We start from the raw sequence: 57671 nt of genomic DNA on the forward strand, positions 1-57671 counted from the left end.
GACAACCCGACAACCCGCGGCGTATCGTGCCACCCCCCATGAGACTCCTTCCCCTGCTCGCCCTGCTGACGGCCACTGGCTGTGCCTCGACCCTGTCCACCATGCAAACGGCGAAGCCGCTCACCCGGGGCCAGTTCCAGGTCTCCGGCGCGATGGGCGTCTTCGCCCCGGTGGGCCAGCTCGGCTCGCTGCTGAATGAGGGCATCATCCATGGCAAGGCGATCCGGGACACCATCGACTCCGGCCAGCCCTACCACCTGGAGGAGGCGGAGGCCCAGCGGCTGCTCGGGGTGGGCATGGCGCTGGCGGTGGCCCCTCCCGGTCCGGCCAACGAGCTGATGATCCGCACCGGCCTGCTGGAGTCCAACACCCTGGATCTGGGCCTGCGCCTGAGCACCACCTCCCTGCGCTTTGACGGCAAGGTGCGTCTGGCGCACGGCGGCGATCCCGACGACTCCCTCCTGCCGGACTACCAGCGCAAGTCGTATGACCTGGCCATCGGCGTGGGCTACTCGCGCCACGTCTTCAAGAGCCCCGTCCTGGACGCGCTGGAGATCGTGAAGATCGACGATTTCTCCCGCTGGGACCTGGAGGTCCCCGTCTACCTGAGCATGGACCTGGGAGACATCTTCAAGGTGTACGCGGCCCCCAAGTACATCTACAGCCGCACCTCGCTGGACTCGCGGCTGGTGGACGCCGCCCAGTCCGGCCAGGACGTGACGGGCTTCGATCTGTCCCTGCCGGCCGAGGTGTCCAGCCACTTCTACGGCGCCAGCGTGGGCTTCGCCCTGGGCTTCAGGTACGTCCACCTCTATGCCGAGCTCACCGGCGGCTACACCGACTGCCGCCCCGTCGTCTTCGGACAGCGGCGCGATCTGGGGGGGGTCACCCTGTACCCATCCATTGGCATCGCCTTCAAGAACCCCCTGCCGTTCGGCAGCCGGGCGTCCCGTTCCGAGACTCCGCCAGCCCCGCAAAACCCGGTTTCGGTTCCCTGAAGCGGCCTTCCAGGCGGGCGTCCGTGGCCGTTCCGGCGCTCCACCGGCTCTGGTAGTGTCCCGCCGGTTCCGTCGAAGTCCGGACCGTCGAGGTCTCGCGCGTGAGTCAAGGTTCCACCCAATCCGCAAAGTCCCTCAACCCGCGGGGGCCGCACCTCAAGGGGCGGTTCCCGGATGGAACGACCGGGGATTACCCCCTCGGAGAGATGACGACCCTGGGCCGTCATCCGTCCAACACGGTGCGGCTGGTGGACCGCGAGGTATCCAAGGAGCACGCCACCATCGAGCGGATGGGGCGCGACTTCATCCTGCGGGATCTGGGCTCGTCCAACGGCACGTTCGTCAACGGGCGGCGCGTGGCGGAGCTGCGGCTGCGGGACGGGGATGAGATCAGCCTGGGCACCTCGAAGCTCGTCTTCCACACCGGGGAGCCGGTGGCGGCCTCCGCTCCACCCGTGCCGGGCCCCAGCTCCGTTCCGGGACGGGCCGCGCCCCGGGTGACGGTGGTGGCGCAGTCGCACTCCATCCCCGCGTTCCTCGCGCAGATGGATCAGCAGGTGCCGCAGAACTTCCGGCCCGCCGAGCAGATCCAGGAGCTGGCCACCCTCAAGCGCGAATACGAGAAACTGCGCATCGCCTACGAGTTCCACCGCCAGGTGAGCCAGCAGGGCAAACAGGCGGACCTCTTCGAGCAGATCCTCTCGGTGGCCTTCCAACTGCTGGCGGCGGACCATGGCGTCATCCTCAAGCCGGGCGCGGACGGCCAGTTCAACGCCGTGGCGATGAAGCACCGGCAGGGCAGCCAGCCCAACGTGATGGTCTCCGACACCGTGCTGCAGAAGGTGGCCGAGACGAAGAAGGGCGTGCTCACCGCGGACGCCATCATCGACGAGCGCTTCTCCTCCTCGGAGAGCATCGTGGCGCAGGGCATCCGCTCGGCCATGGCGGTGCCGCTGCTGGCCAAGGGCAAGCTGGAGGCGGTGCTGTTCCTGGACTCGCGCCAGCAGACCAACGCCTTCTCGGAGAAGGATCTGACCATCCTCTCGGGCATCGCGGCGCAGGCGGCCATTGCCCTGGAGAACGCGGCGCTGGGCGAGCAGATCCAGGCCGAGGCCATCACCCGCGCCGAGCTCAGCCGCTTCCTGTCGCGCGCGGTGGCCGAGGCGGTGATCCGCGGCGAGACGGAAGACCTGCGGCAGAGCCGGCTGGCGGAAGTGACGTGCCTGTTCGCGGACATCCGTGGCTTCACCACCCTGTCGGAGAACGAGTCTCCGCAGGAGGTGGTGTCCATGCTCAACGAGTTCTTCACCCTGATGGCGGGCGTGGTGTTCCGCCACGAGGGGAACCTGGACAAGTTCATCGGCGACTGCGTGATGGCGGTGTGGGGCCCTCCCTCGCCGCACACGGACGATCCGGCGCGGGCGTTGCGCGCGGCGCTGGAGATGCAGGACGCGGTGGAGGTGCTCAACGGCTCGCGCATGGCGGCGGGCAAGCGGCCCATCGAGGTGGGCATTGGCGTGAACACCGGCCAGGCCGTCGTGGGCTACATGGGCAGCACCGAGCGCCATGAGTTCACCGCCATTGGCGACACGGTGAACACGGCCTCGCGCCTGTGCGGCCTGGCCCGGGGTGGCGAGGTGGTGGCCAACCAGAGCACCGTGCTCAAGGCGGGCACCGGCTTCGAGGTGGAGCCCATGCCCGTCACCCAGGTCAAGGGCAAGGAGAAGGGCGTCCAGGCGTTCCGCGTCCTCGGGTTGGAGATCACCAACTCCCAGCGATGAAGACCTTGAACTGCCCCAGCTGTGCGCGCGTGCACGACGTGAGCGGCCTCGCGGATGGTCACGAGGTGGCGTGTGCTTGTGGTGCCCGCTTCCCGGTGCGGACCGCGTCTCCCTCCGAGCTGGAGCCCGTGCTGTCCGCGCCCACGCTGGTGCGCCCGTCGTTGCCCGTGCCCGCGGTGGGGACGGCGCTGGAGCTGCGGGGACAGGAAGCGGAGAACACGTCCCTGGGTGGCGCGGTGGAGCTGCCGGGCTACGAGCTGGTGCGCGTGCTGGGCCGGGGAGGCATGGGCGAGGTGTGGCTGGCCCGGCAGAAGTCGCTGCACCGCATGGTGGCGGTGAAGATCCTGCCGCCGCGGCTGGCGAAGGATCCCGAGTTCGTCACGCGCTTCGACAAGGAGGCCACGGCGCTCGCGGCGCTCAACCACCCCAACATCGTGCAGATCATCGATCGCGGGGTGGCGGGGGACCACTACTACTTCGTGATGGAGTACGTGGAGGGGCGCTCGCTGCGCGACGTGATGCGCGAGCTGTCGCCTCCCGAGGCCCTGCGCGTGGCGCTGCAGGTGGCGCGGGCCATCGAGAGCGCGCACGACAAGGACATCATCCACCGCGACCTGAAGCCGGAGAACATCCTGCTGGACGGACGCGGGCTCGTGAAGGTGGCGGACTTCGGCCTCGCGGGCATCCGCCGGCCGGACTCGCGGCTGCAGCTCACCGCCACGTCGGTGGCCATGGGGACGCTCAACTACATGGCCCCGGAGCAGCGCCGGGACGCGAAGAACGTGGATGGGCGGGCGGATCTGTTCTCGTTCGGCGTGGTGCTCTACGAGATGCTCACCGGCGAGATTCCGGTGGGGCGCTTCAAGCTGCCGTCCGAGCGCGTGCAGGGGTTGGACGCGCGGGTGGATGAGATCGTGGCGCGGCTGCTGGAGAACGAGCCCGAGGCCCGCTACCCGAAGGCCGCCGAGCTGTGCCAGGCGCTGGAGGGGCTCGTGTCGAGCACCTCGATGCCTCCGGGGGCACTGCGGGCCCGGGAGGAGCTGAGCCCGGTGCACAGCCGGCTGCGGTCGGGCTGGCGCACGGTGCGGGCGGTGCTCACGGTGCTGGGCGGGCTGATGGTGATCTTCGCCGGGGCGAGGCAGGTGTGGGGTCCGGTGACCCTCTACCAGGGGACCACCGGAAAGGTGGTGCTCGGCTCGGTGTTTCCCCGGTGGGTGGCTTCGGGCAAGCCGTGGCCGGCCAACACGGATGGGGATCTGTTCGTGTTCTCGAGGATGGAGGACCAGACGGACGGGAAGGTGCGGTTGCGGGTGGACTTCCTGGAGGGCAAGGAGGAGCTGAATGCCCACGCGGGAACGTGGAAGCTGGAGAACGGGCGGCTCCACGTCATCCAGGGCGGCGATGAGACCAACGATGAGCAGTTGATTCCTCGCACGTACCTGGCCCACCGCTACTTCTCCAGCGACGATCTCTCCGTCGAGGCTCAGATGAGCGTGACCTCGCTGGACAAGGGCTACGTCCAGGAGCCGGACGCGCAGCACTTCGCCGAGTTGTCCTACCGCGTCACGGGCCTGCAGGTGTCTGTCTTCGCCATCCCGGAAGCGGGCATGCGGCTGGGCTGGAAGTACACCACCCCGGAGGGAGAGGTCGTCGCGGGCAACAGCGCACAGGACGCGGAGAGCTTGTTGCAGGACGAGACGCCCGTGCCCTCGCAACCCTTCCGCGTGAAGCTGCAGTTGAAGAAGAAGAAGAGCGGCGTGGAGGCGACCGCGTACCTCAACGGCGCCTCCGAGCCCTTCGTGACCCGGTTCCTGGCGGGATTCCCGGGGAGCTCGGCGAAGGTGGCGGTGGGGTGCCGCAACCTGGTCTGCACCTTCGACGACGTGGTGGTGCGGGGCATCCAGACGAAGAAGTCCGCGCACACCGACAAGGTGGCGGAAACCCAACAGGAGTGACGGGAGGCCTCGTCCTGGAGGACGAGTCCGCGTCCGGGGGTGCACGGGAGTCTGCGCCCGGTGTGCTCTTGCCGAAGGCGGGATGCATCTCCACCTTTGGCCGGGCCGCGGTCCATCCGTGAGCGCGAGCCGTGGTGTGGACTCCGGGTCGAGGGGGAGCCATGGACTTGCGGTGGGCATTCGCCCCGCTGTACGCGGCGGGCCTGGGTGCACTGGTGGTCGCGGCGTTCGCCTTTGGCCGCAAGGACGCCCGGGCCTTCATGCCGCGCTGGCCGATGGCGTGGTTCGGGCTGCTGGCGGGGCTCTTCGCGCTCGTCGCGCTGCGCTACCGGGCCGGTCCCTTCATGTGGGTGTCCCCGGGAAAGCTCGGGGAAGGGCTGGGTCTGGCGTTGCTGGTGGTGGCGGCGGGGCTGGCGGTGCTGGGCTCGCGGATCTGGGTGCGCGCGGATGCGCTGCGGGCCGAGGCGCCCCGGAGCATCGACGAGGGCGTGGCGGAGCTGCGCGCGGGGCGCTCGCCGGGGTGGGGCGTGTACCGGGGCCGGCTGGCATCGAGCGAGCAGGTGACGTCCCCAGGCGGCGTGGTGTGCGCCTTCTACGAGGCGGAGTTGCGCGGCGTCATGCCGGACGGGAGCAAGGGTCCGCTGCTGTCGATGGAGCGGGCGTACGCGCCGGTGATGCGGGTGAGGGGAGAGCGGGCGGAGGCGGCGGTGAGCTTCTCGCCGGAGCTGCTGCTGGCGCCGGTGCGCATCCTCCGTTGTCAGGTGAGCCAACCCCTGGCGGAGACGGGCACCGGCGTGCCGGCGGAGGGCCAGGTGGTGGAGGAGTCGCTCTCGTACGAGCGGGTGGGGCGGCTCGGCGAGGAGTGCCTGGTGGTGGGCGAGCTGCGGCGGGGGCCGGTACCGGGCGTGTACGAGCTGCGGGGGAAGCAGGGAGGCCCGGCCATGGTCATCCTGGGCAACGCGGGCGAGGGCACGGGCACGGTGCTGGCACGGCGGGCCTGGAAGCTGTTCGCGCTGGCCGGAGGGCTCACGGTGGTCTCCGCCTGGGTGCTCGCGGGCTGAGGCAATCTGCCCCTCGGGGGTGCTTTGCCCCAAAGGGGCGCTCCGGGGGCGCTGTTACCGACCGTAACAAAGGTTACGAATCCACACTGGACGCGGTGCGACAGCGTGGGCCGGTCAGAGTGCGGGTTCTATGGTACGGACGTTGCGTTCGCAGCGTCCAGGCACCCATTGACCCCAACCCCAGGGAAGCCATGAAGAATGCTCGACTTGCCGTACTGATCGTCTCGGGGGGACTCTGCTCGGCCACCACCGCACTGGCCCAGACCCCCACCCCCGGCACGGGTGACGCCACCCCGCCGTCCGCCACGCAGCCCGCCCCGGTTCCGACGCCGCCCCCGGCTGCCCCGCCAGCTCCCGCCGCCGACAACGACGACGAGAACATCTTCCGGTTCTACGGCATCCTCACCCCTCGCTTCGTGGCGGCCACCGGGGCGATGGAGTCCTTCAGCCAGCCCAACGAGTCCGCCGTCACCGCCGCGGGCAACCCCGTCATCTCCAACCTCCCGGACCAGGCCCGTCATACCTTCCAGGTGGCGCAGTCGCGCCTGGGCTTCTGGCTCAACGAGAAGGGACCCCTGAGGGCGCAGGTCGAAATCGACTTCATCGACTTCGCCAAGGCCACGCCCACCGTGGCCAGCCTGCCCCGGCTGCGCATCGCGCGCGTGGACTACACCATCGCTCCCGGCCACAGCGTGGCCCTGGGGCAGGACTGGGATCTGCACGCCCCCATCAATCCGCACGGCATCAACCTGGTGGGTGGGCTCTTCCAGTCGGGCAACAGCGGCTTCATGCGCCAGCAGTTCAAATACTTCTACACCACGCCGAGCTTCGAGCTGGGCGCGGCGGTGGGCTTTCCCGCTCCCAACGTCACGCCCAAGGACGCGGGCTTCGAGATTGGTGCCCTGCCCACCCTGGCGGTGCGAGGCACCTACAAGTTCGGCAAGAGCCGGGCCGGTGTTTCGGCGATCGCCACGCGGATTCCCTTCAACTTCGGGGCCCCGGACGAGCGCTACGCCGCCGCCTTTGGCGCCACGCTCTTCTCCGAGCTGACGCCTTCCGACAACACCAACATCCGGGTGGAGCTCAACTTCGGGCAGAACACCGCCAACCTGGGCGTGCTGTCATTGGCGCAGGGCCGTGCCGCCACGGACGTGCAGGAGCTCGGCGGCTACGTCTCGGTCCGCCAGGTGCTGACGGGGATTCATGCCGTCTACGGCATGGCGGGCTATCAGAAGGTGCTCGATCCCTCGAAGGTGGTGCCCAGCTACGACACGCCCGCCACGGGCGGCGCCACCCTCACGGGCACCGGTCCGGGCATGCTGCACAACGGCACGGTGCGCGTGGGCTATGAGATCAAGCCCCACCGCCTGCTGGCCTTCGTGCTGGAGGGCTTCCTCTTCCAGTCGCACCACCGGCTGCAGGCGGCGGACGCGCCGAATTTCGAGGCGGAGCGCACCTCGCTGGGCATCGAGACGGGCGCCATCCTGACCTTCTGAGGCAGAGGCCTGCGCAGGTCATGCACCCAGGTCCGCGCCCAGGGGCTCTCGATCCTGCATCGAGACCACCTCGGGGGCGGGCTGCTGCTCGGGGAGCCTGGGAAGGCGGATGCGCACGCGAGTGCCCTCGCCCTCCCGGCTCTCCAACTCCACCTGGCCTTCGTGGAGCAGGAGGATGCCTCGTGAGAGGTACAGCCCCAGGCCCATTCCACCGCGGTCATGGGGCGTCCCCGCGTGGGGGCGGTAGAAACGCTCGAAGAGCCGCTCCCGCTGCTCCTCCGAGATGCCAATGCCCTCATCCCGGATGGAGATCTCCACCTCCTCTCCCTCCACATGGAGGGAGACCTCCACGGGGGTTCCCGCGGCCGAGTAGCGCGCGGCGTTGTCCATCAGCTCGGTGAGCACCTGCTCCAGCCGCGCCCGATCGCCCAGCACCCACGCGTCCGGTCCCGGGCGCATGTGGATGGGGTGGCTCGGATGGTGGGCGGCGGTGCTCGCGGCGGCGGCTTCCACCAGCGCGCGCAGACGCAGCTCCGTCTTCTCGAAGTGCAACCGGCCGAGCTGGAGCTGGGAGGCATCCAGCAACGTGCGCACCACGCGGTCCATCCGGTCCGCGCCCCGGCTGATGCCCTCGAGCAACCGGCGCAGGGCGGGGGCCGGATGCGCCGTCCGGCAGGCGAGCTGGGCGAAGGACTTCATCACCGCCAGGGGCGTCTTCAACTCGTGCGCGGCCATCTTCACGAACTCGCTCTGGAGGCGCTCCAATTCGACGGCCTGGGTGATGTCGCGAGACACCGTCACGGCGGCCACGACACGGCCCGACTCGTCCCGGATGGGGGCGGCGTTCACCCGCAGGATGCGCTTCCGGTTCTGCGGGGGCTGGGTGATGACGAGCTCGGAGTCGTTCACCTGCTCTCCCCTCAAGGCCCGGGCGAGGGGCAGGGTGTCGAAGGCCAGCTCCTGCCCATCCAACCCCTGGGGGGGATGCGCCCAATACGAGGTGTCGAGCTCACTGCCCGCGGATGAGGCTTTCCCGAAGAGCGTCAGCGCGGCCCGGTTGGCGAGGGTGACGCGTCCCTCGGTGCCGACCACGACGACGGCTTCGACCATGCTCTCGATGACGGCCTGGAGCTCCGCCGAGCGCCGCTGGACCTGGGCGAGCAGCCGCAGCCGCTCCTCTTCCTGGCGCTGGCGTTCGGCGAGCGTGCGGATCAGGGCCCGGGTCCTCTCCGAGCGGGCCATGACGATGCCGCTCGCTCCCAGCCCCATCCAGAGCAGCACGCCCAGGGCCACCAGGAACGACCGCTGGTGGTGGACGTCCGAGAAGAGCGTGTCTTCCTTCGTCGAGGCGAACACCCTCCAGCCGGAATTCGGGACGCTCACCTGGGTAGTCCACCATCCTCGGTCCAATCCGTGCGCGTGCTCCCACGTTCGCAGGTCCTCGAGTGTGAGCTCGGCCAGGCTGCGCGGGGAGCGTCCGCGCCCGCGTGCCCAGGTGAGGAGCTCCTCCCCCCTCGGGTGAGCGATGAGCAGGCCGTGGGGGCTGACGAGATAGAGGGACTCCGTGGGAGAGACATTGGCCTGACGGACCACCTCTCCCACCAAGGGGAGGATGAGATCCACGCTCACGACACCCCGCTGCCGGCCCTGGTCGTCGAAGAAGGCCCGCGTCAGGGACACGTACGTCTGTCCCATGTCGAAGTAGGGCTCGGTGATGGAGATCTGCTCGCCCCGCCGCCATGCCTGCTGGTACCAGTCCTGGCGGGGGTAGTCATAGACGGCGGTGGACCATTGGTAGGAGAGGACCTGGTCCTGGTGGATGTAGGGGCCCATGTAGTGCACGCCGGGCGCGAACTGGCCGGGCTCGAACCACACCCCGAGCCCATGGATCACGTGCTTCGGAGCGGAGGCCAGCATCCGGTGGAGCAGCGCCTCGATCTCCTGCCGCTCCCGGAGGGGACCCGAGAGCGAAGCCAGGGAGTCGAGGAGCTGCTCCGCGGCCTGGAGCTGGGAGCCGAGTCCGGAAGCCAGTTCACGAGCGCGAGCCGTCTGTTGGGCAAGGGCTTCCTGCTCCTGTCCGTGAAGCGCTCTCTGGGCAAACACGAGCAGGCCACCGGTGAGCGCCACGCCCAGTCCCACGACCAGCAGCAGGGCGAGCGAGGGCAACCAGCGTGCCGGCCTCTGCCGGCGATATCCCTCCTGGTGTTCACCTCGTGGCGATGGAATCCCTCCGGCTCATCATTCATGGATGAGGACGAGTGGGGAGAGCGCCAAGAGGGCGGTAGGGCGGCCCGTTCGTGCGCCATAGGCCCGGGCATCGGGGCTACCCCTCGTCCGCGATGCCGCACACCTGATCGTTGGTCAATCGTTGGTCAATGGCGAGGAACTTCCCCTCTCCCCTCGGGAGAGGGACGGGGTGAGGGTATCGAGAGCCCTGAGTTGAATCCGAGTGTACTGCGCCTCAGGAGAGGCTCTGCGGATCTGCGATGGACTGACGGAATCTGGCTTGTAGAGCTTTCCCTTGCCGACACTACGGCACATCACCCGGGGCGAAGCCCTGAACGAACACCAGATTCTGGCACGCTGAATCGGCGTCACCATCACGGCAGAAGCCGCCACGAGCCAACCCGGGGACTTCGATACCCTCACCCCGTCCCTCTCCCGAGGGGAGAGGGGTTGTTGGTTCGCCGGGATGAAGATTGTTGGGAGGGACGGGTGAACGGGGCTCAGCCCTCGTCCGCGATCCCGTACTCCTTGAGCTTCCGTCCCAGCGTGTTGCGGCCGATCTGCAGCACCTTCGACGCCGCCGTCCGGTTCCCCTTCACCGAGTCCAGCACTCGCAGGATGTGCCGCTTCTCCACCTCGGCCAGGGGCAGCAGCTCCCCGGTGCCGATCTCCGTCACCGTCTCACCAGACTCCACCGGAGCCGGTGCCGCGCTCACCACCTTGGGCAGGGGCAGGTGCTCCTCGAGGATCTCCCCCTCGCACAGCACCACCGCGCTCTCGATGCAGTTCTCCAGCTCGCGCACGTTGCCCGGCCACCGGTAGCGCTTGAGCCGATCCAGCGCCACCCCGCTCAGCCTCGGCAATGGCAGCCGGTGCCGCTTCGCCGATGCCGCGATGAAGTGCCGCGTCAGCCGTTCGATGTCCTCCCCACCGCGCTCGCGCAGCGGCGGCAGCACCAGCTCCACCACCTTGATGCGGTAGTACAGGTCCTCCCGGAACTTCCCCTCCGACACCATCTTCACCAGATCCCGGTTCGTCGCCGCCACGATCCGCACGTCCACCTTGATCGTCTGCGTGCCGCCCACCCGCTCGAACTCCCGGTCCTGCAGCACCCGCAGCAGCTTGCCCTGCACCGGCAGCGGCAGCTCGCCAATCTCGTCGATGAACACCGTGCCGCCATCCGCCGCCTCGAACTTGCCCGGCACCCGGTGATCCGCCCCCGTGAAGGCTCCCTTCTCGTGGCCGAACAGCTCGTTCTCGATCAGCGACGCCGGCAACGCCGCGCAGTCCACCTTCACGAACGGCTTGTCCCGCCTCGGCCCGTTGACGTGTACCGCCCGTGCGAACAGCTCCTTGCCGCACCCGCTCTCGCCCCGCAGCAGCACCGTGGCGTCCGTGGGCGCCGCCTTCTGGATGAGCCGGTAGATGACCTTGAGCGGCTCGGACTCGCCGATGATCCGGTTGAAGAAGTAGCCCACCGGCGCCTGCGGCTGATCCTTCGCCCGCTGGAGCTCCTGGTACAGGCTCGTGCTCTGCAGCGCGTGGCTCACCTGCACCGCGATGGCCATCAGCCGCTCCACGTCGTCATCCGTGAAGCGCCCGCCTCCGCGCCGGTTGAGCACCTGGAGCACGCCGTAGATGGTGCCCCCCGTGTCCCGCAGCGGCACCGCGAGCATCGTCGTGGTCCGGTAGCCCGTCAGCCGATCGATGTCCGCGAAGAAGCGGCTCTCGCCCCGGGCGTCCGGCATGTTCACCGGCTCGCCGTGCTCGGCCACGTAGCCGGCCACGCCCTGGCCCACCTTCACCCGGATCTGCGACACCTCGGGCAGGTGCGCCGCCCTCGAGAACAGCTCGCCTCGCGCCGGATCCAACAGCCACAGCGTTCCCCGGTCCGCCTGCATCGTCACCGCGATGCGATCCATCAACGTCTGGAGGAACGCATCGAGATCGATCTCCCGTCCGACGAGCCCGCCGATCGGGAGCAGTACCTGGCTGATGTCCGGGGTGGAGGCCATGAGGGGGAGGGGGGGAAGCTCGAAGTCCAGGGGGACACTACCGCAGTGCGGGCCCATGCGCCCCTCCCCCTCACGCGCAGGCGGCCCCGAGCACGATGCGCTTGCCCTCGCGCGCGGGCTCGGTGGCGGAGAAGTGGTTGCGCGCCTCCTCGGCCATGTTCTCCACCTGCTCGTCGTTGTGCGCCGGGTCATGGTGGAACAGGAACAGCCGCTGCGCGTTCACCGCCGCGGCCACCTGCGCCGCGTCCACCATGGTGGAGTGCCCCCAGCCCTTCTTCGGGATGCCCTTCTGCCCGTTGTACTCGTCCGGGGTGTACTGCGCGTCCAGGCACAGCGCGTCCGCGCCCTCCATCCACTTGGCCACCCGCGGATCCAACGTGGCCAGGGAGATCTCCATGTCCGTGGCGTAGACGAAGCTGTGGCCGTCCGCCTCCACCCGGTAGGCCAGGCACCCCTGGGGATGCGGTGCGTCGAAGGGCGTCACCCGGAAGGGCCCCACCTCCACCGTGCGCCCGTGCAGCGCCGAGCCGAACGTCATCCGCGAGCGCATGGTGGACAGCGGCACCGGGAAGTTGGGCGGCTCCATCTGCCTGGCCAGCACCGACTCGAGCGCCTGCGCCCCGTCCGTGCCCGGGCCGTACAGCGTCAGCTCCGTGGTGGGCAGATAGCCCGGCGTGAAGAAGGGGAAGCCCTGCACGTGATCCCAGTGCAGGTGCGAGAAGAAGAGCGTGGCCTTGCGCGGGTCTCCCTCGCGCATCATCGCCTCGCCCAGCGCCCGGATGCCCGTGCCCGCGTCGAGGATGAGCCGGTGCCCCTGGCTCACCACCTCCAGACACGACGTGTTGCCCCCGATCTTCGCCGCGTGCGCCCCCGACACCGCGATGCTCCCCCTCACTCCGTAGAAACGCACTTCCATGGTCGCTCCTCCTCGAAGGCTGGGGCGGTCCGTTCTGGCCGCCCTCACGCGCTCTCCCCAGAGCAAGGACGTTGCCAACCTCAAATGGCCGGAATTGCTGGGTATCCAGGGCGGTGGGACAGATCGGCTGCGCCATTCCGGCGCACCTGGATGGAGCGCTCGGTCCGATCCGGATCGCCCGGGGGTGCGTGGGGCAGCCGGGCATTGTGTGGGAATGGACGCACATGGAAGACTCGGCGCGCCGCCCCTTGCGCGGCAAGAGGGGGAACTCCCGCGTGTATCCCGATCGTTTCCGGCTGCCCCAGGTCACCGAGCACGTGCTGACGTGGTTGGAGAGGCGCCGGCCCGGGTTCGGTGAGTGGGACGGTGAGGTGGAGGCGCAGCTGCTGGCCGAGGCGCGGCTGGCGCTGGCCGACGTGGCCCGGCGCTTCTCCGAGGTGGCGGTGGACCCGGGTTACTGGGGGCGCCTGGAGCGCAGCGTCTTCACCGTGGCGGTGCCGCGCTACTTCCAGCTGGCGCGCGAGCACCACGCGCTGCAGCGGCGCAAATACGGGCTGTGGCGCGGGGGGGATCTGCTCTCGCGCGTGGCCTACACGGGGGCGGGCATCGCCGCGGCGGTGGTGATCGCCGTGACGGCGGTACCGGACTGGATGGAGCCGCTGCCCTTCGCGTTCATCCTCTTCGGGCCCTTCCTGCCGGACATGCAGGAGTCTTATTTCGAGCGCCGCTACCGGCGGCAGCTCACCACGCTGGTGAGGGACATGGTCGTGGAACAGCAACAGCTCGAGGCATACCGGCCCCTGGACGAGTCCGTCCCGCCGGTGCCCGAGCGGCTCTCCGAGCCGGAGTCTCCGGAGCGGAGCGGTGGGTCGTCCTCGAATTCGAAGGAGAAGGTATGAGCAAGGCGGGAGATCAGATTCTCGCGGCCCTGAAGCAGCCCCGGATACGGATGCTCTGGCCCCTGGGCGTGCTGCTGTTCGGCGGCCTGTTCGCGTACAACGTGTGCACCGTCTACATCCGGCCGTACGAGAGCGGGGTGAAGCAGGTGATCCTGGGTGGGGAGAAGGGCATCCGGGACAAGGTGTACGGGCCGGGCCTGCACTGGGTGACGCCGGGGGCCGAGCGCATGCACCGCTTCCCCACGGATCTGCAGGTGCTGGAGATGGCGGACAACTCCGCCGAGGTGGGCGAGGGCGCGGAGCACCGCGTGGTGCGGGCCATCAAGATCCAGACGTCCGAGGGCTACACGGTGTCGGCGGACGTCACGGTGCTCTACCGCATCGAGAATCCGTACAAGGTGATGACGCAGATCGGCCCGGGGCGGCTGTACGAGGACTCGGCGGTGATTCCGCGCGCCGAGCAGGTGCTGCGCCGGACGCTGGGCGAGATGGACGCGGATGACTTCTACAAGGGAGACCGGCGCGACAAGGCGGTGGCGCAAGCGCAGAAGCTGCTCGTCTCGGAGCTGGAGTCCAAGGGCATCAAGGTGACGCACGTGCTGCTGCGGCAGTACCGGTACGACTCGCGCTACCAGCAGGCGATCGAACAGCGGAAGATCCAGGACCAATCGGTCTTCAAGAACATGGCGGAGGCCGCGGCGGCGCAGGCCGAGGCGGAGAAGAACAAGATCATCGCCGTGGGCCAGGCCACGGTGCAGGTGGAGCTGTCGCGCGGAGACGCGGAGGTGGCGAAGCTGCGCTCGGAGGCGGAGCTGTACCGGCGCACCAAGGCGGCCGAGGGAGACCTGGTGGTGAAGCTGGCCAAGGCCAAGGGCATTGAGTTGGAGAACGCGGCGCTGCGCGGGGCGGGCAGCGAGAACATGGTGGGCCTGAAGATGGCGGACGTGCTGGGCGGCACGCAGGTGATTGTCGTGCCCACGGACGGCGAGAGTGGAGTGAACCCGTTGGATCTCAACGCGGCGCTCCGGCGCTTCGACGTGAAGGGGATGTGAGCGCCATGAAGCGCATGGACTTGAGGATGCTGGGGTTGTTCGTGCTGTTGGCGCTGCCGGTGGTGCAGGGGTGCGCGTGCCACTCGACGGAGGCGAACGAGGTGGGTGTGCTCACGCGGAAGTTCACGCTGATGGGCTCGCGGGGCGTGCAGTCGGAGACGTATGCACCGGGCGCCACCTACTTCTTCTTCCCGCCGTTCTCCACGGACTGGGACACCTTCGAGACGAAGCTGCAGAACCTGCGGATGAGCGCGAAGGTCGAGGGAGAGAAGGGCCGGACGAACGACATCGAGTTCAAGACGGTGGACGGTAACGACATCGCGGTGGACGTGACGGTGGCCTGGCGTATCGATCCCGCGAAGGCGCCTCACCTGATGCAGAAGGTGGGGCGCACGACGCAGGACGTGGAGAACCGGCTGGTGCGGCCGGCGACGCGGGCGCTGGTGCGTGACGCATTGAACGTGCTGCGCTCGGAGGACTTCTACACGGCGGACAAGCGCTTCGCGGCGGCGGAGAGCGCGCGCAAGCTGCTGGAGGAGGCACTCCTGCCCGAGGGCGTCATCGTGGAGCAGGTGATTTTGCAGGAGCACCGCTTCAACCCCGAATACGAGAAGGTGATCCGCGAGAAGAAGCTGGCCGAGCAGACGGCGGAGAAGCTGCGCTCGGAGGCGCAGGCGGCGGCGGAGGAGGCCAAGCGCAACCTGGAGTCGGCGAAGGGAACGGTGTCGCAGAAGATCGCCCAGGCGATGGGAGAGCTGGAGCAGACGAAGCTGGGGGCGGACGCGGAGCTGGTGCGGGCCACCAACGAGGCGACGGCGATCCTCAAGGAGGCGGAGGCGAAGTCGAAGGGTATCGCCAAGGAGAACGAGGCGATGGCGGGGGCGGGAGGCCGGACGATGGTGAAGCTGCGGATCGCCGAGGCGCTGATGGGCAAGCAGATCATCTTCATGCCCAGCGGGCGCAGCGGAGCCACGCTGCAGACGATGGACATGAACCAGATCCTCACCCAGTACTCGGCGGCCAGGACCACGCAGACGTCGAGCAACCAGCAGTGAGCGAAACTCCCTCTCCCTCTGGGAGAGGGCTGGGGTGAGGGTCTTCCTGGATGTGGAGCACGAGAGCGGAATGGATCGGCCGCGCCCCGAAGACGTCATCCTGATCGTTCCCCACAACTGGGGGACGCTGGAGATGACGATACCGGAGTGGATTGCTCGTGGTCCGGGGCTGCGGCCTGGAATCCAGCCGGTCGCCGCCAGGCATGCACGCACGGGGAAACCGCTTCCGTTGCGTGTCCTGCCCTTGCGCTACAGGAATACGTGGTTCTCGAGATGGCTCATCCGCGTGGGCGTCTTCAGCGACCCCTGGCCGAAGCTGTGACCCTCCACTTTGTTGGTGTTCCATCTCAGGGGCTCTTCAGTGCAGGAGCCCCTCGAGCCGTGTCTGGACGAAGGTGTCCACGACGCCCAGGGTGAACACCGCCATCTCTCAGTAGAGGTAGTTCAGCGCGATGACGTCGTATTGGCTGAACTCGCCGTTCGCGGTCGAGCTGAAGCAGGAGTTGAAGAGCGAGTTCGGATCGCTGAGCGGCGTCCCGGGGATGAGGATGGCACCCACGCCAGCGGTTCCCTCGGTGCCGGCGCCCGAGCCGCAGCTGATGCTCCGGTCGTAGTAGTCCGTGTGGCGTATCCCGATGGCGTGGCCAAGCTCGTGGGTGATGACGTGCTCGTTCAGGTCAACGCTGTAGCTCTGCAGTCCGGTGCCGATGTTGATGGTGCCGTAGGGCCTGCCGCCCGAGGGGAATCCCGAGGAGCCGCCGGCGCCGGCCATGGTCTGCGCGGTGATGTTCGCGGTGCAGCCGGTGGCCGGTCCCCGCGCGAACATGATCCGCAACCCCAGGACGTTGTAGTTCTGGATGGCCATATCCAGCCCCTGGCTGAGGCGGGTGTAGCTGGTGAACGCGGAGGTGGGATTGATGCAGATCTTCGTCACGCTCGTGCTGACGAGATTGGTCGTACTGAAATGCTCCTTGCTCCCCTCGCCGGGCTGGAGCAGCTCGCGCGACGCCTCGAGGGTCACGTGAGCGTCGTTCCCCACGAACACCTGCCCGTCGTGGACCTGGATGTCGCCGGCCGGAAAGCCAGCCTCGATCAGGTTGGAGACGACCTCTTGGCTCTCGGCCTCCGGGCCGGCTCCGCAGCCGGCCAGCACCGCGCCGCTCACCACGAGGACTGCCGTTCGCTTGAACATTTTCATTTTCCCTTGAGGACTGGAGTTGGACGCCCTGCTCACGAGCAACCCTCGGGCCAATACCCGGGCACTCCGGAAAACAGGTATTTGCTGGTCAGCGTGAGGTGGGCCCTGGTGCATGGATGCACCAGCCGTCCTGGGACTTCTTGTAAGGAGTCCTGACGTTTCCTGGTGAATCGCCCGTTGGCTCAAAGGGTTGCGCGCACGGTGCCCGGATCGTCCGAGTCTCGGACGCTCACTCCTTCCAGAGCATCTTCCACGGGTGCTTGCGCAGATCGGACAGCAGGGTCTTGAGGTCGTCGTACACCTGCTTGTCCTTCTGCAAAGCACCCACCGTGCCCTCGCCGGCCTCGATGCGCGCGAGCAGCCGGTCCGCCTTCGCGGCCATCTGATCGAGCTTCTCGCCCGCCGCCGTGTAGCGCTCCAGCGCCACTTTCAGCCGCTCGCCATCCTTCGCGTCGAGCCCGCCCGTCACCATCGACAGCCCGTTGAGTGTCTTCGCCGCCGAGCCGGAGAGGCCGGGCAGCTCGCGCTTCATCATCGCCGCCGTCTCCGCCGCGTCGCCCAGCAGCCTGGCCCCCGTGCCTCCGGGCTGCATGGCCTCCCGAGCGACCTTCGCCAGCATCCGCAGGTCCTTCGCCGCCGCGGTCAGATCGCCCGTCAGGCTCTTCAGGTCGCCCCGGTTGTCACTCAGCACTCCGGCCAGTGTGCCCGTCAGCCGGGACAGGTTGGTGGCCAGATTGCGCATGCCCTCCGGATCCTCCGCGAGCGCGCCGCTCGCCACGTCCAGGAAGGCCGAGAGCTGCTGGGCCACCAGATCCAACCGGGGCGCGTCCGTGCCCCGCAGCGAGCCCCCGGATGCGGGCAGGGGAGGGGAGGACGCGGAGCCCGGGTTGAGCTCCAGGTACGGCTCGCCCAGCGGCCCCACCGTGGCCACCGTCACCCGCGTGTCCTCCCGCAGCGCCACCATGGCCTCGGGCTTCACGGAGAGCCCCATCCGCACCGGCAGCGGCCGGCCCTGCGTGTCCCTCCGGTCCGGCTCCAGGTGGATTTCCTCCACCCGGCCCACCACCACGCCGCCCAGCTTCACCGGCGCGCCCTTCACCACGTTGCCCGTGTGGCTGAAATCCACCGAGAGCACCGTGTCGCGGCCCATCGTCAGCTCGCCCATCAACCACAGCAGCCCGAGCACGCCCACCAGCGCCGCCAGCACCAGCGCGCCCACCTTCATCTCCAAGCGACGCTCATCCATCCGATGCGCTCTCCAGGAAGGGCGCCGTCAGGGCCCTCAGCTCCGGCTCCGAGGATGCCAGGAACGCCTCCGGTGTGCCCAGGAAGGCGCAGCGCCCCCCGCCCACCACCAGCACCCGGTCCGCCAGCGTCCGCAGCAGCCGGTAGTCGTGGGACACCACCAGCGCGCCCAGCCCTCGTGCCTTCACCGAGGCGAGCACCTCTTCCACCTGCGCCGCCGCCCTCCTGTCCAGGCCCGTGGTGGGCTCGTCCAGCAGCAGGTACTCCGGCCGCAGGGCCAGCGCCCGGGCGATGGCCGCCCGCTTCTTCGCCCCGGGGCCCAATTCGGTGGGTAGCCGGTCCGCCGCTGCTTCCAGCCCCACCCGCGCCAGCGCCTCGTGCACCGCCTCCGGCGAGAGGCCCGGGGCCGCCAGGGCCACGTTCTCCCGCAGCGTCCGCCAGTCCAGCAGTGCCGGGCCCTGCACCAGGTACGGCGCCCGCTGGCGCAGGCCCCGCAGGGCGCGCTCGGGCATCGTGTCCACCCGCTCGCCGAGGAGCTCCACCCGGCCCGACTCCGGCTTCAGCAACCCCACCGCCAGCCGGCACAGCACGCTCTTGCCCGCGCCACTCGCGCCGGCCACGAAGGTCAGCTCTCGCGTGGACAGCTCCGCGCTCAGCCCCGTCAGCACCCGACGGCCAGACTCGAACGTCACCCCCACGTCGGAGAAGCGCAGCATTCCCGCTCACACCCCCAGCGCCTGGAAGCCGAGTGCCACCACGAAGGCGATCAGCAGGCAGCCGAAGCACGCCGCCACCACTCCGCGCGTGGTGGCCTCGCCCACCGCCTCGGCGCCTCCGCGCGCGGACAGGCCCGCCACCGCCGCCGCCAGGGGAATGTAGAGGCCGCAGCCCGCCCCCTTCGTCAGCCCCGCCAGCACGTCCCACCCGTCCACGAACCGCGCGTCCATGAAGGCCGTCCCGTCCACCCCGAAGGCCCAGCTCGCCGTGGCCACCGCGGACAGCGTCGCCGCCATCGTCCCCACGATGCACAGCAGGGGCACTCCCACCAGCCCCGCCACCACCCTCGGCGCCACCAGGTCCGCATACGGGTCTCCGGCGGACATCTCCAGCGCTTCCACCTGCTCGTTGACGCTCATGGTGGACAGCTCGGCGCTGTGGCTCGCCCCGCCGCGCGCCGCCGCCAGCAGAGCCGACACCACCGGGCCGAACTCGCGCACCAGCAGCTCGAAGTAGGGTGGACCCACCACCGGCAGGTTCCCCGTCACCTTGCGCGCCTGGCTGTCCGCGAACGTCACCAGCACCGCCCCGAAGAAGGCCATCCCCGACATCACCAGCCACGTGCTGCGCGAGCCCGTCTCGTACAACTGGTGCAGGCACTCGCGCCAGGATAGGCCATGACGCACGCTCGCCCGCACCGTGCGCGCGAGCATCAAGGCCGGGGCTCCGATGAAGGCCAGGGGGTTCATGAGGGGGCGGGGATGCTACCAGCCGGGTGTGAACACTCGAAAGCATGAGTAGAGCGGCTGCGCGGTCTTTTCTTTGAATCCCGGGAATTCAGCATCAATCTCTCCGCCCCCCCGCAGCCCTTCAAGAAGGCAGGAATCATGGACAAGAGGTTTGGAGCCTGGGCCGTCTCCCTCATCGTCACCGCGTCGCTCGCCGCGTGTGGCCCCGCCGAGGACACGGACGTTTCCCACGAGCCCGTCGCACGGAGCGAAGCAGCGCTGTCGGGGGCGGGCTGGAGCGTCCTCCAGGCCGGCGGCCCGGCGCCGATCCGCGGCATCATCCGCCGCTCCGATGGATGGCTGCTCGGTCCGCGCAGCAATGGACATGAGATCGAGGTCTGGGCGAGCAGCAACAACGGCGTGAGTTGGTTCCGCCACGGCTCGGTGGCCAACAACGCGGCCGTCGATTTCGGCGATGTGACGATGCTCCGCGTCCCCGGCACGACCACCATCTTCTGCGCCTTCCGCGAGCACAGTAACGGGCAGTTCCGCGTCACCGTCACCCGGAGCGACAACGACGGCAACAGCTGGGTCTACGACAGCACCGTCGTCGGACCCGTCTCCCGCTTCGTCGGCGCGCCGTTCCTCTTCATCCGCGGCAATGGCGACCTCCAGGTCTATTACGACTCCGAGCCGCTGGCCGCGGCGAATGGCTATCCTGGCCACCAGTGGATCGCCATGCAGGGCCGCAATGGGAAGACCGGACCCTGGACGGCGTATGGCGTCGTCACCGTTTCGCGCGAGACGGCGGCCGGAGCGATGTCCCGCGAGGGAATGCCCACCGTGGTGCAGCTCGGAGGGGATCGCCTCATGGTCGTCAACGAGGGGGTCGAGCCCTTCACGACGGGAGGCGTTCGCGCCAACGTCGTCAATTCCATCCAGTCGTGGGACGGCGGGAGGACCTGGGATTACTCGCTGCGCCGCACCGTCTACCGGGCGCCCATCCACCCGGGCAGCGGACGGCGCTACAACGCCTACGTGCCCTCCGCCATCCGCGTGGGTAATGGCCCCGTGGGTGTCGCCTTCTGCACGGACGAGAACAAGGGCACGACGCCCGATCTCGCGAGCACGCCCCCGGAGCAGCGGCAGTGCCACGTCGGGTACGTCAGCACGACCACGAACTTCGAGACCTGGTCGGGCGCGAGCGCGATCTGGACCGGGAGCATTCGCAACTACGCACCCGGCCTCTTCGAGCGCAGCCTCAATGACATCATCGTGACCATCGATGCGTTCGCCGGAAACCAGCGCGTGATGCGCAGGCCGTGAGTCCTCACGGGCCGGGGGATCCAGATGTCCGCCCCGGCTTGTAGACTCCGTGCATGCCCGACGAATACCGCTTCTTCGTGGATGGACGTATTCCCGTGCTCAAGGTGCACGACGAGCCCCGGCCCGGCCCGGCTGTCATCGTCCTGCATGGGCTCGGCGCGAATGCCGATACCCAGCGCGGGGAGTTGAACGCGCTCGCCACCTGGGGTCTGAGCGCCGTGGGCGTGGATGCCCCGCACCACGGCGCCCGGCGGGACGGATGGCTCGATGAGCTGGCGTGGATCGGCCAGCCCGGGTACCACGCCCGCCTGCTTCACGCCATCCGCGAGGCGGCCCACGATGTCTCCCGGGTCATCGACCACGTGGCCTCCGAGGGCCACTGGCCCATCGGGCTCGCGGGCATCTCGTTCGGCGCGTACACGGCGCTGACCGTGGCCGCCAATGACTCACGGGTCCAGGCCACCGTGTCCATCCTCGGCTCGCCGGACTGGACTCCTCGCGAGGGTCCCATCACCGATGAAATCCGCTGGCTGATGCAGTACGCGCCGGTCCATCGCCCGTGGGATTGCGCGCGCCACCCGGTGTTCCTGCTCAACGCGGGCCGTGACGGCGTGGTCCCGCCGCACTGGGCCCGCGACTTCGCCCACGGGGTCTGGCAGTGGCACCCCGGGTTGCATGTCGAGCATTACGAGTACCCGGAGTCGGATCACATGATGCGGCAGGAGGACTGGGACGACGCCTGGCGCAGGGCGCTCGGCTTCCTCCGGCGCACCCTGTATCGGGAGTGAGCAGGCACATCGCGCGTCAAAGGTGATATGCGGGGCCCCATGTCCCGAGACGTTGAGCTCCAGTGCCGTTGCGGAAAGGTACACGGTTGGCTGCGCGATGCGGCGCCAGACACGGTGAACCGCATCGTCTGCTATTGCGATGACTGTCAGGCGTTCCTGCACCACCTCGGCCGCGCCGAGTTGCTCGACGCGCATGGCGGCTCGGACATCGTGCAGGTCGCGCCATCGACGCTCTCGTTCGATCGGGGCCTCGAGCTCGTCACCGCCGTGCGCCTCACGCCCGAGGGCCTCTATCGCTGGTACGCGAGCTGCTGCAAGACGCCGCTCGGCAACATGGTGTCACCGCAGATGCCGTTCGTCGGGATCGTCACCGAACTGTTCCAGCAGGCGCTGAACGCCCTCCCGTGTGACGAGGTCTTCGGCGCGCCGCGCGGTGGGGTCCTCGGCAAGTTCGCGATCGGCGAGCCGCCGCCCGGGTCGGTGAAGCTGAACGTGCGCCTGATCGCGCGGACGATCGCCAAGGTGCTCGGCTGGAAGCTCCGTGGCAAGGTGTGGCCCCATCCGTTCTTCGACCGGGCGAGCGGCAATCCGAAGTACCCGGTCACGGTGCTCTCCACCGCCGAGCGTGACGCGCTCCGCGCGCTGTGTGGCCCGCGTCCCGCTCGCGCGTGACCACAGTTGAGCCGGAGGCAGAATTTTCCTAGATCGGGTGGCACACCACTGAATGGAGTGTGTCACAGATGAGGAATTTGATTCGCAGCCTGCCGGCGACCCTGACTCTCCTGCTGCCGGGTCTCGCCACCGCCGAGACGACCTGGGTCATCACCGCGTCCGTGCCCGTGGTGGGAGCGGGCGGTGGCTCCGTGTATCACCAGTTCACGCTGAATACCGGCGTCTGGCCGGTGGCGCCGGGCCACGCGGCGGGTGTGGCCTATACCTGGGACGGTTGGCGGACCACGAACTGGGGCACCTTGCAGTGGAAGTACAACCAGTCCAACACCTACGGCTCCCAGGACGAGGTGTGGGCGGGCAACTTCAACATCCCGCCCTGGGTGAGCCCCATCGTCATCGAGTACGCCATCTACGTCGATGACGCGTCCGGCGCTCGGACATGGAACAACAACGGCGGTTCGAACTACGTCTGCGCCCCATAGGGGATGCCGAGCCTGGGGCCGCAGGCGCCTCTCACCGGGTCGCGCAGTACATGGTGCGCGAGACGACGGGGGATTGCGCCCCGCTGCTGTCAATCACCTTGTAATAGACGATGATCTGCCGGGTAGCGGTGGTGCCGCTGGTGACCAGGGGGCAGTAGGCGCCCCAGGAGGTGCCACCCTCCCTCCAGGGATTGGCGTTCGTGACGCCATTCTCGATGTAGACATCCTGCATGAAGTGGGTGTAGCCGCCCGTGCCGCCACTGCCGCTGCCAGTGCAGGAAGCGGAATAGGGGATTTGCGTGCAGGACAGGTTGGCGGTGGGGCATCCCTGGGTGAAGGTGAAGCTCTTCGATGTGGAGCCCGTCGCGCAGGTGCCGGGAGGATTGCCGGTGCTGTCATAGACAGCGGGAATGGCCCGCACCTGGAAGGTGTGCGAGCCGCAGCTGATCCCGCTGTCGTTGAAGCTCCAGGTGCCAGAGCGGTTGGAGTCGCCCTGGAGCGTCTGGTCACCGCGCCAGACGCCATCGACGTAGAACGACAGCTTCACCCCATTGGCGGGGTAGGTCACCGACCAGTTCCCCCCGCCGGACAGGACTCCACCCCACGAGCTCATCCCGCCGATGTTGAGCGTGGTGACGCTGGCTCCGGCGCAGTCCAGGGCCGACTCCTGGGTGCCCAGGGTCTCCCCGGCTGGAGTCAGCTCCACCTCGCCGGGCATACCGCCACAGGCAGACAGCATCGAGCCAGACAGCAATGCACAAAGGACAGAGCGGAGCATGGGGTGGATGTCCAGGATGGAGATGGACTACGGGTTCCAGCAGTTCGCGGGCTGATCGCTGATGTGGACCCAGAAGCGCATGTCATTGCGCACGTTGCCGTACGCATAGAAGTTCCACCCGCCGCCGTCGTGGAACTGGGCCATCCGCCAGCCGCTTCCGAAGCTGGCGGCGCAGATCTGATCGGCGACGGCCGCGCTCGTCAGGGTGAGCCCCTGGACAGGGGGAGTCGTCGTGATGTGACCGTTCGCCCATCCGGTGTACCAGTCCGCGGGCAGGCCAGCGGGCGCGGGCGAGAAGTCCTGCTTGATACAGAGGATCGGCAGCGACGCGGTGCAGGACGTATCTCCGGAGTAGGCATTGCAAAAGATGCCATTGTCACAGCCCACCCAATCCGCACCATTCGTGGAGAAGTGACTCCTCTTGATCCACGTCATGCCTCGGCCGCCAGAGGCCTCCGCGGGAAGGGCAAAGAAGACAGCGACCAAAGCTCCAGCCAGCATTCGATTCACGCCAATCCTCCGTGTTGAGGGTGGCATGAGGTAACACGGGAAGTGGCAGGATACAAGTGAATTCGCGTAAAACCGACCATTCTTGATTTCGTTCAAAATCAGCAGTGGCTGAGCTGCCTGCTGCACCAGGGAAGCGGAACCTCCTATTGCCCCTGCTGTGCCGCGAACTGGAGTGAATGGTTGCAGGAGCGCAGGACGATTCCCCTCTCACACGCCGGATCGAATGCCTGCAGGTACTCGTTGTGAGCCTCGTGCTGCGAACGCTGGCAGTAGAAGCACGCGAGGTTCGCCTCCAGCCCCACGTGCTTGCAGTCCACGCGCGTCCATCGGCGCTCATCCGTGTAGGTACACGGCTCGGGGGTCTGCCCGGGGAGGGCGGAGGGGGCTCGGGCGGGCAGGGTGGAGGCCACGGGCTCTGTCACTCGCAGGAACCGTTCGCAGAGCGCTTTCTCCGGTACGCCCTCGGCCCGGAAGACGACTCGGCATTCAGTCCAGCTGTTGTCCCATTTGAAGCACCTGCTCAGCTGTGCCAGGGGCGTGCGGCAATCGGCAGGATCGTTACTGGTGACCGCGCCCGTGAGGGTATTCCCGCTCGAGGCCTCGAACAGCAGGCGGAATACGGCCCATCCGAGGCAGAGCCCGGGGATGGACAGACCCGCGATGAGAAGCCAGCGTTTGCGTTTGGATGGCATCAGCTCAGCCACATGGCCAGCGTGGTGGTGAGCAGGAAGTCCAGCAGGAAGATGGCTCCACAGCCGTGCACCACCGCGCCCGCAGCCGCACGGCCCACCGCCCGCGCGCCTCCCCGCGCCCTAAGTCCCACCGCCGTCGACACCAGCGCGATCGCCAGTCCGAAGGCGCTCGCCTTCACCATGCCGCCCAGCACGTCCGTCGCGTGCAGCATCTGCTCGAAGCTGCCGAAGAAGGCTCGCACCGGCAGCTTCAGCGTGAAGAAGGCCGCCACCGCCTCGAAGAGCACCGCCACCAGGAAGGTGAGGGCGGACAGGCACGACACGCTCAGCGTCATCGCCACCACGCGCGGCGCCACCAGCACCGCGAATGGGTCCAGGCCAATCCCGCGCAGACCCTCGAGCTGCCCGCCCACCTGCATCGTCGCCAGCTCCGCCGCGTTGCGCGCTCCCAGCCTCGCCGCCATCACCAGCCCCAGCAGCAGCGGGCCGAACTCCCACAGCACCGCGTACCCCGCCGCCCACCCGAGAATGGCCCTCGCTCCGAAGCGCTCCACGTACAGCGATGTCTGCACCACCACCGTCGCCCCCGTGAGCGCCGCCGTCGCCAGCGCCAGGGGCAGCGAGCCCCAGCCGAACTCCTCCAGCCCACGCAGCAGCTCGCGGCGATCCATCCGCGCCAGCCCCAGCACCGTGCGCGCCAGCACCAGCGCCACCGACCCCACGCCGCGCACCGCGCCCAGCGCCTCCTGACCGAGCCACGTCAGCGCCGCCGTCACGCGAGCGCCTCGTCCGTCCGCGCCTCCACCCCGGGGGCGGGCGGGCCGTCGTGGACGAGCCGTCCGTCGCGCAGGTACAGCCAGCGGGACAGGGGGAGCTCCGGTGGGGCCTCGGGCGCGGCGACCACCAGCGAGCCGCTCCCGGCCACCTCCAGCAGCACCCGCGCCACCTGCCGCGCCGTGCCCGGATCCAACCCCGCGAAGGGATCGTCCGCCAGCAGCACCGAGGGGCTCGCCGCCAGCGCCCGGGCGATGCCGGCCCGCTTGCGCATGCCTCCGGAGAGCCGCTCGGGCAGGGTGTCCGCGGCCTCCGCGAGCCCCACCGCGCGCAGCACCTCGTCCGCGCGGGCCTCCGCCTCCTCCCGGGGAACCCTCCGGCGCTCCAGGGGCAGCAGCACGTTGCGGCGCACCGTCAACGAGTCGAAGAGGGCATCCGTCTGGAACACCATGCCGAACGCCGCCTGGCGCGCGCGCTTGCCGGCGGGCGGCATCCGGGCCACGTCCTCGCCATTCCAGAGGGCCCGTCCGCTGGCCGGCGTCACCAGCCCCGCGAGCGCCTTGAGCAGCGTCGTCTTTCCCGCGCCCGAGTGCCCCAGGACGAGCACCCGGCTGCCGGGCGGAAGGGCGCAGGTCACCTCCTGAAGGAGCGACCGTCCCCCCTGCTGAATCGAGAGCCTGTCCGCGCGCAGCTCCATGTCACCCCGGGCTCAGGGAGGGCCCCAGCGCACCAGCGTACCGTTCTGTCCCGCGGCCCACTGCTCCCGGGGACTGATGGCGTCGAGCGACTGGAGCACCTGGCTCTGGGGGTAGGGCTCGCTCCAGGCCGTGCCGTCGAAGCGGTGGAGGAACGTGCCGCTCTGGTTGGAGAGCACGTAGACGGCACTGGGGTGGAAGGCGGCCACGTCCAGCAGCTCCAGCGTCGCCGAGCCACCGGGGGGCGGCAGCTTGCGCCACGTTCCCTCCTTGCGCTCGAGCACCAGGCCGTGCTCGCCCACCGCGTAGGCCAGCGAGCCGTCCACCACGGACACGCCTTGCAGGTAGCCCGTGCCCACGTCCGCCGGGAGATCCTCGCCCACCCACAGTCCCGAGGTCAGGTCGAGACGGTAGGCGCGGGGCAGGGGGGCGGCGCCAGGCTCGAAGTTCTCGGCGCCCACGGCGAGCAGCGTGTCCGGGCCCAGGCCGTGGATGCTCCGCAGGCTCGCTGGCAGTTGTGTCGCCACCACCACCGGAGGAGGAGTGCCCACCGGCTCCCGCCATTCCCACCGCAGCACATGGCCGGTGCTGGTCACCGCGTACACCGTGGTGGTGCCGCTCCGCTCGAAGCCCACCATGCCGGTGACCCTGCCCGGCACTCCGCTCACCGTCCGCATGGCGCAACCCGAGGTCAGCGGATGGACGCTGGCGAAGGTTCCCTCCGCCGTGCCGACGAAGACGCGCCCGTCGCTCGGCCGGGCCCACGCCACCTTCCAGTGGTTCGCGGGGCCGCACTCCGAGAATTGCGTCACGGAGGCGCCGTTCACGTGCGCGAGCCAGCCGTCCGGGCCCGCGAGCCAGGCCTTCCCCAGAGCGTAGGCCGTCACCGCCTCCCACGCCGTGCTCCACAGTGTCTGCGTCCTCCAGGCATGCGTCGCGCAGACGCCGTCCTCGTCCGTGACGCCGTCGCAGTCGTTGTCCAGCCGGTCGCACACCTCGGTGCCTCCGCGGAAGCGCGAGGTGTCATCGCAATCGTCCGCGGCGGACTTCGCGCCCGTGGGCGCCTCGCAGGACAGGGACTCGAACGTGCCGGCGAGCCCGTCTCCGTCTTCATCCGCGTACCACGTCACCGGGGCCTGCGTGCCGTTGCACTCCGCCCCGGCTTTCGCCGCCGAGCACGCCCAGGTGCCCTCGCAGCCGAGCTCCGTCCTGCACGTGGTGCCCAGGGAGAAGTCTTCGTCCTCCGTGCCGTCGCAGTCATCGTCCTTCCCGTCGCAGCGCAGCTCGGCCGCGGCCGGGTGCACGCTGGGGTCGGAGTCGTCGCAATCCCCGGCCTCCATCACCGTGCCCGGGGGCGGCACACACGCCATCACCACCCGGGAGATGTCGCCGTACCCGTCGCTGTCCGCGTCCACGTAGTAGCCGTGCTTGTCGGGCGCATCCTGCTCGTCACCGGAGCAATTGCTGTCCTTGCCGTCGCACGTCTCCGGGGCGCCCGGGTACACGGTGGCGTCGGTATCATCGCAGTCCGTGCCCTGGCTGGTCGCGCTCGCCGCGACGAAGCCGTCTCCGTCCAGATCCTCCGCGCGCAGATCCAGGTACACCGCCGTGGTGCCGCTCGCGGGGACCTCCACCTGCCGCGTGCTCGTGGCCACCACTGGTCCCGCGCACGAGCCCTCGTGGGCGCTCGCGATCACCTGGAGGCGCTGGCTCCAGTCCGCCTTGCGGAACACCGCCACCGTCTTGGCGTCGCTGTTGCGCTCCTCCACCGCGAGCTGCTGCGTCTCGGAGCGGCTCACATCCGCTTCATCCAGTGCCGTCACAGTCAGGCACCCCGGGTGGAACGTCGCGTAGAAGATTTCCACACGTACGGCGCCCGCCCCGGCCTCCGTCCCTCGACAGCCGCACAGCGCCAACATTCCCAACGCCAGCAGGAATAAACGCATCGTTCGGGCATTCCCGGGCGCGCCGCGCCCCACTCGAAAAGTCTTCGTCCTTCTCCCCATTAGCCCGATGTGCGATGCAGCGTCCAGAGAGGTGGGTTCCCGTGAACGTGCTCGCTCGGGTCCCATGAATAAAAAATCGGGCCTGTCGTCCTAGCCCGTCCCGGAACATCTTCCTTCGCCCGACCATGCATTTGATCCGTTCCGCCGTTGTCGTCCCCGTGTGTGCCTGGCTCGCTCTATGTGTGCCCGAAGTGCGCGCCCAGGAGCAGCAGTCCGTCCCGGGGCCTGGAGCCGGGACCCCGGCCGCCGAGCAGTCCGCGCCCACGGAGGAGCCGCTGACGCTGGAGCGCGCGGTGTCGCTGGCGGCCGAGCGCAATGAGACGGCGCTGACGGCCCAGGCTCGCTCCGAGGCCGCCGAGGCGCGTGTGGCCCGCGCCCGCGCCTTCTTCTTCCCGAGGCTGAACGCCAGCGCCACCTATACCCGGCGCCTGCAGGACGTGGTGCGTCAGGTGGGTGGTGAGGAGGTGGTGGTCCAAGCGCGCAACGCCTTCTCCGGCAATGCCACGGCCACCGTGCCCCTCTTCGACGCGCGCGGCTTTCCGCTCCTCCAGGCGGCGAACCGGGATCGCGAGGCGACGGCGCTGGACGCGGTGGAGGCGCGCCGGCAGGTGTCCTTCCAGGCCGCCACCGCCTTCCTGTCCACGCTGGGCCAGCAGCAGGTGGTCCAGGCCGCCGAGCGCCGGCTCGTCTATGCCCGCCAATCCCTCGAGGAGGCGAAGGCCCGCGCCCAGGCCGGACTGGCCAGCACCAACGACGTGACGCGGGCGCAGTTGGACGTTGCCACCGCGGAGGCGAGCCTCGCTGACGCGGTGGGTCAAGCCGAGACGAGCCGGTTGGAGCTCGGCTACCTGCTGGTGGCGCCCGTGGAGGGCCCGCTGGCGGCGCCCGAGACGCTGCTGGGCGAGGCCTCACGGCCCGTGGAGTCCTTTTCGCTGCTGACCGAGGGGGCCCTGGAGCGCCGCCCGGACATCCTCTCCGCGAAGCTCCGGGTGCGGCAGCAGGAGGCGCTCGCGAGCGAGCCGCTGGCCCGGCTGTTCCCCACGCTGTCGGCCACTGGCGTGTACTCGCTCACCAACGAGGCGGGCCTCGCCGGCCGCAACTGGAATGCCTTCGTGTCGGTGAACCTGGGCTGGTCGCTCTTCGACGGAGGCGAGCGCTACGCGGATCGCCGGGAGCGGCTCGCCCTGGTGCGGGTGCAGCAACTGGACGTGGCGGCGCGGACGCGGCGGGTGGACGTGGCGGTGGACCAGGCGAACGTGTTGCTGCGCACTGCCCAGGCCGCGCTGAACCAGAGCCAGGTGGCCTTCGATGCCGCCCGCCAGAACGCGGAGGAGACAAGCATCCTCTATCGACAGGGGATTGCGTCCTCCCTCGCGTTGAGCGATGCGCAGGTGAGGCAGTTCGAGGCCGAGGTGGCGCTTGCCCGGGCTCGCTATGCATTGGGGTCCGCGCTCCTGGAGCTGCGGGCCGCCGTCGGACTCGATCCGCTGGGGAAGGAGCCGTAAGTGAAGATGCGTGTGGTGACATGGGTACTGGGCGCCGCGCTCGCCCTGGGGACGGGGTGTGGCAAGCCGGCGGGAAGCGCTCCAGCGGCGCAGGGTGGCGGCAAGGGGGGAGGCCCCGGTGGCCGCGGACCGCTCCAGTTCCCCGTGGAGGTGCGGCCCGTGGAGTCGCGGGACGTGGAGTACGTCGTCTCGGCGGTGGGCTCCGTGGAGGCCTTCGAGCAGGTGCAGATCACCGCGCGCGTGGCGGGCGTGGTGGAGCAGGTGCGCTTCATGGAGGGCCAGTCGGTGAAGAAGGGCGAGGTGCTCGCGGAGATCGAGCCCGCGCGCTACGGCATCGCGGTGCGCTCGGCGCAGGCCTCGCTGGAGAAGGCGCTGGCGGCGAAGGCGGAGGCGGACTCGGCGGCGGGCCGGCGCGCGGCGGCCAACGAGGCGAAGCCGGGGCTGCTGCCGGCGGAGCAGATCGACACGGCCGAGGCCCGGGCGCGCACCGCCGCGGCGGATGCGAGCGCGGCGAGGGCGGCGTTGGATCAGGCCGAGCTCAACCAGCGGGATGCGTACGTGAAGGCGCCCATGGAAGGGGTGCTGCAGACGCGCACGGTGCAGACGGGGCAATACGTGCAGCCGGGCACGGTGCTGGCCACGCTGCTGCGGAAGGATCCACTGCTGTTGCGCTTCACGGTGCCCGAGTCGGACGTGGGGCGGGTGAAGCCGGGCATGCCGGCGCGCTTCACGGTGCGCTCGGATTCGCGCACGTACGCGGGGAAGATCACCTACGTGGCGGACGCGGCGGATCCGGCCAGCCGCATGGTGAAGGTGACGGCGGAGGTGCGTGGCGAGGACGCCAAGGCGCTGCGGCCGGGGGCCTTCGCCACGGTGACGGTGCCGGTGGACACGGCCAAGGAGGCTCCGGTCATTCCCCAGACGGCGGTGCGTCCCAGCGAGCGCGGCTTCCTGACGTTCGTGGTGCAGGACGGCAAGGCGCGCGAGCGCGTGGTGGAGCTGGGCCTGCGCACGGCGGACGGACTCGTGGAGGTGCGCGAGGGCCTGAAGCCCGGCGAGCAGCTGGTGGTGCGGGGTGGCGAGGCGCTGAAGGACGGCGCCGGAGTGCGGATCGCCGAGGGCCAGAAGCCGGCCTTCACGGGTGAGCCGCGCCAGGAGGCGGAAGCGAACACGGGAGGCTCGGCGCGATGAGCATCACGGACGTCTGCATCAAGAAGCCCGTCTTCGCCTGGATGCTGATGGCGGCGACCATCGTCTTCGGACTGGTGGCGGCCGGGCGCATCGGCATCAGCCAGTTCCCGGACGTGGACTACCCCGTCATCAGCGTCAACGTGACGTGGGAGGGGGCCTCGCCGGAGGCGGTGGAGACGGACATCATCGAGCCGCTCGAGGAAGCGGTGATGCAGGTGGAGGGCGTCAAGGCCCTCACCTCCCGGGCGAGCCAGGGCGGTGGCAGCATCTCCGTGGAGTTGGATCTGTCGCGCGACGTGGACAAGGCGCTGCAGGACGTGACGGCCAAGGTGAGCCAGGCGCAGAACCGCCTCCCGCGGGACGTGGATCCGCCGGTCATCTCCAAGAGCAATCCCGAGGACAACCCCATCATGTGGCTGGGGGTGTCCGGCCCCTTCTCCCGGCAGTTCATCTCCGACTACGCGCGCTACCGGGTGAAGGAGGTGCTGCAGACGGTGCCGGGCGTGGGCGAGGTGTCGCTGGGTGGCTCGTTGGATCGCAACGTGCGTATCTGGGTGGATGCGCAGAAGCTGGACGCGCGCGGGCTCACCGTCACCGACATCGTCACCGCGCTACAGCGCGAGCATGTGGAGCTGCCCGCGGGCCGCATCGAGACGGTGGGTCGCGAGGTCAACGTCCGTGTCATGGGCGAGGCGTTGGATCTGGAGACGCTGCGCCACCTGGTGGTGCGCGAGGGCAACGGCTCTCCCATCTATCTGTCCGACGTGGCGCTGGTGGAGGACGGCTTCGAGGACGAGCGCCGCATCGCGCGTGTGGATGGGCAGCCCGCGCAGGGCCTCGGCATCCGCAAGCAGCGGGGCGCCAACGCGGTGGCGGTGGCCCAGGGCGTGCGCGCGAAGCTGGCCGAGCTGCGCAAGGACGCGCCCGAGGGCATGGACCTGGGCGTCAACTTCGACTCCACCCAGTTCATCGAGGAGAGCGTCCACGAGATCGAGTTCGAGCTGCTGCTGGCCTGCCTGCTGACGGCACTGGTGTGCTGGGCGTTCCTCGGCTCGCTCTCCAGCACGATGAACGTGATCCTCGCCATCCCCATGTCGCTGTTGGGCACGGTGGCGGTCATCTACTTCCTGGGCTTCACCCTCAACACCTTCACCCTGCTGGGCCTGTCATTGGCGGTGGGCATCGTGGTGGATGACGCCATCATGGTGATGGAGAACATCTTCCGGCACGCGGAGGAGGGGAAGAACCGGGTGGCGGCGGCGAGCGAGGGCACGCGGGAGATCACCTTCGCGGCCCTGGCGGCCACGCTGGCGGTGGTGGCCATCTTCATTCCCGTCGTCTTCATGACGGGGGTCATTGGCAAGTTCTTCCTCCAGTTCGGCGTGACGCTGTGTGTGGCGGTGATGCTGTCCTACGTGGAGGCCATCACCCTGGCACCGGCGCGGTGCGCGCAACTGCTGAAGACGGGCCGTGAGGGGCGCAGCCGGGTGGGACTGGCCGTGGACAAGGCCTTCACCTGGCTGGAGCACCACTACGGCAAGGTGCTGGTCCAGGGGCTGAAGCGTCCGTGGTGGGTGCTGGGGGGCGCGGTGGCGCTGCTGGCTCTGTCCGGCTTCGCCTTCAAGAGTCTGTCGAGCGAGTTCGTCCCCTCGCAGGATCAGGGCCGCGTCATGGTGCGCCTGCAGACGGCGGTAGGCAGCACGGTGGGTGAGACGAACCGGCTCTTCCTGCGGGCCGAGGAGTTCCTGCGCAACCGGCCCGAGGTAACGCGCCTGTTCGCGGTGGTGGGCGGTGGCGGCAGCTCGGTCAATGGCGGCATGCTGTTCGTCACCCTGGCGCCTCCGGACCAGCGCATGCCCATGTCCGAGTTCAACCAGGTGCTGCGCAAGGAGTTCAACTCGTACCCGGGCCTGCGCGCGGTGGTGATGGATCTGTCGCAGAGCGGTTTCACCGGCTCGCGTGGCTTCCCCGTGGAGTTCAGCGTGCGCGGCTCGGACTGGGAGCGGCTGATCGAATCCAGCACGGACATGCGTGAGACGCTCCAGGCGAGCGGCAAGGTGGTGGACGTGGACACGGACTACCAGGTGGGCATGCCGGAGCTGCGCATCACCCCGGACCGGGCGCGCGCGGCGGACCTGGGTGTGTCCATGCAGGACGTGGGCTCCACCCTCAACGCGCTGGTGGGCGGGGTGCGCGTGGGCAAGTACAGCAGCGGCGGGCGCCGCATCGACGTGCGGCTGCGCCTCCTGAAGGATCAGCGCTCGCGGCCGGAGGACTTGTCGATCCTCAAGGTGCGCACCTCCTCGGGCGAGCTGGTGCCACTCTCCTCACTGGTGACGCAGGAGGAGCGTCCGGCGCTCCAGGCCATCACCCGCAAGGACCGTGAGCGCGCCATCAGCATCTTCGCCAACGTGGCCCCTGGCTCCACGCAGCAGGAGGCGATGGAGACGGTGCAGCGGCTGGCGCGGGAGCTGCCCGGCGGCACGCGCGTGGTGTTCGGCGGCTCCAGCGTGGCCTTCCAGGAGTCGATGGACAGCCTCCTCTTCGCCCTCTTCCTGGGCATCGGGGTGGCCTACATGGTGCTGGCCTCGCAGTTCAATTCGTTCCTCCACCCCGTCACGGTGCTCACCATCCTCCCGCTGTCGGTGGCGGGAGCGGCCTTCGCGATGTGGGGCACCAACACGACGCTCAACATCTTCAGCATGATTGGCCTGCTGCTGTTGATGGGTATCGTGAAGAAGAACTCCATCATCCTCGTGGACTACGCGTTGCAGCAGCGCGAGCTGGGCGCCAACGCGGTGGAGGCCATGCAGCGGGCGGGGCCGGTGCGCCTGCGGCCCATTCTCATGACGTCGCTGGCGACGATGATGGCGGCGGTGCCCGCGGTGCTGGCGCTGGGAGCGGGCAGCGAGACGCGCGCCCCCATGTCCGTGGCCGTACTGGGAGGCCTCTCCGTCTCCACGGTGCTCAGCCTGCTGGTGGTGCCCGCCTTCTATGTGGTGGCGGATCGGATGAAGGCGCGGCTGGGCCGGCTCCGGGGTGGCTCCGGGGACTCGGACGAGCACGGCTCGGGCTCCGGTGGTGAGTCCGTGCCCGTGGTCGAGGACGAGAAGCCCCGGCTCGCGGGGAGCTGATCCTCGCGGGGAAGCACGGGGTGTCTTCCGGCCGCGCGGCGTGCCAACGGGTCCGGCAATCGGACCCGTTGCTCCGCATCGCGACCGGAAGCCCGGCACCCGCGGGCATGGAGCCCGCGAGCCGCGGGTCAGTACGTGCCCTTGAGTGAAACGCCCGAGTAGGCGCTGTAGCCGTTGAGCATGACGTGGTAGCGGCCAGCGGTGGGCTGCGTGGTCATGTTGCACGTCTCGTTGTTGCCGCTCAGGTACGGGCGGCAGCCGTACGAGGCGGTGCTCGGCTGCGAGCCGAACTTCACGTACATGTCCGCGTCGCCCGTGCCGCCGCTGATGGTGAAGGACACCGGGCGGCTGGCCGGCACATCCAGGTAGTAGAACTTCTGCGAGCCCGCGGCGCCCGACTGGTTGAGGAGGGCCACGCCATTGGTGAGCGCGGTGGCGGGAGCGGGGGGCACCGGCAAGCCCACGCCCACGGCCTCCCAGGCCCTGGTGACGGCGGTCTGCTCCGCCGAGCCCGAGCCGTAGAGCATCGCGGCCGCCTGCTCCGTGTACGTCTTCACCTGCGCGAAGTTGGTGGAGGCCGTCATCAGGTCCGAGTTGGCCTTGTAGAAGATGGCGCCGGCCTTCTGCACGCCGGTGGATGGCACCAGGGTGGTGCTCTTGCCGCGCGGGTGGGTGCCGCCCTTGCTCAGCAGGCAGAAGGCCAGGTTGGCGATGCCCGAGTTCCAGTGCACGCCGCCGCTGTCGGACGACCCGATGTAACGGTCGGGGTAGTAATCCCTGGACGCGCCGTCCAGTACCGGATCGCACATGTAGCGGATCGCATCACCCGGGGTGGCGGGAGTCCACACGTCCTCGGCGATCTTGAAGACGTCCGGGCCGGTGGACCAGGCATTGCTCCAGCTCTCGCAGTAGGCGGCGAAGATGTCGCTCATGCCCTCGCTGAGCGCGCCGGGCTCGAGGGCGTACGTGAGGCCGGAATCGGCTTGGGTGATCGCGTGGCCGTACTCGTGGTTGATGACGTCCATGTCGTTGCACATCGGGCCCGAGGTGACACCGTCTCCGTCGCCGCAGGCCATGGTGGTGCCGTTCCAGAAGGCGCCCACGAAGTTGCTGCTGTAGTGCACGCTGAGCGTCAGCGCCGCCCCGGCGTTGTTGACCGAGTCGCGGTTGAAGTTGGCCTTGAAGCAGTCATAGAAGGTACCGAGGTTGGCGTAGGCCTTGTCCACGACGGGATCGCCCGTGGTGATGCCTCCCTCGCTGATCTTGAGGGTGCCCGGCAGCGTGGTGGAGTTGTTGGCCGAATACACCAGACGGTTGCGCGCCTCGTGGATGTCCGAGGTGCGCTCCTCGATGGATCCATCCAGGGCGTTGACGAAGACATGATCCCGGATGGGCTGAGCCCCGTCCTCGCCCGTCACGAGGACTTCGAAGGCAAGCTTCAGCCGTCCATCCGCGCTGGAGCGGACGTAGACGAGGCGAGGGGTTTCCTCGGCGAGGACGTTGCCCGGAGTGCTCTCGAGCGCCGCGGCGCGGGCGGCCTCGGGTGCGATGCGGGCGCGGAAGGGGGCGGGCTCACCATCCCGGGCCGAGCCGTTGACGGCATAGACGAGGCCGTTCTCATCCACGTGCGCGATGAGTTCGTGGCCCACGACGGGCAGCCCGTTCTTCGTCTGCTCGTATCGGATGTGCGTGTGGCCCTGCTCGTCCACGGAGAGCCGGCGCACGACGAGATCGGAAGCGTTGAGCCGGAAGACGGGGGTGATGCGGGACAGGGCGGAGCTGACGTGCGAGTGGGCCTCGGAGGCGGATGCGCCCCGGAGTGAGCTGACCGACGTGCCGAGTTGGCCGCGAATCATGTACGGCACACCGTCCTCGTGAGCGCCAATCACCTGGGCCGAGGGCAGGGCGGCGAGGGCCGCCTGGACATCCTCGATGGAGCCGGGGCCGGTGGAGAGCTCCAACGGCTCCGTGTCACAGGCGGTGAGCGCCAGCGCGAGGCTGGCGGCGAGCATCCGGGTACGCATGCGGTATTTCCCCCTGAATGGCGGCGAGGCGCCGCCGAAGTGGGGAAGCATGAATGTCCGCCAGGACTGGAATCAAGGGAAAAGCTGGAGTCGCGCAAAAGCAAACCCCCGGAAGGCAATGCCTCCCAGGGGCCGTTCATCTCACTTCGGGTTCAGCGGATCACGGCGTGTACGCGCCCTTGATCGTGACACCGGAGTAGGTGCTGTAGGCGTTCAGCATGACGTGGATGCGCTGGGCCGTGCTCTGCGCGGCGATGCTGCACGTCTCGGTGTTGCCGCTCAGGTACGGACGGCAGTTGTACGAGGAGGTGCTCGGCTGCGAGCCGATCTTCACGTACAGGTCCGCGTCACCCGTGCCACCGGTGATGGTGAAGGTGGAGGCGCGGCTGGCCGGCACGTCCAGGTAGTAGAACTTGTTCGTGCCCGAGGTGCCCGACTGGCCGGTGAGGCCCACGTTGTTGGTCAGCGCGGTGGCCGGAGCCGGAGGAACCACGATGCCCACGCCCACCGCCTGCCAGGCGGCCGACACCGAGGCGACCTCGGCCGTGGTGTAGCCCAGCTGCGTGGCGGCCTGCTCCGTGTATGTCTTCGCCTGGGCGAAGGTGGTGGAGGCCGTCATCAGGTCTCGGTTGGCGCGGTAGAAGATGGCGCCGGCCTTCTGGATGCCGATGCCCGTCACATTGGTGGTGGTGACGCCGCGCGGGTGGGTACCGCCCTGGCTCAGCAGGTAGAAGGCCAGGTTGGCGATGCCCGAGTTCCAGTGCACGCCGCCGTTGTCGGACGTACCGGTGTAGCGCGTGGGGTAATAGTCCTTGGACGAGCCGTCCAGGGTGGGGTTGTTCATGTAGCGGAGCGCGTCACCCGCCACGCTCGGCGTCCACACGTCGTCGCCGATCATCCACACGGACGCATCCACCACCCAGCCCTGCGTCCAGGCCTCGCAGTAGGCGGCGAAGATGTCGCTGATGCCCTCGTTGAGGGCGCCGGACTCGTTGGCGTAGGTGAGGTTGGACTCGGAGCTGGTCACGGCGTGGGTGAGCTCATGCACCGTCACGTCCAGGGACAGGCCGAGCGGCGCGGACTGCACGCCATCGCTGTCGCCGTACACCATATGGGTGCCGTTCCAGAAGGCGTTGGTGTAGTTGCTGCTGTAGTGGACGATGGCCCTCAGCTGCGCGCCCGAGGCGTTGTACGAGTCGCGGGCGAAGTTCTGGTAGTAGCAGTTGTAGGTGGTGCCGAGGTTGTCGTAGGTGCCATCCACGACGGCGTCGCCGGTGGGGGGATCTCCTTCGCGGCGGGACACGGTGGCGGTGGAGCCCGAGTAGACGATGCGGTTGAGCGCCGAGTGGATGTCCGAGGCGACGGTCTCGACGGCGCCGGTGAGGGCGTTGACGAAGACGTGGTCACGGATGGGCAGCTGAGGGCCCTGGCCCGTCACGACGACCTCGTAGGAGAGCTTGAGGCGGTTGTCCTTCTCGGAGCGGACGTAGACGAGGCGCGGGTTCTCCTCGGTGGAGAGACTGCTGCCGAGGGTGGCGTCGAGCGCCGTGACGCGGGCGGCCTCGGAGGAGACGCGAGCGCGGTAGGGGAGCGTCTCGCCATCACGGGCGGAGCCGTTGGCGGCATAGACGAGGCCGTTGGGGTCCACGTGGAGGATGAGTTCGTGGCCGAGGACGGGCAGACCGTTCTTGGTCTGCTCATAGCGGATGTGCGTGTTGCCTTGCTCGTCGCGGGTGATGCGGCGGACGACGAGGTCGGAGGCATCGAGCCGGAAGGCGGGGCTGATGCGGGCGAGGGCGGAGCTGACCTGGGAGTGGGCGGCGGAGGCGGAGACGCCCTGGAGGGAGCTGGCGGAGGAGCCGAGCTGGCCGCGGATCATGTAGGGGACGCCGTCCTCGTGGGCGCCGACGATCTGGGCCGAGGGCAGTGCGGCGAGGGCTGCCTGGACATCCTCGGTGGAGACGGGGTCGGCGGAAGGCTCCACGGATTCGGTGTCACAAGCGGTGAGCGCCAGCGAAAGGCAGGCTGCGAGCATCCGGGTACGCATTGAGTGATTCCCCCTGTGGCGGCGGGTGTGCCGCCGAGGTGGAGCAGAATGAAGGCCCGTCAGAGCCGGAACCAACGGAAAGACCGGCGATGTTGGCTGATGGACACTCTTCCGGGTCTCGATCAAACGGCGGAGGCTGTAGAGTTGGAGCGCATGGGTACCTCCTTGATGCGTCAGCGGCTGGCGGTTTCGATTCTCAGTCTGCTGCTCGCCTCCTGTAGCTCCACCCGCCATGGGGCCAGAACGCCCGAAGGAGCCAGCGAGCTCTCCCACTCCGTGCTCATCATCGAGGAAATGCCCGATGGGCAGGTGGTTCATTCCTGGCAACCCCTGGAGGAACTCGACTTCTCTCGGTACCCATCACTCCCGAGCAGGCAGCGCGTCGTTGGAGCGGTCGTCCCCGCCGCCTGGACTCGTGATTGTGAGCAAGAGCGTGATGGGTGTGAGGATGACTGCATGAGCAGCAGGATGCGCCCGGGATATGGGCACGTGACCACACCTGATCGCAAGCGCGGCGGTAAGTATGACTTCTGCCGGAAGAAGTGCATGCAGCCCTATCTCGACTGTTGCCGGCTGCGTGAGCTCGAGCCTCAAAGGTTCACGGTGATTGCCGGCGCGGTCGACTGGTTGAAGAGCCACCGCGAAGAGGTCCTCGTGGGCAGTACTGTCATCATCGCTGGGGTGGTCTTCGTCACCGTTTCAGCTGGGGCGGGTGCTCTCGTGCTCGTGCCTGTCATGCTGATGGCCTCGTCGAGTCCCTCGGGCGGGCCCGCTACCGCGCAGGTGTCGCCATGACGATCCTCGATACCCTCAACGAGGCACAGCGGATTGTCGGACACTATTGGAAGGAGGATCAGTCTCCCGAGCAGGCTCGAATCCTGGGTTGTGCAAGAGATGCTCTGAGCTTCATCAGCTCCACCGGTCAACCCTATCGCTTCGAGGATTACCGCAAGCGACTTCAGGCCGAGAACCCGTCTCGAGAGAGTTCTCCCTCCGGTACATACCAGGCGCCTGATGTGCACGAACCTTCCCGGGACCTCGCCGAGACCACCGGGGAACTTGTACACAGAGCAGAGGGCTTCTTCGAGCGGAGCCGCGACGAACTTCGGTCAGCGCCAGAACGAGCGCTGGCTCTCGTCATCATCGACGCGCTCCGCTTCATCGACTCGACCGGACAGTTCGACGATTTCAAGCGTTATCTTCAGGAACTCGACTCCAACGAGCCACCCCGAGTGGTCGCCTCTTTCGATACACGTGAACAGGCGGAGGCCTGGCTGAAAAACCACCCGAGTCCTCCTCACTGCGCCAGCATCCTGATCGCGGGCAGGTACCACACCGTCGCGTATGATCGTGAGACGAACGGCCGCTACCTGCCACCCTCTCGCGATCTCGAGTACTACCTCGTCAGTCTAAAGCAAGACAGCCCTCCCACCGCCACTGCTTCTTTTGACACGCGCCAGGATGCCGAGGCATGGCTGAATGCTCAATCCGCACCACCCAGGCGGGCTTGGGTGCTGATCTCCGGTGAGCTCTACCTGGCGGTGTATCAACCCAACGTCAACCATCGAGCCCTCTACCCGCTCTCGATGGCCGATGGGTTTGAGATCAACACGGAAGTGGAGCCCGAGAGCGCATAGTCACACTGTGTCTCGGCATCCCCGGAGAAGCGAGGTCTACGGAAACCTCACCCCTGGGTGGGTGATGACTCGCGACGTCTCATCCCAGAGCATCACCTTGAACTTACCTTGGAGCTCCTTCCTGGTTGCATTGATTTCCAGGTGGACTGCCTGTCGTGTGGTGGGTGCAATGGTATTCATCTGCAGGAACTGTATTCCAGGCACTTCCTCATCGTTGGCGGTGAGCAGTACTGCCCGGGTCGTCTTCCACGGCGCTGAGCTGGAATTCGTCAGCCACATTTCCATCACCGCGGTCTTGTCTGCGCGGTAGCTGACGATGTAGTCGAAGAACACGACTCCGGGCGGGATGTTGGTCGTATCCACTGGCATCTCCAGGGTCTGGACCCCGGATAACCCCACGATGGCGTTGGCAATGAGGCTCCGGAGTCCCTGTGCCCGTTCCAGTTGAACCAGCAGTTGCTGGTTTTCGTTGCGGAGTCGTTGATTCTTCGCGCGTTCCTCCAGTGTCTCCTGTTGATAGGACTCCTGAGGGCGCCTGTCGCGATACACCTCGACCTGCCGGGTGGCTTGTCCCCTGTGGGCCACCAGGAAGAAGGTGATGATCTCCTGGGAGGCTGCGGCCCCGAAACGAACCGTTAGCCGCAGGCGCTCTCCAGGCATCATGTCTTTTGGTGGCACGAAGCTGATGCCACGTTGGCCGTGCAGCACTTCCGCGAAACGGACTTCCTCCTGTAACTCCCATGAGCCGGGGATGGTGTCGAAGAGGAAGCCCGTCATCATTCCCGGGCTGACGCATATCTCCCGGGCCTTCGTCGAGGGCGTCAACGTCAAATCAATTCGCTGTGAGTCCTCACACGCGACTGCCGATTCCAGGTCAGGAGCACCTTGAAGGACAACCAGGGACAGGAGAAACGGAAGGGTGGGGAGCACGGTCAGGGTCTTTCTGTGCGGCCTAATCGAATCGCGTCACCAAGATGACGCTCATGATGTTCTTGACGATGGCTTTCTTGGAGGTGCTGCCGGGCTCCTTCGCGATTCCAGTCCCCCGCGATGTCGCCAACTCCATGCAGACCGGCACGATCTCCCCGTTCTGCAGTTGGGCACGCGTGAAGTGGCCATAGACATGGTTCTTCCTGAAGATGAACTCGCCGTACAAGGCGCCGTCTTGCGGCACCTTCCCCTTGTGAGTGCCCACTCGAGCCATGACCTCGCCCTCCGAAATCTCGACGGTGAGTCCTCGTCCATTGGTGGGCATGTAGATGCGCATGAAATCTCCCGGCTCGATGCCGAGTTGCTTATGGCCCTCCTCCGAACCGGGCGGGCACGGCGAGGTCGGAAGGGGCCCCTCCTTCTCCTTCGGAACACTCGCGCAGCCGGCCCCCACGCATGCGGCGCCGGTCAAGAGGGTGGCGGCGGCGAGGGAACGGGCCTTCTGGGATTTGATCATCTTGGGCTCCTGGGTTGGCGTCGCGCTGGCGACGGGCGCGGGGGGAAGTGACTTTTGCGGTCCCGCGACGTGCCCAACTTCTCCCGTCACCTCGGGAGGAGCCAATTCCTGGCGAGCACTGGCTTGTTGCGTTTTTGGGGGGGAGGACGACCCGGAGCGTTGGGCGGAAGGAATCAAGACTCCTCCCAGGAGGGCGACGCCAAGAGCGAGCCAGACCATCCTCCGTGGCCTGGGTGTCTGTCGTTCGGTTGGCTCCTCTGGAGCAGGAGGTGGGGACGGAGGGGGGGCTGGTGCCTCTTCGCGTCTGACTTCGGGGAACAGGCGCACGCGCCAGGAGCGGTCCGCCTCGCTCCACGCCGAGGAAAGGGCCTCCGCGAGCGCCCTGGCATCCGCGTACCGGTCCTCGGGTGCCTTCTCCAGCATCCGCATGCACAGCTCGCTCAAGGAGGGGGGAATACGCGGGTTGAGCTCATCCGGAGCCCGGGGCGTCTTCTCGAGGATGGCGCGAACCATCCCCGGGTCGTGCCGGTCCCCGAAGGGAAGCGAGCGTGTCAGCAGGATGTAGGTGACGACACCCATGGCCCACAGGTCCTCTTCTGGCCCCATCTGGTAGGGCTCGCCTTCCCATTGCCGGCCGAAGCGCAGCGTCTCGGGGCTGCGATATTCGGGGGTGCCCGGTGGCATCCACTGCGTCAGGCGGGGTGCCCCCTCGAGGCCCGCCGCGCCGAAGTCCACCAACACAGGCAGCCCGTCCGATTGCCGCACGATGATGTTGGCTTCCTTCACGTCCCGATGGACCACGCCCAGGGCATGCACGTCCGCGAGGGTGAGCGCCAACGGCAACAGCACCCGGCCCACCAGGTCGAGCGCGGTTGGATTCACCTCCTGAACCCACTGGTCCAGCGGGAGGCCCTCCACGAGCTCCAGGGCCAGCACCAGGGAATGCGGCTGCTCTTCTGGCCAGAGGCCATAGCCGTGGAAGCCCACGACATTCGGGTGCCGCATCCGGCGCAGCGCGTCCACCTCACGGTCTCCGCGAGGGGCCAGGGACACCAGCTTGATGGCGAAGGGGCGGCCATCCCGTCTGGCCCGGTACACGGTGCCGAAGCTGCCGCTGGCGAGCAGCCCCTCGATCGTGAAACCCGCGACCACCGTACCGGGAGCCAACCCCGGCCAGGCAGCAGCACCCTGTCCGCCGCTTCCGTCGAGCATTCAGCCTGCCTCCGAAAAGCGCCGGAGGCTACCAGAGCGGTTGCTTACAGCCCCGAACGTGACGGGTTGGCAGGGTGCACGAGGGCGGGAGGGAACCCGGTGGGTTCACTTCGACTGGTGCATGTCCTTCGCGTACTGCACGAGGGCCTGCTCGGCCTCCGGTCCCGTCCATCCGAGAGGCACCATGCGTTCCAGTTTCTTCCCGTTCACCGAGACGATGAAGTAGCGATCGCAGCGGTCGCCCTCGCCATAGGAGATGCCCAGGCGCAGACCGAGCTGCCGCGCCCGGGTTTCGAGCCGGGCCGTGGTGGAGGTCGAGTAGAAGCGTGGGAGGATGAGCACGCCCCTGCTTCAACCAGAAGGCGTCGCCCCTTTGAAGGACCACCTGGGGAGTCACTCCCCGAGGTCACCCTTTACGGTGGGATGGCCGCTTCTTCGTCAGCCAGCGGCTCACCCGGACCTTCCCGAAGCGTCTGCCGAACAGGTACCAGGTGAAGACCGCGCCGAAGATCGCCGCCGACAGGATGATGCCCAGCAGGCCCAGCACGGGCAGGCCGTGGTAGTGCCACGGGGTCTGCGCGAACGAGATGAACGCTCCCACGATGAGCCCGCACGCGCACAGGCCCATGAACATCACGATCGCCGCGCTGCGCAGATTGTCGTTCAGCTTGTCGAACTGCTCCGCCCGCACCGTCACGCTGAACTTCCCCGATTCCAGGTCCAGCAATATCTGCGACAGCTGCGTGGGCAGGTCCTGCGCCAGGGACTGGAAGCGCAGCAACGTGCGCATCAGTCCGCCCTGGAGCTGGCTCGGATCATACCGGTCCGCCAGCAGCTCCTTGGCGTACGGCATCGCCACCTCGAGGATGTTCAGCTCCGGGTACAGGCTGCGCAGCATGCCCTCGGTGGACACCGAGGCCCGGCTCAGCAGCGCGTACTCCTTGGGGATCCGGATCCGGTACTTCACCGCCAGGTCCAACAGTTCCCGCATGAGGCTGCGCGCGTCCACCTGGCCCAGCGTCATGGGCAGGTGTCTGCCGAGCAGTCCTTCGATGTCGTCGCGGAAGCCCGCCAGGTTGGCCCGCGCGTCCGGTACGCCCACCCGGTAGAGGATGCGCGCCACCGAGTCGCTGTCCTTCAGCGCCACCGCCAGCGCCAGCATCACCAGCGTCTCCTGCATGGCGCGCGACAGCCGGCCCACCACCCCGAAGTCCAGCAGCGCCAGCCGGTTGCCCTCCAGCACCAGCAGGTTGCCCGGGTGCGGGTCTCCGTGGAACAGCCCGTCCTCGAAGAGCTGCCGGAAGCTCGCGTCCAGGATGTGGCCCGCCACCTCCCGCCGGTCCTCCGGTGACAGCTCCGCCTGGCTGATCTTCACCCCACGGACGAACTCCATCGTCAGCACCGTCCGGCTGCTGAGCCCGTCGTACACCCGCGGAATCTTCATGTACGGCCGGTTGCGGTTGTTCTCGAGGAAGGCCCGGATGTTCGACGCCTCGTGCACGAAGTCCAGCTCCTCGTGGATGGCCCGGTCGAACTCGTCGATGATCCCCGTGGGCGAGTAGATGCCCGTCTCCTCCACCACCGCTTCCAGCAGCCTCGCCAGCGAGCGCAGCACCACCAGGTCCGAGTCGATCTGCTCGGCGATCCCCGGCCGCTGCACCTTCACCACGACCTCCTCGCCCTCCAGCGTCATCGCCCGGTGCACCTGGGCGATGGAGGCCGCCGCCAGTGGCTGGGGATCGATCTGCTTGAAGAGCTCGTCCACCTCGCGGCCCAGCGACTCGCGGATCTGCGCGTACACGTCCTCCAGGGGGACGGGCTCCACGTTGTCCTGCAGCGTGGCCAGCTCCTCGATGTACTCGGCGGGCAGCAGATCCGCGCGCGTGGAGAGGATCTGCCCCAGCTTCACGAAGGTGGGGCCGAGATCATTGAGGAGCATCCGGAAGCGGCGCGCGGTGGAGGCGCGCTGGGCCTCGGGGGACACCTCCACCTTCTCCCGCCGCCCGAGCTGACGCCACACGCCCGCGCGCTCCAGCCACTCGCCGAAGCCGTGGCGCGCTGCGATGACCCCAATCTGCCGGACGCGGTTCAAATCCTGGAGGAGCACGGTGGCCGGCACCTTTCCACGGGCCCGCCCCGCCCGCAAACCCCAAGAAGCCCCGCCGTCGCTGGCTCAGGCCGCCCCGGAGGCGGGCTTGGAGGCCGGCTCCCCCTGGGGCCGGGGCGTGGGTCCGAAACGCAACAACAGGTAGCCCACCAGCGCGGACAGGAGGGAGCCGAGCAGGATGCCCAGCTTGGCCTCCGTCAGCAGGTGCGGCTCGTTGGCGAAGGCCAGCCCCGCCACGAACAGCGCCACCGTGAAGCCGATGCCGGCCACCACCGAGACGCCATACAGTTGCATCGCCCCCGCGCGCCCCGGCATGTCCGCCAGCCCCGTCTTCACCGCCACCCAGGTGAAGAGGAAGATGCCCAGCTGCTTGCCCACGAAGAGGCCGAGCACCACCCCCAGGGGCAGGGGCCGGAGCACATCCGCCAGGCTCATCCCCGCCAGGGAGATGCCCGAGTTGGCCAGCGCGAACAGCGGGACGATGGCGTACGCGGACCACCCGTGCCAGATGTGCACGAAGCGGGTGAGCGGCGGCTCGATGTCCTCGAGCTGCTCCTCGATGTGCAGCAGTTGGTTGGTGCGCAAGGTTTCGTCCTCGGGCTCGCGCAGCAGCTGGCCGATGAACCCGTGCAGCTCCTCGAGGACCAGCCGGCCCCGGCGCACGGGCCGGGCGGGGATCATCATTCCCACCACCACGCCCGCGATGGTGGCGTGCACGCCGCCGTGGTGCATGGTGTACCAGAGCGCGCCGAGCAGCACCGCGTACACCAGCCCGTTGCGCACGTAGAACTTGTTGCACGCCACCAGCACCGCGGTGACCCCCAGCGCCGCCAGCAGCCACTCCACGTGCAGCCCCGTGCCGTAGAACATGGCGATGACGAGGATGCCGCCGATGTCATCGAAGATGGCCAGAGCGGTGAGGAACACCACCAGCCCGTGGCTCACCCGGCCCTTGAGCAGCGTGAGGCACCCGATGGCGAAGGCGATGTCCGTGGCCATGGGGATGGCCCACCCCTTGAGCGCTGGCGTCCCCGCGTTGAGCGCCGCGTAGATGGCGGCGGGCACCACCATGCCGCCCACCGCCGCGATGAGGGGCAGCAGGGCCTTGGACAGGGTGCGCAGCTCACCGGCGGCCAGCTCCCGCTTGATCTCCATTCCCACCAGGAAGAAGAAGATCGTCATCAACCCGTCGTTGATGAATTCACGGAAGGTGAAATGGAACAGGGTGCTGCCCGTGCCGAAGGCCAGGGGCGCGTCGAAGAGGCCGGTGTAGGTGCTGGCCCAGGGCGAGTTGGCCCAGATCATGGCCGCCACGGCGCAGAGGGCCAGGAGGATGCCTCCGCTCGCCTCCAGCTTGAAGAACGCCTGCACGGGCGCCACGGCCACCTTGAAGAGCCGGGGGAGGGGGACGGGCTGTACGGTCTCGGGACGGGTCTCCATGGTGGGGGGCAGGTTGCCTTCCGGAGTAGGACGGGCCAACCGTTTTCGGAGGCGCGACTCACGATTTTTCCGGAGCGGGACGGCTGGCCGTCAGGGGGACATGCTAGCCATCGGCGGAGTAGGAACGGACGGGTGGACGGCAGAAGTCATGTGTTCTGTTGATCCGGGACCGGACGCATGACACAAGAGGCGGCGATGGGCGCGACGCAAGCGAAGGCAGGCAAGGGACACGGGGACGAGGCCGAGGCGCCGATGGAAGCGGCGGCCGAGCAGGCCGGGGCGCGGGAGATTGGCGCGCTCACCCCGATGATGCGGCAGTACCTCGAGGTGAAGGCGCTCAACCCGGACGCCATCCTCTTCTTCCGGCTGGGGGACTTCTACGAGATGTTCTTCGAGGACGCGGTGCGCGCCTCGGAGCTCTTGCAGATCACCCTCACCGCGCGGGCGAAGAACGCGGAGAAGGTGCCCATGGCCGGGGTGCCGTACCACTCGGCGCGCCGCTACATCGCGAAGCTGGTGGAGCACGGGCTGAAGGTGGCCATCTGTGAGCAGGTGGAGGAGGCGGGCAGCGGGCCGGGGATCGTCCGGCGCGAGGTGACGCGCGTCATCACCCCGGGCATGGTGCTGGACGAGGAATCGCTCGAGCCTCGGGCGAGCAACTTCCTGGCCGCGGTGTACCCGGGGGCGCAGGGCTTCGGGGCGGCGCTGCTGGAGGCCTCCACGGGTGAGTTCTTCTGCCTGGAGGCGGAGACCACGCAGGAACTGGTGGAGGCGCTGGCCCGGGTGGAGCCGAGGGAACTGCTGGTGCCCGAAGGCGAGAAGGACTCCCCGGACACGGCGACGCTCGTGTCGCGGATGTCCCGGCCTCCGGCGGTGGCGGAGCTGGAGAAGGCGGCCTTCGAGCCCGGACGGGCCACGGTCTTCCTGCGCGGTCACTTCGCGGTGCAGTCGCTGGAGGCCTTCGGGCTGCAGGACGCGCCGCTGGCCACCGGGGCCGCGGGCGCGGCGCTGCGCTACCTGAAGGACACGCAGAAGACGGCCGCCGCCCACGTGGACAGGCTCAGCCGCCACCAGCGGGGCGTTCACCTCCTCATGGACGAGGCCTCCCGTTCCAATCTGGAGGTGCTGCGCACCCTGCGGGACGGGGGACGCAAGGGCTCGTTGCTGGGGGTGCTGGACAGGACGGCCACGGGACTGGGGGCGCGCAAGCTGGCCCGGTGGCTGGCCGCGCCCCTGTGCTCGCTGCCGGAGATCAACGCCCGGCTGGACGCGGTGGAGGAGCTGTCCCAGCGCAGCGTGTGGCGCGAGGAGATGACGAGCCTCCTCAAGGAGGTGGGTGACATCGAGCGGCTGTGCGGCCGGCTGTCGCTGGGGGCGGGCAATGCGAGGGATCTGCGGGCGCTGGGGTTGTCGCTGGCGCAGCTGCCCCGGCTGGGGGCGGTGCTCGCGCGCTGTGAGTCTCCGCTGCTCAAGTCGCTGGCGGGGCCGCTCAGCGCACTGCCGGAGCTGACGGAGCTGTTGCTGGGGGCGGTGGTGGACGAGCCGCCCACGGGCCTCAAGGAGGGTGGCTTCATCCGCCCGGGCTTCCACGCCGAGCTGGACAAGCTGGTGGAGCTGTCCACCTCCGGCAAGGACTTCCTGCTGAAGATCGAAACGCGGGAGCGGGAGCGGACGGGCATCAACTCGCTGAAGATCCGCTACAACAAGGTGTTCGGGTACTACCTGGAGGTGACGAAGGCGAACCTGCACCTGGTGCCCTCGGACTACATCCGCAAGCAGACGATGGTGGGGGCCGAGCGCTTCATCACCCCGGAGCTGAAGGAGTACGAGGAGAAGGTGCTCACGGCGGAGGAGCGCCGGAGCGCGCTGGAGCTGGAGCTCTTCGAGCAGCTGCGGGCGCAGGTGGTGAAGGAGGCGCCGCGGCTGCGCTCGGCGGCGGAGGCGGTGGCCACGGCGGATGCGCTGCTGTCCTTCGCGCGCTGCGCGGCCGAGTTCGGCTACGTGCGGCCGGTGGTGGACGACTCCGAGGTGCTCTCCATTACTGGCGGGCGCCACCCGGTGGTGGAGCGGATGCTGGGGGCGGGCGAGGCGTTCGTCCCCAACGACGTGAAGATGGACTCGGAGGACGCGCAGATCCTGGTGATCACCGGCCCCAACATGGCGGGCAAGAGCACGGTGATGCGGCAGGTGGCGCTCACGGTGCTGATGGCGCAGGCGGGCAGCTTCGTGCCGGCGAGCGCGGCGCGCATCGGCCTGTCGGATCGGATCTTCACGCGCGTGGGAGCGGCGGACAACCTGGCGCGCGGGCAGTCCACCTTCATGGTGGAGATGACGGAGACGAGCCACATCCTGCACCACGCCACGCGGCGCAGCCTGGTGGTGCTGGACGAGATTGGCCGAGGGACGTCCACCTACGATGGTTTGTCCATCGCCTGGGCGGTGGCCGAGCACCTGCACGACAAGGTGGGAGCGCGGACGCTCTTCGCCACGCACTACCACGAGCTGGTGGATCTCTCCCGGGAGAAGCCCCGGGTGAAGAACATGTGCATCGCGGTGCGGGAGCAGGGCGGCAAGGTGCTCTTCCTGCGCAAGCTGGTGCCGGGCGGGGCCAACCGCTCCTACGGCATCGAGGTGGCGAGGCTCGCGGGCCTGCCGCCGGAGGTGGTGACGCGGGCGAGGGACATCCTGCAGAACCTGGAGTCCGGTGAGTTCGACGACAGCGGGCGGCCGAGGCTGGCGCGGAGGACGTCGCGCGCGCCGTCCCCGGGGCAGCTGGGGCTGTTCGGAGGGGCCGCCGAGCCCGGGCCGAAGCTGGACCCCTCGCACCAGAAGGTGCTGGAGGCCCTGCGGGGGGTCAAGGTGGACGAGACGACGCCCATGGAGGCGCTCAATCTGCTGGCGAAACTTCAGCGGGAGCTGAAGTAGAAAAGAGACGTGGTGTCCACGTCAGCAGGGTGTCCTACACTGGGGATGGAATCCTCCATGTCCGACCTGGTGCGCCGCGCCCATACCGCCTTCTTCGAGCACACGTCCGACGCCGTGCTGGTGCTGGATTTCCAGGACCGGCTCGTGGAGGCCAACGCCGCCGCGCAGCGGCTGTTCGGGGAGTCCGGGGACGCGCTGCGGGGCAGGCCCATTTCGGAGCTGCTGCCGCGGTGGACGCCGCCGGAGCCGTTGCCGCCAGAGGCGCCGCCGAGGGAAGGGGAGTGGGTGTGGCACGGGACGGAGCGGTCCCCGCGCCATGCGCACGTGCTGCGCGTGAGTTGCGTGCCCGTGCCGGAAGGCCGTGTGCTGGTGCTGCGGGACCTGACGGCGCACGCGGAGGTCGAGGCCTCGCTGCGCCATCAGAAGGAGTATTACGAGTCGCTGGTCCTCCACAGCCCGGTGGCCATGATCACGGTGAACCTCCGGTTCAACGTGGTGTCCTGGAACCCGGCGGCGGAGCGTCTGTTCGGCTACACGGCGCGGGAGGCCAAGGGGCGGAACATCCTGCGGCTGGTGGCGGGGGAGGGGCCCATGCGGGAGGAGGCCGAGGCCACCTCGCGTGAGGCGCTCGAGCGTGGCTCGGTGAAGATTGTCACCCGGCGCATGAGAAAGGATGGGACGCCGGTGGACGTCGAGTTGGTGGCGCTGCCGGTGACGGTGGAGGGGGAGCGGGTGGGCTTCGTCGCCATCTACCACGACCTCACCCAACTGCGCCGGATGCACGAGCAGGAAGTGGCGCACCTGCGCACCATCGAGAGCGAGCGCGAGCGGGCGGATCAACTGCTGCTCAACATCCTGCCGAAACCGGTGGCGGACCGGCTGAAGCACGGCCAGCGGATCATCGTGGAGAACTTCCCGGACGTGACGGTGCTGTTCGCCGACCTGGTGGACTTCACCCGCTTCGCCGCGCAGCACTCGCCGCCGGACGTGCTGCAGGTGTTGAACATGGTCTTCTCCATCTTCGATCAGCTCACGGACGAGTTCGGGGTGGAGAAGGTGAAGACGATCGGGGACGCGTACATGGCGGTGGGAGGGCTGTCGCTGCCGAGGAGCGACCACGCCGAGGCCATGGCGGGTCTGGCGCTGGCCATGCGCGCCGAGGTGTTGAAGCTGGGAGATCAGTTGCAGATTCCGCTGCACCTGCGCATTGGCCTGCACTCGGGCCCGGTGACGGCGGGGGTGATCAGCGGCAAGAAGTTCGCATATGACCTGTGGGGCGACACGGTGAATACGGCGAGCCGGATGGAGTCGCACGGCGTGGTGGATGGCATCCACCTGTCGGAAGCGGTCTACGAGCGGCTGCGCGGCCGCTACCGCTTCCAGGATCAGGGCATCGTCCCCGTGAAGGGAAAGGGGCCCATGCGGACGTGGCTGCTGCTCGGCGCGCAGTGAGCCGGAGCGTGCAAATGACAACCCCTGCCGCCCGGTAGGAGCGACAGGGGCATGGTACCCGGCGGGATGATTAGGGACAGGGCCGAGGACGGCTGGGCTGAGCCCTACGGCAGGAGCACCTTCACCGGGGAGTGTTGTTCGAAGATGCTGCCATTACCGAGCTGGCCATAATAATTGTAGCCCCAGGACCAGGTGGATCCGTCCAGCTTGAGGGCCACGGAGTGCATGCCGCCAGCCTTGACGGCTACTGCGCCCGAGAACCCCGGCACCTGCACCGGTGTGGTGCGCGAGGTGGTCGTGCCATCGCCGAGCTGGCCAGCGAAGTTATCTCCCCATGCCCACGCAGTCCCATCATTCCGCACAGCCAGGGAATGAGAGGAGCCCGTGTCAATGAGCGTGATGCCAGACAAGCCGGAGACCCGCACCGGCGTGGTGCGGTCGGTGGTGGAGCCATCGCCAAGCTGGCCAGAGTAGTTGCAGCCCCAGCCCCACACGGTTCCGTCCTGCTTCAGTGTCAGGGAATGGTATTGGTCGGCGACAAGGACTGTTGCTTGCGTGAGACTCGTCACCCGTACCGGCGTGTATCGTGACGTCAAGGTACCGTCCCCGAGTTGGCCGCAGACGTTGTCACCCCAGGCCCACACGGTTCCATCCTGCTTCAGTGCCAGCGAAAACTGCCCACCTGCTGCGACGCTCGTCACGCCCGAGAGTCCCGCGACCTGCACCGGCGTGTATTGTGGCGGGGTGACACCGATCCCGAGCTGGCCGGCGGAGTTGTTGCCCCAGGCCCACACGGTCCCATCCTGCTTGACGGCCAGCGAATGCTCCTTGTTCGCGGCGATGGCCACCACGTTCGTGAGTCCCACGACCTGTACCGGTGTGTTTCTTGACGTGGTGGTTCCATCCCCGAGCTGGCCGTGCGAGTTGTAGCCCCAGGTCCACACGGTGCCGTCCTTCTTCAACGCCAGGGAGTGTTCCTCACCCGTGGTGACGGACTCCACGTTGTCGAGCCCCACCACCCCCACAGGTGTGGTGCTCTGGGTGGTCATTCCGTTGCCGAGTTGCCCCCGGTTGTTCATTCCCCACGCCCTGACGGTCCCATCCTGGCTCACCTTCAGGTTGTGGAAATACCCCGCCGTCAGGCTTGATACCTTCGGCAGGGAGGCACCCATCACCGCGAAGGCCAGGTCATCCCGGTCGTCATAGGAACCGCCCGTGCATGCGCTCGCGGAGCCCATATAACGGAAGGCCGCGCGTACGGCCTGGGTGCTGCCGCCGCTTGGTGGCAGCGTGTAATTCACGCGCAGCGTCTGCGCACCGGCCCCGGACGGCGCCAGGGTGGTGATGAAGTTCCAGGTCGGATTGCTGGCATCCGCCGCGTAATACAGATCCAGTGCGTCCGACGTGTAGCCGGACCAGGCCCACACATCGACTTCGAGGATCACCTGCTTGCCAGGAGCCAGGTCGGTTCCATCGGTGGTGTAGACCTTCACCCGATCCACGGACTCGTCGACATGGTAGGAGCCTGCTGTACCGTCAGCGCAGGTCCCGCCCACGGTATTGGGTGCGTTGAGCTCGGAGCCTAGCGCGCTACGTCCATTGACGAGGGTGCCCGAGTCACAGCCCGAAGCCACTCCGGTGCACCGGGGTACCTTCAAGGTCGAGTCGTAGCTGGCCGTTGCCGTCAACGTCGCGGAAGTGGCGCCTTGCTTCTCCTCTTGACCCTCGACCATCTCCCCGGACCCACCACAAGCCCACAGCCCCACCGCCAGGACAGCCCCGGCATATTGCTTCCACATGTTTCGCTTCCCCCCTTCGGGAACAGCTTCCGCAGGGCGGACTACCAGTGGCGCGGGGCAGGTGCTGTGAAGCACCTCACATGAAGCAGGTGAGCACGTTCACATGAGCCTGGTGCCATTGCTTCCGCATCCAAGCGAAGGAGTCATCCACGTACAAGCGGGAGGGGCCCATGCGAACTGACTGTTGCTCGGCGCGCAGTGGGCCGGGACTCAGGGTCTCTGAGGGGTACTTGACTGCCTGCTCTTCGTTCAATGGTTCCATTCCGCCCGTTGGGATGGTGCATTGCAGCGCCGGAGGGTGCCCGGTAATCTGCCTCGCATATGGCAGCGGACGAAGGCATCAGGTCGGAGGCCCCGGCGGAGAACGAGCCGGAGGATGTTCCCGAACTCGAGAGCATCAGCTCGCAGATGGCCTACGAGACGTTTCTCTCCGCCGCGAAGGCCATCGACCCAAGCCTCATCGAGGAGTGCTGTGCCGATGCCGTGCTCACGTACCAGACCGTGATGCGCGGCGTGGAGAGTGTGGTGGGCAGCGGGGCGGCATTGGTTGGCAAGCTGCCCAACGTGAACGTCGAGGAACTCTCGATGCTCCCGCGGCTCGCCCAGGGGCTGGCCTTCGCCGCGCTGCAGGTGCAACGGGAGCTCCAGTCCGCATCGTTCGGGATGCTCTTCGAGCGGGCGCAGCAGTTGCGTCGCAAGCTGCGCAAGGCCGCCGACGCTCTTGCCGAGGTTGGCCTCCTCGCCGAGGCGGACATCGATGAGGTCCGAGTCCACGCTCCGAGAGAACTTCTCGAGGATTGTCTGGCACTTGCCGCACTGTTCCGGAGGAACGAGGCGAGGATCACCGGCCGCTCACCGGTGACGGCCCCGGATATCCGTGAGACGGAGCAGGTGGCGGAGAAGTTGCGCTCGTTGCTCGGACAGCAAGGGGATGTGAGCGAGGGGGGAACGCCGTCGCTCGTCAAGGTCATCGAGATGCGCGACCGGTTCTGGACTCTATTGAACCAACGCCACGACATGTTGTGGCGGTGCGGTGCGTGGCTCTTTGGCCGTGCGGTCGACGAACGCGTACCGCCGCTCCCGGTCCGTCAGTCGGTGGTCCGCAAGCCGCGCACCACGCCCTTCGCTCGTGAAGCACCGCGAAAGGTGGCGGAGCCGCGGAGGAGCATGAATCCTCCCGCCATCGTCCCTGTACGCGCGAGCCCGCCCGCGATCATTCCTGTGCGCGACTCGGCCCGGCACCTGAGTGATCTGCAGCGGGAACTGGAGCGGAAGACCCGGTTCCTCGTACGGATCGGCGTCATTCCTCAGCGCTGAGCAGTACGCTCATCCCTGACACATCGGGGGGGATTCCCCCTTGGGTGTTCCTGTACCAGCGGGAGCGGTGGTGGGGAGCTACGGAGCTGGCGCCTGGGTGGTGAGCGGTGCCGGAGCTACACCCGGAACCTTGGTGAGGACGAGCACCTGGACCCGGCGGTTGAGCTGGCGCTCCTGCTCGGTGGCGGGTCTAACGCTCACCGGCCAGTCCGAGCCGAAGCTGCGGATCTGCACCTGCGTCCAGGGGATACCTTGGTCGATCACGTAGCGCCGCACCGCCTGGGCGCGCTGCAGTGACATGATCCTGTTGGAGGTGTCGGTGCCCTCGGTGTCCGCATGCCCCTCGACGATCATGATGGTTCCCTTGGGCTGCTCCAACAGCCGCAATACGGCCTGATCCAGCAGTGGCACTACCCCTTGCAACTCCGAGCTGCCCCGTGCGAAGTGGATCTCCCCCCTCAGCACGAGTCTCTCCTCAGGACTGGGCTGGTAGGGCCGCAATGGCTCCCGCGGCCCTCCCTCGGCCGAACTCCCTTGAGGTTCGCCACGGGTGACGTAGAGATCATGGGTGCTGACCGGACGGACCTGGTCATCCACCGGTGGGGGCTTGGGCTTGTCAATGGTGATCTGGAATGATTGATTCAACTGCTCGTCGAGAAAAACGAGCTTGGGAGGCGGCTCGCTGTGGAAGGAGACGCCGGCGAGTACGCGGAAGAGAGGCGTCCCCAGGGAGCCGCCCACACCGGGCCCCCCCAGGACAAAGGCGTCCAACCCGACCAGCAGCGGAAAACGCACGCCTCCGAGCAGCTCCATCGACACCTGCGAAGTCTGGGGGGTGAGTGTGGTCCGCAGGCCTAGTTCCCCTCGCAGCCCCTTGCCCGTCGTGGCCAGCGCGGCTCCCAGGCGGACCTCGGAGCTTGCGCCCGGTTTGACCTCTTGCTCGGTACTGGCCAGCTGAATGGTGGGGCGGAATAGTACTCCCGCCTCGAGCGAGGGTTGCAGCCAGCCCAGGGTCGTCCCAACCACCAATCGGGCATGGAAGCGAGCGCCGGCGTCGCCCGCAAGCGCCAGCCCGGTGCCCACCGGCAGGCCTACGCCCACGTCCACCGACAGGTCCACGGGTTGTTCGAAGCGCCGTGAGAGCAATCCCAGTCGTGCTTGGAGTACGGGGGTGCCAATCCCCTGGGCCGAGAGTGGGGCCAGACCCGCTGGGCTCGGATCATCTCCTTGTTGCCACAGCACGAAGGGGACCTGAGCGCTCAGCTCGAGCCACGGCAACACGCCGTAGCTGGCGGCGAGCAGCGCGGTCGCCCTGTCACTCACCACCTGAAGATCCTGTACTCCGTCGCTCAGCACCAGGGGCAGGCGCTGATAGTGCCCCAGCAGGCTCACGCTCAGGCCCCCGGGCACCATCAACTGGCCGTTGCCGACCAGCAAGGTGCCGCGTCCCACGTTTGTCTCCAGCCGCTCCAACTCGAAGCCCGGTAAGTGCTCGGTGGTTTGCGCGGACGCCAGCGAGCACCCCAGCAGCGCCGCGGCCACTGCCCCCTTGATTGATGAATGTAGACGCATGCAAATCTCTTTGGCGGCTCCTGAGCGCTGGCCACAAGTGGCCCGCGGAGACGCCGGAGCGTCCTCTCCCTGGGGCAACCTGCCCGGCGACAATCCTACCGCTCTTCGTATAGGAGGGAACAAGGGCCCCGGTTCAACGTCCTGGCTACGAGGTGACCGCTCAGCTGCGGGAGACCCCTGCCGCCAGTGACGCGGCAGGGGTCGAGGACGGCTTTTCAGCCCGGCGCCATCAGTTGGTGCACTGCGCTCCGCCGGTGTTGTTGACGAAGGTGTTATTGTACGTGGCCAGGGTGAAGTCCGTTGTCACCAGGGTGGTGGATTCGCGGGTGCCGTCGCTCCGGGTGAGGCCGCAGCCGGACGCGTCGCTGAACATGCTGTTGGTCACGAAAGCGCCAATCTCCCTGTACACGTTCACGTTGCCCGTACCGAATGCGGCCGTCCCCCCGGCGTGGGTGACGATCACGTGGTCGAGTCGGCTCCCGCCTGCATCATAGAAGTGCAGTCCGTTCCAGTATCCTTTGGTGGGCGGGGTTTCGTCTGGGACAAAGCGGATCGGCGCCTCCGCGGTCCCCATCGCGATCAGGGCACCGGGGATCCCATCGCCACCGACACTGATGAGGCCCTCGACTGGACCAAAGCGTATTTCCGTCCCTGGGCTAAGGGTCAGCGCGGCCGCCAGTTCGATCCATCCGGTGATGACGTAGGGGTAGCTCCGGCTCGGCCACGTCTGGGCGATCAACATATTGCCCTCACGGACCTCCACCACGTTGCGCGCGTTGTCGCTGAGGGTAATTCCCTCGGGGATCGTGTGGACCTGGTTGGGCTGTGCCGAGATGGCGTAGCCGCCGTTGTGCCGCGCGGTCAACTGGGTCGAGCCGGGGCCGAAATTCCCTCCAAAACCTGTGTAGAGGCCAGACTGGCTGCTCCTCTGCACGACGACGTCCTTGATGAGGGACCCTGCGTCGTTATCGTTCCCGTACAGGTTCAGGTTGCCGTTGCCCATCCAGAAGAGGCCGCCACTCGCGCCCGCATACTCGATGACCGCATGGGAGATGCTGCTGGGGCTGGAGGAATGGTAGACGAGGTGCACGCCCTTCCAGTGGCCGGGCAGGGGACTGGCGGAGTCGGCGGTGAAGACAACGGGAGCGGTCGCGGTGCCGTTCACGACCAATCCCCCTGGAGTGTCGCTGCCGACAAAAAACGCGGAGCCGGACCCGAAGCGCAACACCGTGCCGGAGGAGAGGGTGAGCGTGGGGGGGGTGGTGGCGTCTCTGACGTGGATCTCAGCGGTCACCACGTAGGGGATGTCCAGGTTCGGCCAGGTCTGTGAGCGCGAGACATTGCCCTGGAGTTTGATGGCGTTGGAGACATTGCTCGTGAAGGTGCCACCGGTCGGGAGTGTGCTGGCCTGGTTGGCGCTCACGAGCACCGCGTAACCCTCGCTCCCGGAGACATTGAGCGTAGTCGATTCGGCCCCGAAGGCGCTACCGTCATCGGCCACCGCTACGCCCGCGGTGCTGCTGTTCTGCGCGGTCACATGGCGAAGCACCGGGGCCGCAAGGGACTTCATGGCGATGCAGGCGCTCTCGCCCGTGTTCCGCCCGCAGCCATTCAGGATGACGTGGTTCATCTCCGAAGTGCTCCCCCCTCCGACGAACACGACACCTCGCCAGTAGCCCTTGGTGGACACGATCGGGTTGGTTGTCATGTGGATGGGCGCCTCCTCGGTGCCCAGTGCCCGCAGCGCCCCGGTGGTGACGCGGAGCTCGGAATCCAGCTCGAAGCGGAGCTGCACCCCCGCCTCGAGGGTGAGCTTGGGGGCGCTGGCGCCGCCCAGCTCGAGGGTGCCTTGCACCACGTGCGGATTGTCGGCTGCCCGCCAGGTCTCATCGGCGGTGATGGGGGTGGAGTGGAGCGTTGGCTGGGCCGCGGTGACGGTGAGCTCGGCTTGCCCTTGTTGAGTGACGCCGCCCACGGTGGCATTCGCGCGGAGGGTGGCCGCTCCGGTGGAGAAGGTGGTGGCCCTGCCCGTCGAGCCCACCGTGGCGACAGACTCGTTGCTGGAAGTCCAGGTGTAGCCGGAGACGGTAAAGGGCTTGCCGTACTGGTCCGTGGCGCTGGCCGTACACTGCGAAGAGCGACCGGCCGACACGGAGGCGGGTTCGCACGTCACCGTCACCGTGCTCAGCCGGGGCGGTTGCGGGGTGACGGTAAGGGTGGCCTGGCCTTGTTGGGTGATGCCGTCGACGGTGGCACTTGCGCTGAGGGTGGATGCGCCGGCGGTGAGGGTGGTGGCCTTGCCCGTCGAGTCCACCGTGGCAACGGACTCATTGCTGGAAGTCCAGGTGTAGCCGGAAACGGTGAAGGGCTTGCCGCTCTGGTCCGCAGCGCTGGCCGTGCACTGAGACGGCTCACCGGCCACCACGGAGGTGGGGGTACAGGTGACGGATACCGCGCTCAGCTTGGGCTTTTCTTCGGGGGGTTGGGGGCATCCTCCGAGCACCAGCAGCGCAGAGGTCCAGAGGGATACCTTATTGAGCCTCATGATTCGTGAACTCCTTGTCATCACCAAGGCCCGGCATCATAGGGCGGATTGGCCTTGGGCAAAGGGATGCCGCAGTGGCCGTCGCGCATCGAGGTCCGCTTGCCTGACCGCTCCTGGTGCTCCAGGTCGGCCCCCGACAACCACTCGGTGGATTGTGCTTACACCCGTGGGTGCACCACGCCGTGCTGCAGGAACTGCTTCCCGGTATGTACTGGTGTGTTCATGTGGGGCAGATGGTTCCTGGGTAGCCAG

The 57671-nt window shown here is 68.1% G+C and carries 44 protein-coding genes; 21 read left to right on the plus strand and 23 right to left on the minus strand.

Translation table 11 applies throughout. The features are described from left to right. The first annotated feature begins 38 nt into the window (after positions 1-38). The 5 genes from BO221_RS25905 to BO221_RS25925 all read left to right on the plus strand — a co-directional run bounded on the left by BO221_RS25905 (position 39) and on the right by BO221_RS25925 (position 7291). Positions 39-998, plus strand: coding sequence for a hypothetical protein (locus tag BO221_RS25905; protein WP_073563162.1), 960 nt, complete (start codon positions 39-41; stop codon positions 996-998). Between the two features lie 206 nt (positions 999-1204). Then, on the plus strand, positions 1205-2779 hold the full coding sequence (locus BO221_RS25910; protein ID WP_233166259.1) for an adenylate/guanylate cyclase domain-containing protein: 1575 nt from the start codon (positions 1205-1207) through the stop codon (positions 2777-2779). After that, complete coding sequence (locus BO221_RS25915) at positions 2776-4734, plus strand: serine/threonine-protein kinase (RefSeq protein WP_073563164.1); 1959 nt, start codon at positions 2776-2778, stop codon at positions 4732-4734. The genes BO221_RS25910 and BO221_RS25915 overlap by 4 nt, the downstream gene beginning before the upstream one ends. A 161-nt stretch (positions 4735-4895) precedes the next feature. Beyond that, on the plus strand, positions 4896-5795 hold the full coding sequence (locus BO221_RS25920) for a hypothetical protein (protein ID WP_073563165.1): 900 nt from the start codon (positions 4896-4898) through the stop codon (positions 5793-5795). 191 nt (positions 5796-5986) lie between these two features. Continuing rightward, positions 5987-7291, plus strand: a complete 1305-nt coding sequence (locus BO221_RS25925; protein WP_073563166.1) for a hypothetical protein — start codon at positions 5987-5989, stop codon at positions 7289-7291. A gap of 18 nt (positions 7292-7309) precedes the next feature. On the opposite strand, the gene BO221_RS25930 is transcribed toward BO221_RS25925, so the two are convergent. The 3 genes from BO221_RS25930 to BO221_RS25940 form a co-directional block, all read right to left on the minus strand. Then, positions 7310-9457 carry an ATP-binding protein gene (locus BO221_RS25930; protein ID WP_073563167.1) on the minus strand — a complete coding sequence of 716 codons (2148 nt, stop codon included), beginning with the start codon at positions 9455-9457 and terminating at the stop codon, positions 7310-7312. A 560-nt stretch (positions 9458-10017) separates the two neighbouring features. Further along, positions 10018-11589, minus strand: coding sequence for a sigma-54-dependent Fis family transcriptional regulator (locus tag BO221_RS25935; protein WP_073563168.1), 1572 nt, complete (start codon positions 11587-11589; stop codon positions 10018-10020). Between the two features lie 13 nt (positions 11590-11602). Continuing rightward, positions 11603-12448, minus strand: a complete 846-nt coding sequence (locus BO221_RS25940; protein WP_073563169.1) for an MBL fold metallo-hydrolase — start codon at positions 12446-12448, stop codon at positions 11603-11605. A gap of 275 nt (positions 12449-12723) precedes the next feature. Between BO221_RS25940 and BO221_RS25945 the strand changes: the two genes are divergently transcribed. From BO221_RS25945 to BO221_RS25960, 4 genes are read left to right on the plus strand one after another with little or no spacing between them, the layout of a single operon-like run. Beyond that, positions 12724-13347 carry a hypothetical protein gene (locus tag BO221_RS25945; protein ID WP_143195678.1) on the plus strand — a complete coding sequence of 208 codons (624 nt, stop codon included), beginning with the start codon at positions 12724-12726 and terminating at the stop codon, positions 13345-13347. Continuing rightward, positions 13344-14399, plus strand: a complete 1056-nt coding sequence (locus BO221_RS25950; protein WP_073563171.1) for an SPFH domain-containing protein — start codon at positions 13344-13346, stop codon at positions 14397-14399. The genes BO221_RS25945 and BO221_RS25950 overlap by 4 nt, the downstream gene beginning before the upstream one ends. A gap of 5 nt (positions 14400-14404) precedes the next feature. Continuing rightward, positions 14405-15454, plus strand: a complete 1050-nt coding sequence (locus BO221_RS25955; RefSeq protein ID WP_073563281.1) for an SPFH domain-containing protein — start codon at positions 14405-14407, stop codon at positions 15452-15454. 34 nt (positions 15455-15488) lie between these two features. Then, a complete protein-coding gene (locus tag BO221_RS25960; RefSeq protein ID WP_073563172.1) occupies positions 15489-15776 on the plus strand; it encodes a hypothetical protein in 288 nt (95 codons plus the stop codon). A gap of 108 nt (positions 15777-15884) precedes the next feature. Here the strand turns inward: BO221_RS25960 and BO221_RS25965 are convergent, their stop codons facing one another. From BO221_RS25965 to BO221_RS25980, 4 genes are all read right to left on the minus strand, one after another. Next, positions 15885-16646: a M57 family metalloprotease gene (locus tag BO221_RS25965; RefSeq protein WP_073563173.1), complete on the minus strand. Its 762-nt coding sequence runs from the start codon at positions 16644-16646 to the stop codon at positions 15885-15887. 235 nt (positions 16647-16881) lie between these two features. Beyond that, on the minus strand, positions 16882-17898 hold the full coding sequence (locus BO221_RS25970; RefSeq protein ID WP_073563174.1) for an MlaD family protein: 1017 nt from the start codon (positions 17896-17898) through the stop codon (positions 16882-16884). Continuing rightward, on the minus strand, positions 17891-18613 hold the full coding sequence (locus BO221_RS25975; protein WP_073563175.1) for an ATP-binding cassette domain-containing protein: 723 nt from the start codon (positions 18611-18613) through the stop codon (positions 17891-17893). Before BO221_RS25975 ends, BO221_RS25970 begins: the two co-directional genes overlap by 8 nt. 6 nt (positions 18614-18619) lie before the next feature. Continuing rightward, positions 18620-19363 carry an ABC transporter permease gene (locus tag BO221_RS25980; RefSeq protein WP_043391393.1) on the minus strand — a complete coding sequence of 248 codons (744 nt, stop codon included), beginning with the start codon at positions 19361-19363 and terminating at the stop codon, positions 18620-18622. A gap of 138 nt (positions 19364-19501) precedes the next feature. Between BO221_RS25980 and BO221_RS25985 the strand changes: the two genes are divergently transcribed. The 4 genes from BO221_RS25985 to BO221_RS26000 all read left to right on the plus strand — a co-directional run bounded on the left by BO221_RS25985 (position 19502) and on the right by BO221_RS26000 (position 22610). After that, positions 19502-20668 (plus strand): sialidase family protein, encoded by a 1167-nt coding sequence (locus BO221_RS25985; protein ID WP_073563176.1) that lies wholly within the window; start codon positions 19502-19504, stop codon positions 20666-20668. A 53-nt stretch (positions 20669-20721) separates the two neighbouring features. Then, a complete protein-coding gene (locus tag BO221_RS25990; RefSeq protein ID WP_073563177.1) occupies positions 20722-21456 on the plus strand; it encodes a dienelactone hydrolase family protein in 735 nt (244 codons plus the stop codon). A gap of 39 nt (positions 21457-21495) precedes the next feature. Beyond that, positions 21496-22128, plus strand: coding sequence for a DUF6151 family protein (locus BO221_RS25995; RefSeq protein ID WP_073563282.1), 633 nt, complete (start codon positions 21496-21498; stop codon positions 22126-22128). 68 nt (positions 22129-22196) lie between these two features. Next, the gene (locus BO221_RS26000; RefSeq protein ID WP_073563178.1) at positions 22197-22610 is read left to right on the plus strand and encodes a hypothetical protein; all 414 of its coding nucleotides are present in this window, start codon (positions 22197-22199) and stop codon (positions 22608-22610) included. Positions 22611-22641: 31 nt separating this feature from the next. Here the strand turns inward: BO221_RS26000 and BO221_RS26005 are convergent, their stop codons facing one another. The 6 genes from BO221_RS26005 to BO221_RS26030 all read right to left on the minus strand — a co-directional run bounded on the left by BO221_RS26005 (position 22642) and on the right by BO221_RS26030 (position 28005). Further along, positions 22642-23388: a hypothetical protein gene (locus BO221_RS26005; RefSeq protein WP_143195679.1), complete on the minus strand. Its 747-nt coding sequence runs from the start codon at positions 23386-23388 to the stop codon at positions 22642-22644. A 27-nt stretch (positions 23389-23415) separates the two neighbouring features. After that, positions 23416-23823 carry a flagellar hook-length control protein gene (locus BO221_RS26010; protein WP_233166260.1) on the minus strand — a complete coding sequence of 136 codons (408 nt, stop codon included), beginning with the start codon at positions 23821-23823 and terminating at the stop codon, positions 23416-23418. A gap of 218 nt (positions 23824-24041) precedes the next feature. Then, positions 24042-24590: a hypothetical protein gene (locus BO221_RS54010; RefSeq protein WP_143195680.1), complete on the minus strand. Its 549-nt coding sequence runs from the start codon at positions 24588-24590 to the stop codon at positions 24042-24044. Further along, positions 24590-25366 carry an ABC transporter permease gene (locus BO221_RS26020; RefSeq protein WP_073563181.1) on the minus strand — a complete coding sequence of 259 codons (777 nt, stop codon included), beginning with the start codon at positions 25364-25366 and terminating at the stop codon, positions 24590-24592. Before BO221_RS26020 ends, BO221_RS54010 begins: the two co-directional genes overlap by 1 nt. Beyond that, positions 25363-26061: an ABC transporter ATP-binding protein gene (locus BO221_RS26025; protein WP_073563182.1), complete on the minus strand. Its 699-nt coding sequence runs from the start codon at positions 26059-26061 to the stop codon at positions 25363-25365. The genes BO221_RS26020 and BO221_RS26025 overlap by 4 nt, the downstream gene beginning before the upstream one ends. A 12-nt stretch (positions 26062-26073) precedes the next feature. Continuing rightward, positions 26074-28005, minus strand: a complete 1932-nt coding sequence (locus BO221_RS26030; protein ID WP_073563183.1) for a putative metal-binding motif-containing protein — start codon at positions 28003-28005, stop codon at positions 26074-26076. Positions 28006-28247: 242 nt separating this feature from the next. On the opposite strand from BO221_RS26030, the gene BO221_RS26035 reads away from it, so the two are divergent. The 3 genes from BO221_RS26035 to BO221_RS26045 are packed head-to-tail and all read left to right on the plus strand — an operon-like array spanning position 28248 to position 33895. After that, the gene (locus BO221_RS26035) at positions 28248-29570 is read left to right on the plus strand and encodes a TolC family protein (protein WP_369865600.1); all 1323 of its coding nucleotides are present in this window, start codon (positions 28248-28250) and stop codon (positions 29568-29570) included. Positions 29571-29576: 6 nt separating this feature from the next. Further along, positions 29577-30761: an efflux RND transporter periplasmic adaptor subunit gene (locus BO221_RS26040; protein WP_073563284.1), complete on the plus strand. Its 1185-nt coding sequence runs from the start codon at positions 29577-29579 to the stop codon at positions 30759-30761. Then, entirely contained in the window at positions 30758-33895 is a 3138-nt protein-coding gene (locus tag BO221_RS26045; RefSeq protein ID WP_073563185.1) for an efflux RND transporter permease subunit, read from the plus strand. The genes BO221_RS26040 and BO221_RS26045 overlap by 4 nt, the downstream gene beginning before the upstream one ends. Before the next feature lie 128 nt (positions 33896-34023). Here BO221_RS26045 and BO221_RS26050 read toward each other — a convergent pair whose 3' ends face one another. Together BO221_RS26050 and BO221_RS26055 are read right to left on the minus strand one after the other, a co-directional pair. After that, on the minus strand, positions 34024-35919 hold the full coding sequence (locus tag BO221_RS26050; RefSeq protein WP_073563186.1) for a M4 family metallopeptidase: 1896 nt from the start codon (positions 35917-35919) through the stop codon (positions 34024-34026). Positions 35920-36079: 160 nt separating this feature from the next. Continuing rightward, complete coding sequence (locus BO221_RS26055; RefSeq protein WP_073563187.1) at positions 36080-37966, minus strand: M4 family metallopeptidase; 1887 nt, start codon at positions 37964-37966, stop codon at positions 36080-36082. Positions 37967-38422: 456 nt separating this feature from the next. Between BO221_RS26055 and BO221_RS56405 the strand changes: the two genes are divergently transcribed. Beyond that, a complete protein-coding gene (locus tag BO221_RS56405; RefSeq protein WP_233166261.1) occupies positions 38423-38761 on the plus strand; it encodes a hypothetical protein in 339 nt (112 codons plus the stop codon). Further along, positions 38758-39603: a hypothetical protein gene (locus BO221_RS26065; protein ID WP_073563188.1), complete on the plus strand. Its 846-nt coding sequence runs from the start codon at positions 38758-38760 to the stop codon at positions 39601-39603. Before BO221_RS56405 ends, BO221_RS26065 begins: the two co-directional genes overlap by 4 nt. A gap of 36 nt (positions 39604-39639) precedes the next feature. Here the strand turns inward: BO221_RS26065 and BO221_RS26070 are convergent, their stop codons facing one another. From BO221_RS26070 to nhaA, 5 genes are all read right to left on the minus strand, one after another. After that, positions 39640-40533 (minus strand): DUF2381 family protein, encoded by an 894-nt coding sequence (locus BO221_RS26070; RefSeq protein ID WP_073563189.1) that lies wholly within the window; start codon positions 40531-40533, stop codon positions 39640-39642. Positions 40534-40555: 22 nt separating this feature from the next. After that, on the minus strand, positions 40556-42262 hold the full coding sequence (locus BO221_RS26075; RefSeq protein ID WP_083681370.1) for a serine/threonine-protein kinase: 1707 nt from the start codon (positions 42260-42262) through the stop codon (positions 40556-40558). Between the two features lie 105 nt (positions 42263-42367). After that, the gene (locus BO221_RS26080; protein WP_073563191.1) at positions 42368-42604 is read right to left on the minus strand and encodes a hypothetical protein; all 237 of its coding nucleotides are present in this window, start codon (positions 42602-42604) and stop codon (positions 42368-42370) included. Positions 42605-42668: 64 nt separating this feature from the next. Next, the gene (locus tag BO221_RS26085) at positions 42669-44369 is read right to left on the minus strand and encodes an AarF/ABC1/UbiB kinase family protein (RefSeq protein ID WP_073563286.1); all 1701 of its coding nucleotides are present in this window, start codon (positions 44367-44369) and stop codon (positions 42669-42671) included. Between the two features lie 66 nt (positions 44370-44435). After that, positions 44436-45809, minus strand: a complete 1374-nt coding sequence (nhaA, locus tag BO221_RS26090; protein WP_073563192.1) for a Na+/H+ antiporter NhaA — start codon at positions 45807-45809, stop codon at positions 44436-44438. Between the two features lie 252 nt (positions 45810-46061). Between nhaA and mutS the strand changes: the two genes are divergently transcribed. After that, positions 46062-48734 (plus strand): DNA mismatch repair protein MutS, encoded by a 2673-nt coding sequence (mutS, locus tag BO221_RS26095; RefSeq protein WP_233166270.1) that lies wholly within the window; start codon positions 46062-46064, stop codon positions 48732-48734. 57 nt (positions 48735-48791) lie between these two features. Further along, positions 48792-50186 carry an adenylate/guanylate cyclase domain-containing protein gene (locus BO221_RS26100; RefSeq protein WP_073563194.1) on the plus strand — a complete coding sequence of 465 codons (1395 nt, stop codon included), beginning with the start codon at positions 48792-48794 and terminating at the stop codon, positions 50184-50186. Between the two features lie 104 nt (positions 50187-50290). On the opposite strand, the gene BO221_RS26105 is transcribed toward BO221_RS26100, so the two are convergent. After that, entirely contained in the window at positions 50291-51985 is a 1695-nt protein-coding gene (locus BO221_RS26105; RefSeq protein WP_083681372.1) for an RCC1 domain-containing protein, read from the minus strand. 321 nt (positions 51986-52306) lie between these two features. On the opposite strand from BO221_RS26105, the gene BO221_RS26110 reads away from it, so the two are divergent. Further along, positions 52307-53302: a hypothetical protein gene (locus BO221_RS26110; protein ID WP_073563196.1), complete on the plus strand. Its 996-nt coding sequence runs from the start codon at positions 52307-52309 to the stop codon at positions 53300-53302. Positions 53303-53380: 78 nt separating this feature from the next. Here BO221_RS26110 and BO221_RS26115 read toward each other — a convergent pair whose 3' ends face one another. Next, positions 53381-54874: an OmpA family protein gene (locus BO221_RS26115; RefSeq protein ID WP_073563197.1), complete on the minus strand. Its 1494-nt coding sequence runs from the start codon at positions 54872-54874 to the stop codon at positions 53381-53383. A 229-nt stretch (positions 54875-55103) separates the two neighbouring features. After that, positions 55104-57419: a hypothetical protein gene (locus BO221_RS26120; RefSeq protein ID WP_073563198.1), complete on the minus strand. Its 2316-nt coding sequence runs from the start codon at positions 57417-57419 to the stop codon at positions 55104-55106. Positions 57420-57671: the final 252 nt, after the last annotated feature.

The sequence above is a fragment of the Archangium sp. Cb G35 genome (genome assembly GCF_001896145.1).
Classification (GTDB): Bacteria; Myxococcota; Myxococcia; order Myxococcales; family Myxococcaceae; genus Archangium; species Archangium violaceum.

Coding starts and splice junctions, on each gene's coding strand:
- BO221_RS25955 (WP_073563281.1), top strand. CDS start 14,405: ATGAAGCGCATGGACTTGAGGATGCTGGGGTTGTTCGTGCTGTTGGCG.
- BO221_RS25975 (WP_073563175.1), bottom strand. CDS start 18,613: ATGCTGCGCTTCTCCGACGTGGGGGTGACGTTCGAGTCTGGCCGTCGG.
- BO221_RS26105 (WP_083681372.1), bottom strand. CDS start 51,985: ATGTGGAAGCAATATGCCGGGGCTGTCCTGGCGGTGGGGCTGTGGGCT.
- BO221_RS25920 (WP_073563165.1), top strand. CDS start 4,896: ATGGACTTGCGGTGGGCATTCGCCCCGCTGTACGCGGCGGGCCTGGGT.
- BO221_RS26120 (WP_073563198.1), bottom strand. CDS start 57,419: ATGAGGCTCAATAAGGTATCCCTCTGGACCTCTGCGCTGCTGGTGCTC.
- mutS (WP_233166270.1), top strand. CDS start 46,062: ATGGAAGCGGCGGCCGAGCAGGCCGGGGCGCGGGAGATTGGCGCGCTC.
- BO221_RS26030 (WP_073563183.1), bottom strand. CDS start 28,005: ATGCGTTTATTCCTGCTGGCGTTGGGAATGTTGGCGCTGTGCGGCTGT.
- BO221_RS25970 (WP_073563174.1), bottom strand. CDS start 17,898: ATGGATGAGCGTCGCTTGGAGATGAAGGTGGGCGCGCTGGTGCTGGCG.
- BO221_RS25940 (WP_073563169.1), bottom strand. CDS start 12,448: ATGGAAGTGCGTTTCTACGGAGTGAGGGGGAGCATCGCGGTGTCGGGG.
- BO221_RS25910 (WP_233166259.1), top strand. CDS start 1,205: ATGACGACCCTGGGCCGTCATCCGTCCAACACGGTGCGGCTGGTGGAC.
- BO221_RS26115 (WP_073563197.1), bottom strand. CDS start 54,874: ATGCGTCTACATTCATCAATCAAGGGGGCAGTGGCCGCGGCGCTGCTG.
- BO221_RS25990 (WP_073563177.1), top strand. CDS start 20,722: ATGCCCGACGAATACCGCTTCTTCGTGGATGGACGTATTCCCGTGCTC.
- BO221_RS25965 (WP_073563173.1), bottom strand. CDS start 16,646: ATGTTCAAGCGAACGGCAGTCCTCGTGGTGAGCGGCGCGGTGCTGGCC.
- BO221_RS26025 (WP_073563182.1), bottom strand. CDS start 26,061: ATGGAGCTGCGCGCGGACAGGCTCTCGATTCAGCAGGGGGGACGGTCG.
- BO221_RS26055 (WP_073563187.1), bottom strand. CDS start 37,966: ATGCGTACCCGGATGCTCGCAGCCTGCCTTTCGCTGGCGCTCACCGCT.
- BO221_RS26040 (WP_073563284.1), top strand. CDS start 29,577: ATGCGTGTGGTGACATGGGTACTGGGCGCCGCGCTCGCCCTGGGGACG.
- BO221_RS26075 (WP_083681370.1), bottom strand. CDS start 42,262: ATGCTCGACGGAAGCGGCGGACAGGGTGCTGCTGCCTGGCCGGGGTTG.
- BO221_RS26100 (WP_073563194.1), top strand. CDS start 48,792: ATGTCCGACCTGGTGCGCCGCGCCCATACCGCCTTCTTCGAGCACACG.
- BO221_RS25905 (WP_073563162.1), top strand. CDS start 39: ATGAGACTCCTTCCCCTGCTCGCCCTGCTGACGGCCACTGGCTGTGCC.
- BO221_RS26005 (WP_143195679.1), bottom strand. CDS start 23,388: ATGCTCCGCTCTGTCCTTTGTGCATTGCTGTCTGGCTCGATGCTGTCT.
- BO221_RS26010 (WP_233166260.1), bottom strand. CDS start 23,823: ATGACGTGGATCAAGAGGAGTCACTTCTCCACGAATGGTGCGGATTGG.
- BO221_RS26110 (WP_073563196.1), top strand. CDS start 52,307: ATGGCAGCGGACGAAGGCATCAGGTCGGAGGCCCCGGCGGAGAACGAG.
- BO221_RS54010 (WP_143195680.1), bottom strand. CDS start 24,590: ATGCCATCCAAACGCAAACGCTGGCTTCTCATCGCGGGTCTGTCCATC.
- BO221_RS26000 (WP_073563178.1), top strand. CDS start 22,197: ATGAGGAATTTGATTCGCAGCCTGCCGGCGACCCTGACTCTCCTGCTG.
- BO221_RS25935 (WP_073563168.1), bottom strand. CDS start 11,589: ATGGGCCCGCACTGCGGTAGTGTCCCCCTGGACTTCGAGCTTCCCCCC.
- nhaA (WP_073563192.1), bottom strand. CDS start 45,809: ATGGAGACCCGTCCCGAGACCGTACAGCCCGTCCCCCTCCCCCGGCTC.
- BO221_RS26045 (WP_073563185.1), top strand. CDS start 30,758: ATGAGCATCACGGACGTCTGCATCAAGAAGCCCGTCTTCGCCTGGATG.
- BO221_RS25995 (WP_073563282.1), top strand. CDS start 21,496: ATGTCCCGAGACGTTGAGCTCCAGTGCCGTTGCGGAAAGGTACACGGT.
- BO221_RS26065 (WP_073563188.1), top strand. CDS start 38,758: ATGACGATCCTCGATACCCTCAACGAGGCACAGCGGATTGTCGGACAC.
- BO221_RS25985 (WP_073563176.1), top strand. CDS start 19,502: ATGGACAAGAGGTTTGGAGCCTGGGCCGTCTCCCTCATCGTCACCGCG.
- BO221_RS25915 (WP_073563164.1), top strand. CDS start 2,776: ATGAAGACCTTGAACTGCCCCAGCTGTGCGCGCGTGCACGACGTGAGC.
- BO221_RS26050 (WP_073563186.1), bottom strand. CDS start 35,919: ATGCGTACCCGGATGCTCGCCGCCAGCCTCGCGCTGGCGCTCACCGCC.
- BO221_RS56405 (WP_233166261.1), top strand. CDS start 38,423: ATGAGCAGCAGGATGCGCCCGGGATATGGGCACGTGACCACACCTGAT.
- BO221_RS25980 (WP_043391393.1), bottom strand. CDS start 19,363: ATGAACCCCCTGGCCTTCATCGGAGCCCCGGCCTTGATGCTCGCGCGC.
- BO221_RS25925 (WP_073563166.1), top strand. CDS start 5,987: ATGAAGAATGCTCGACTTGCCGTACTGATCGTCTCGGGGGGACTCTGC.
- BO221_RS25950 (WP_073563171.1), top strand. CDS start 13,344: ATGAGCAAGGCGGGAGATCAGATTCTCGCGGCCCTGAAGCAGCCCCGG.